Annotated in this window: 55 protein-coding genes and 1 pseudogene (1 of these 56 only partly in view); 28 read left to right on the forward strand and 28 right to left on the reverse strand. The window is 67.7% G+C overall.

Annotated elements, in window-relative coordinates; translation table 11 throughout:
- Window positions 1-184, forward strand: a 184-nt coding sequence (locus ON27_RS41095) for a LysM peptidoglycan-binding domain-containing protein (RefSeq protein ID WP_218002955.1), incomplete at its 5' end; no start/stop codon positions are given.
- A 25-nt stretch (window positions 185-209) separates the two neighbouring features.
- On the opposite strand, the gene ON27_RS04005 is transcribed toward ON27_RS41095, so the two are convergent.
- Complete coding sequence (locus tag ON27_RS04005; protein ID WP_373282727.1) at window positions 210-1853, reverse strand: esterase-like activity of phytase family protein; 1644 nt, start codon at window positions 1851-1853, stop codon at window positions 210-212.
- 365 nt (window positions 1854-2218) lie between these two features.
- Between ON27_RS04005 and lpqS the strand changes: the two genes are divergently transcribed.
- The 3 genes from lpqS to ON27_RS04020 all read left to right on the forward strand — a co-directional run bounded on the left by lpqS (window position 2219) and on the right by ON27_RS04020 (window position 5279).
- Entirely contained in the window at window positions 2219-2701 is a 483-nt protein-coding gene (gene lpqS, locus ON27_RS46145; protein WP_506330626.1) for a putative copper homeostasis (lipo)protein LpqS, read from the forward strand.
- A gap of 101 nt (window positions 2702-2802) precedes the next feature.
- A complete protein-coding gene (locus ON27_RS04015) occupies window positions 2803-3930 on the forward strand; it encodes a PLP-dependent cysteine synthase family protein (RefSeq protein WP_043719463.1) in 1128 nt (375 codons plus the stop codon).
- A 47-nt stretch (window positions 3931-3977) separates the two neighbouring features.
- Window positions 3978-5279, forward strand: a complete 1302-nt coding sequence (locus ON27_RS04020) for an MFS transporter (protein ID WP_083887373.1) — start codon at window positions 3978-3980, stop codon at window positions 5277-5279.
- Window positions 5280-5373: 94 nt separating this feature from the next.
- Here ON27_RS04020 and ON27_RS04025 read toward each other — a convergent pair whose 3' ends face one another.
- Entirely contained in the window at window positions 5374-7158 is a 1785-nt protein-coding gene (locus ON27_RS04025) for a hypothetical protein (RefSeq protein WP_157227077.1), read from the reverse strand.
- A gap of 66 nt (window positions 7159-7224) precedes the next feature.
- Entirely contained in the window at window positions 7225-8061 is an 837-nt protein-coding gene (locus tag ON27_RS04030; RefSeq protein ID WP_043719467.1) for a glutamate ABC transporter substrate-binding protein, read from the reverse strand.
- A gap of 737 nt (window positions 8062-8798) precedes the next feature.
- On the opposite strand from ON27_RS04030, the gene ON27_RS04035 reads away from it, so the two are divergent.
- The 5 genes from ON27_RS04035 to ON27_RS04055 all read left to right on the forward strand — a co-directional run bounded on the left by ON27_RS04035 (window position 8799) and on the right by ON27_RS04055 (window position 14105).
- Window positions 8799-10049 carry an MFS transporter gene (locus ON27_RS04035; RefSeq protein WP_043719469.1) on the forward strand — a complete coding sequence of 417 codons (1251 nt, stop codon included), beginning with the start codon at window positions 8799-8801 and terminating at the stop codon, window positions 10047-10049.
- Window positions 10050-10275: 226 nt separating this feature from the next.
- Complete coding sequence (locus ON27_RS45740) at window positions 10276-10632, forward strand: STAS domain-containing protein (RefSeq protein WP_051046198.1); 357 nt, start codon at window positions 10276-10278, stop codon at window positions 10630-10632.
- Window positions 10629-11591: an anti-sigma factor RsbA family regulatory protein gene (locus ON27_RS04045; protein ID WP_051046199.1), complete on the forward strand. Its 963-nt coding sequence runs from the start codon at window positions 10629-10631 to the stop codon at window positions 11589-11591. Before ON27_RS45740 ends, ON27_RS04045 begins: the two co-directional genes overlap by 4 nt.
- A 201-nt stretch (window positions 11592-11792) precedes the next feature.
- Window positions 11793-12545 (forward strand): GAF and ANTAR domain-containing protein, encoded by a 753-nt coding sequence (locus ON27_RS04050; protein WP_051046200.1) that lies wholly within the window; start codon window positions 11793-11795, stop codon window positions 12543-12545.
- 54 nt (window positions 12546-12599) lie between these two features.
- Window positions 12600-14105: a PP2C family protein-serine/threonine phosphatase gene (locus ON27_RS04055; protein WP_051046210.1), complete on the forward strand. Its 1506-nt coding sequence runs from the start codon at window positions 12600-12602 to the stop codon at window positions 14103-14105.
- Between the two features lie 61 nt (window positions 14106-14166).
- Here the strand turns inward: ON27_RS04055 and ON27_RS04060 are convergent, their stop codons facing one another.
- The 3 genes from ON27_RS04060 to ON27_RS04070 all read right to left on the reverse strand — a co-directional run bounded on the left by ON27_RS04060 (window position 14167) and on the right by ON27_RS04070 (window position 16806).
- Entirely contained in the window at window positions 14167-15078 is a 912-nt protein-coding gene (locus tag ON27_RS04060; protein ID WP_043719473.1) for a manganese catalase, read from the reverse strand.
- 190 nt (window positions 15079-15268) lie between these two features.
- Window positions 15269-15976 carry a hemerythrin domain-containing protein gene (locus ON27_RS04065; protein WP_043719557.1) on the reverse strand — a complete coding sequence of 236 codons (708 nt, stop codon included), beginning with the start codon at window positions 15974-15976 and terminating at the stop codon, window positions 15269-15271.
- Window positions 15977-16155: 179 nt separating this feature from the next.
- Complete coding sequence (locus ON27_RS04070; RefSeq protein WP_051046211.1) at window positions 16156-16806, reverse strand: maleylpyruvate isomerase family mycothiol-dependent enzyme; 651 nt, start codon at window positions 16804-16806, stop codon at window positions 16156-16158.
- Between the two features lie 70 nt (window positions 16807-16876).
- On the opposite strand from ON27_RS04070, the gene ON27_RS04075 reads away from it, so the two are divergent.
- Together ON27_RS04075 and ON27_RS04080 are read left to right on the forward strand one after the other, a co-directional pair.
- Window positions 16877-17812 carry a MerR family transcriptional regulator gene (locus ON27_RS04075; RefSeq protein ID WP_051046212.1) on the forward strand — a complete coding sequence of 312 codons (936 nt, stop codon included), beginning with the start codon at window positions 16877-16879 and terminating at the stop codon, window positions 17810-17812.
- Window positions 17813-18187: 375 nt separating this feature from the next.
- Window positions 18188-18550 carry a hypothetical protein gene (locus ON27_RS04080; protein WP_157227078.1) on the forward strand — a complete coding sequence of 121 codons (363 nt, stop codon included), beginning with the start codon at window positions 18188-18190 and terminating at the stop codon, window positions 18548-18550.
- Here ON27_RS04080 and helR read toward each other — a convergent pair.
- Together helR and ON27_RS04090 are read right to left on the reverse strand one after the other, a co-directional pair.
- Window positions 18540-20735, reverse strand: a complete 2196-nt coding sequence (gene helR / locus ON27_RS04085; protein ID WP_174377810.1) for an RNA polymerase recycling motor ATPase HelR — start codon at window positions 20733-20735, stop codon at window positions 18540-18542. The genes ON27_RS04080 and helR overlap by 11 nt on opposite strands.
- Window positions 20736-21169: 434 nt before the next feature.
- Window positions 21170-21940: an AraC family transcriptional regulator gene (locus ON27_RS04090; protein ID WP_157227079.1), complete on the reverse strand. Its 771-nt coding sequence runs from the start codon at window positions 21938-21940 to the stop codon at window positions 21170-21172.
- 76 nt (window positions 21941-22016) lie between these two features.
- On the opposite strand from ON27_RS04090, the gene ON27_RS04095 reads away from it, so the two are divergent.
- Window positions 22017-22997 carry an alpha/beta hydrolase gene (locus ON27_RS04095; RefSeq protein ID WP_063711273.1) on the forward strand — a complete coding sequence of 327 codons (981 nt, stop codon included), beginning with the start codon at window positions 22017-22019 and terminating at the stop codon, window positions 22995-22997.
- A gap of 45 nt (window positions 22998-23042) precedes the next feature.
- Here ON27_RS04095 and ON27_RS04100 read toward each other — a convergent pair whose 3' ends face one another.
- The 3 genes from ON27_RS04100 to ON27_RS04110 all read right to left on the reverse strand — a co-directional run bounded on the left by ON27_RS04100 (window position 23043) and on the right by ON27_RS04110 (window position 24720).
- Entirely contained in the window at window positions 23043-23861 is an 819-nt protein-coding gene (locus ON27_RS04100; protein ID WP_043719577.1) for a class II glutamine amidotransferase, read from the reverse strand.
- 202 nt (window positions 23862-24063) lie between these two features.
- A complete protein-coding gene (locus ON27_RS04105; protein WP_043719579.1) occupies window positions 24064-24291 on the reverse strand; it encodes a hypothetical protein in 228 nt (75 codons plus the stop codon).
- 138 nt (window positions 24292-24429) lie between these two features.
- Window positions 24430-24720, reverse strand: a complete 291-nt coding sequence (locus ON27_RS04110; protein ID WP_043719478.1) for a hypothetical protein — start codon at window positions 24718-24720, stop codon at window positions 24430-24432.
- A gap of 157 nt (window positions 24721-24877) precedes the next feature.
- On the opposite strand from ON27_RS04110, the gene ON27_RS04115 reads away from it, so the two are divergent.
- The 5 genes from ON27_RS04115 (at window position 24878) to ON27_RS04135 (ending at window position 29943) form a co-directional block, all read left to right on the forward strand.
- Window positions 24878-25807 (forward strand): LysR family transcriptional regulator, encoded by a 930-nt coding sequence (locus ON27_RS04115; protein WP_063711274.1) that lies wholly within the window; start codon window positions 24878-24880, stop codon window positions 25805-25807.
- Window positions 25808-26304: 497 nt separating this feature from the next.
- On the forward strand, window positions 26305-26949 hold the full coding sequence (locus ON27_RS04120; RefSeq protein WP_043719484.1) for an ABC transporter permease: 645 nt from the start codon (window positions 26305-26307) through the stop codon (window positions 26947-26949).
- Window positions 26946-28229: an ABC transporter ATP-binding protein gene (locus ON27_RS04125; protein WP_043719486.1), complete on the forward strand. Its 1284-nt coding sequence runs from the start codon at window positions 26946-26948 to the stop codon at window positions 28227-28229. The genes ON27_RS04120 and ON27_RS04125 overlap by 4 nt, the downstream gene beginning before the upstream one ends.
- Window positions 28226-28963: an ABC transporter permease gene (locus tag ON27_RS04130; RefSeq protein WP_043719489.1), complete on the forward strand. Its 738-nt coding sequence runs from the start codon at window positions 28226-28228 to the stop codon at window positions 28961-28963. Before ON27_RS04125 ends, ON27_RS04130 begins: the two co-directional genes overlap by 4 nt.
- A complete protein-coding gene (locus ON27_RS04135; protein WP_043719492.1) occupies window positions 28960-29943 on the forward strand; it encodes a glycine betaine ABC transporter substrate-binding protein in 984 nt (327 codons plus the stop codon). The genes ON27_RS04130 and ON27_RS04135 overlap by 4 nt, the downstream gene beginning before the upstream one ends.
- A 42-nt stretch (window positions 29944-29985) precedes the next feature.
- Here the strand turns inward: ON27_RS04135 and ON27_RS45340 are convergent, their stop codons facing one another.
- Window positions 29986-30114 carry a hypothetical protein gene (locus ON27_RS45340; RefSeq protein WP_281032754.1) on the reverse strand — a complete coding sequence of 43 codons (129 nt, stop codon included), beginning with the start codon at window positions 30112-30114 and terminating at the stop codon, window positions 29986-29988.
- A 152-nt stretch (window positions 30115-30266) separates the two neighbouring features.
- The gene (locus ON27_RS04140; RefSeq protein ID WP_043719585.1) at window positions 30267-31175 is read right to left on the reverse strand and encodes an alpha/beta fold hydrolase; all 909 of its coding nucleotides are present in this window, start codon (window positions 31173-31175) and stop codon (window positions 30267-30269) included.
- Between the two features lie 421 nt (window positions 31176-31596).
- On the opposite strand from ON27_RS04140, the gene ON27_RS04145 reads away from it, so the two are divergent.
- Entirely contained in the window at window positions 31597-32358 is a 762-nt protein-coding gene (locus tag ON27_RS04145) for an enoyl-CoA hydratase (RefSeq protein WP_043719587.1), read from the forward strand.
- A gap of 317 nt (window positions 32359-32675) precedes the next feature.
- Here ON27_RS04145 and rox read toward each other — a convergent pair whose 3' ends face one another.
- Together rox and ON27_RS04155 are read right to left on the reverse strand one after the other, a co-directional pair.
- Window positions 32676-34103, reverse strand: coding sequence for a rifampin monooxygenase (gene rox / locus ON27_RS04150; protein WP_043719495.1), 1428 nt, complete (start codon window positions 34101-34103; stop codon window positions 32676-32678).
- Between the two features lie 430 nt (window positions 34104-34533).
- On the reverse strand, window positions 34534-35268 hold the full coding sequence (locus ON27_RS04155; RefSeq protein ID WP_043719497.1) for a hypothetical protein: 735 nt from the start codon (window positions 35266-35268) through the stop codon (window positions 34534-34536).
- Between the two features lie 201 nt (window positions 35269-35469).
- Here ON27_RS04155 and ON27_RS04160 point away from each other — a divergent pair, with 201 nt between their 5' ends.
- The 8 genes and pseudogenes from ON27_RS04160 (at window position 35470) to ON27_RS04190 (ending at window position 42086) form a co-directional block, all read left to right on the forward strand.
- Window positions 35470-36090, forward strand: coding sequence for a TetR/AcrR family transcriptional regulator (locus ON27_RS04160; RefSeq protein ID WP_043719590.1), 621 nt, complete (start codon window positions 35470-35472; stop codon window positions 36088-36090).
- Window positions 36091-36145: 55 nt separating this feature from the next.
- Window positions 36146-36469 carry a hypothetical protein gene (locus tag ON27_RS04165; RefSeq protein WP_043719499.1) on the forward strand — a complete coding sequence of 108 codons (324 nt, stop codon included), beginning with the start codon at window positions 36146-36148 and terminating at the stop codon, window positions 36467-36469.
- 449 nt (window positions 36470-36918) lie between these two features.
- On the forward strand, window positions 36919-37374 hold the full coding sequence (locus ON27_RS39650) for a hypothetical protein (RefSeq protein WP_051046203.1): 456 nt from the start codon (window positions 36919-36921) through the stop codon (window positions 37372-37374).
- A gap of 158 nt (window positions 37375-37532) precedes the next feature.
- Window positions 37533-38186, forward strand: a complete 654-nt coding sequence (locus ON27_RS04175; protein WP_043719501.1) for a DUF2267 domain-containing protein — start codon at window positions 37533-37535, stop codon at window positions 38184-38186.
- 171 nt (window positions 38187-38357) lie between these two features.
- The gene (locus ON27_RS04180) at window positions 38358-39011 is read left to right on the forward strand and encodes a response regulator (RefSeq protein WP_043719592.1); all 654 of its coding nucleotides are present in this window, start codon (window positions 38358-38360) and stop codon (window positions 39009-39011) included.
- 42 nt (window positions 39012-39053) lie between these two features.
- Window positions 39054-39243, forward strand: a pseudogene (locus ON27_RS45745) (histidine kinase); the annotation flags it as partial.
- A complete protein-coding gene (locus ON27_RS45750) occupies window positions 39237-39530 on the forward strand; it encodes a sensor histidine kinase (protein WP_373282729.1) in 294 nt (97 codons plus the stop codon). The pseudogene ON27_RS45745 and the gene ON27_RS45750, both read left to right, overlap by 7 nt.
- 546 nt (window positions 39531-40076) lie before the next feature.
- On the forward strand, window positions 40077-42086 hold the full coding sequence (locus tag ON27_RS04190; protein WP_218002956.1) for a polyprenyl synthetase family protein: 2010 nt from the start codon (window positions 40077-40079) through the stop codon (window positions 42084-42086).
- Window positions 42087-42150: 64 nt separating this feature from the next.
- Here ON27_RS04190 and ON27_RS04195 read toward each other — a convergent pair whose 3' ends face one another.
- The 12 genes from ON27_RS04195 to ON27_RS04250 form a co-directional block, all read right to left on the reverse strand.
- Entirely contained in the window at window positions 42151-42969 is an 819-nt protein-coding gene (locus ON27_RS04195) for an ABC transporter permease (RefSeq protein WP_043719507.1), read from the reverse strand.
- Window positions 42966-43571: an ABC transporter ATP-binding protein gene (locus tag ON27_RS04200; protein WP_043719509.1), complete on the reverse strand. Its 606-nt coding sequence runs from the start codon at window positions 43569-43571 to the stop codon at window positions 42966-42968. The genes ON27_RS04195 and ON27_RS04200 overlap by 4 nt, the downstream gene beginning before the upstream one ends.
- Window positions 43572-43874: 303 nt before the next feature.
- Window positions 43875-45215: a hypothetical protein gene (locus tag ON27_RS04205; RefSeq protein WP_043719513.1), complete on the reverse strand. Its 1341-nt coding sequence runs from the start codon at window positions 45213-45215 to the stop codon at window positions 43875-43877.
- Entirely contained in the window at window positions 45212-45601 is a 390-nt protein-coding gene (locus tag ON27_RS04210) for a hypothetical protein (protein ID WP_051046205.1), read from the reverse strand. The genes ON27_RS04205 and ON27_RS04210 overlap by 4 nt, the downstream gene beginning before the upstream one ends.
- Window positions 45601-45789, reverse strand: a complete 189-nt coding sequence (locus ON27_RS04215; protein ID WP_043719515.1) for a hypothetical protein — start codon at window positions 45787-45789, stop codon at window positions 45601-45603. Before ON27_RS04215 ends, ON27_RS04210 begins: the two co-directional genes overlap by 1 nt.
- Window positions 45786-47558 carry a hypothetical protein gene (locus ON27_RS04220; RefSeq protein ID WP_043719598.1) on the reverse strand — a complete coding sequence of 591 codons (1773 nt, stop codon included), beginning with the start codon at window positions 47556-47558 and terminating at the stop codon, window positions 45786-45788. The genes ON27_RS04215 and ON27_RS04220 overlap by 4 nt, the downstream gene beginning before the upstream one ends.
- A gap of 187 nt (window positions 47559-47745) precedes the next feature.
- The gene (locus ON27_RS04225; RefSeq protein ID WP_051046207.1) at window positions 47746-48621 is read right to left on the reverse strand and encodes a lysophospholipid acyltransferase family protein; all 876 of its coding nucleotides are present in this window, start codon (window positions 48619-48621) and stop codon (window positions 47746-47748) included.
- A gap of 15 nt (window positions 48622-48636) precedes the next feature.
- Complete coding sequence (locus tag ON27_RS39655) at window positions 48637-49362, reverse strand: hypothetical protein (protein ID WP_051046208.1); 726 nt, start codon at window positions 49360-49362, stop codon at window positions 48637-48639.
- Window positions 49359-49916 (reverse strand): hypothetical protein, encoded by a 558-nt coding sequence (locus ON27_RS04235; protein WP_043719517.1) that lies wholly within the window; start codon window positions 49914-49916, stop codon window positions 49359-49361. Before ON27_RS04235 ends, ON27_RS39655 begins: the two co-directional genes overlap by 4 nt.
- 231 nt (window positions 49917-50147) lie before the next feature.
- The gene (gene gudD, locus ON27_RS04240; protein WP_043719520.1) at window positions 50148-51494 is read right to left on the reverse strand and encodes a glucarate dehydratase; all 1347 of its coding nucleotides are present in this window, start codon (window positions 51492-51494) and stop codon (window positions 50148-50150) included.
- Window positions 51491-52885, reverse strand: a complete 1395-nt coding sequence (locus ON27_RS04245) for an MFS transporter (protein WP_043719522.1) — start codon at window positions 52883-52885, stop codon at window positions 51491-51493. Before ON27_RS04245 ends, gudD begins: the two co-directional genes overlap by 4 nt.
- Window positions 52886-53010: 125 nt before the next feature.
- Window positions 53011-53934, reverse strand: a complete 924-nt coding sequence (locus tag ON27_RS04250; protein WP_043719524.1) for a LysR substrate-binding domain-containing protein — start codon at window positions 53932-53934, stop codon at window positions 53011-53013.
- Between the two features lie 104 nt (window positions 53935-54038).
- Here ON27_RS04250 and kdgD point away from each other — a divergent pair, with 104 nt between their 5' ends.
- Together kdgD and ON27_RS04260 are read left to right on the forward strand one after the other, a co-directional pair.
- The gene (gene kdgD / locus ON27_RS04255) at window positions 54039-54953 is read left to right on the forward strand and encodes a 5-dehydro-4-deoxyglucarate dehydratase (RefSeq protein WP_043719527.1); all 915 of its coding nucleotides are present in this window, start codon (window positions 54039-54041) and stop codon (window positions 54951-54953) included.
- Entirely contained in the window at window positions 54953-56554 is a 1602-nt protein-coding gene (locus tag ON27_RS04260) for an aldehyde dehydrogenase (NADP(+)) (RefSeq protein WP_043719530.1), read from the forward strand. The genes kdgD and ON27_RS04260 overlap by 1 nt, the downstream gene beginning before the upstream one ends.
- A 75-nt stretch (window positions 56555-56629) precedes the next feature.
- Here ON27_RS04260 and ON27_RS04265 read toward each other — a convergent pair whose 3' ends face one another.
- Window positions 56630-56736, reverse strand: the final stretch of a protein-coding gene (locus tag ON27_RS04265; RefSeq protein WP_157227080.1) for a hypothetical protein. 136 nt of this gene lie beyond the right edge of the window; 107 of the gene's 243 nt are visible here — the last part of the coding sequence; the start codon falls outside the window, past its right edge; its stop codon occupies window positions 56630-56632.

A 56736-nucleotide genomic window follows, 5' to 3' on the forward strand; every position in this document is an offset into this window, starting at 1 on the left:
AGTAAAAATGGCAGCCGAATGGCATACGGTCGTGGCGGGCGAGACCCTGTCGGGGATCGTCAAGAAGATGTACGGCGATCTGCGATACCTCCAGACGATCGCCGATATCAACGACATCGCGAACCCGAACCTGATCAGAGTCGGTCAGGAGATCATGCTCCCCCTGCGGTCCAACCTCCCCTGAACACGGGCATCTTACGTGCTCGCCGCTACCGCACGGTGATTCTGATCGTTTTGGTCCGCGTCTCGGCGGGCAGTTTCGTAGTGTCGACCATCAGCACCTCACCCGAGTCCTGCGCGCCGTTGGCGAGGAGCTTCGGCTCGAGTCCGAACGGCGGCTGGTCGCCGGTGGCGGCTTCGATGCCGAAGTCACTGTCGTTCGCGATGTAGAGGGTTCTGCCGCCGTCAGCGGTGGCGACACCCTCGATCTTGTCGTGGCCGAAGAAGCCGCCGTCGGCATTCAGGCCGTCCAGCAGGCCGCCGAGATCCAGGTTGGACTTCTTCGTGACGGGGGCGATGCCCGCCTTTCGCAACGCGGCGACGCCGTCGGCGGTGGGCACCGCGCCGACCAGCAATTCCAGCGGCTTGCCGTCGACCAGCAGGCCGCGTTCCGGATCATAGTGCGCGCCGGGAACCTTCGCTTGCGGACCGATATCGGTAGCGCCGGTGATGTCGATGGTCCACAGCTTCTTGTCGGCCTTGGGCGCTTTGTTGCCGTCGCGCTCGTCGACCAGGAAAGTGGTGGCGCTCAGCGCTGTGATCTCGGAGACCGAGAGTTTTCGCTTCGGATCCTCCAGCGGATAGACGAATTCCTGGACATTCCGGGTCTTCAGATCCACGGTCACGATCCGGGTCATGGGCACCTCCCGCGCCGACGCGACACCCGGTTGGTTCAGTGCGCTCTGCACGATGCCGACCAGCGTGCCGCCGTCCGGTGTGACGGTGAGCCCCTCCATGCCCTGGTTGGGAGTGCGCAGCGCGAACTCCCCGGGCAGACCGTGTCCCGGCGCCAGCCGCTCCAACTCGGTGCCGTTGGCGTCGAAGTGCACGATGAAGGGCCCGTACTCGTCGGACACCCAGAAGGTGCCGTCGGGCAGCGCCACCAGGCCCTCGCTGTCGATGCCGTGATCGGTGGGCGGCAGGATGGCGCCGTTGCGGTCGCGCATGGTCTCGCCCGTGCTCCCGGAGGTGTCGACCAGGCCGTTGAACGGCCGGCCTGTCGAACTCTTCAGGGGGATGGTGCGTTCCAGTACAGCTTCGGTGCCGACCATCTCGAATTCGGCGATGGTGGGCGTGAAGGTCGGCACGGGCGAGATCTTCTCGTTCTTGCCCTTGCCGTCCACGTTCGGACCGCGGTCGGTGAGACCGTAGAATTCGTCGGCTGATCCTGGTACCGGCGTGAACGCCGATCCGTACCCGCTGCCCTGCAGGCTCACCCCGCCGATGTCGCCGAGCGGCGGAATGTCAGTAGTGAAGAGCTTCACGGCGTCCGTGGTCGTCACGGTGATGCTGTCCGACCCGGTGTATCCGGCCGCCGGCGTGTACACCACCGCACCGTCGGGGCGCCGGATGATCGTGCCGTGCCGCGGATCGGTGATCCGGACCGCCGCGCTGCCGCCGGTCCCGGCCAGCAGCTCATCCAGCGAGATCACCGAGGACTGATCCTTCGTGGCGGCGAAGTCTGCCTTCGAACTCGATGACGAGCAAGCGGACAGGACCGCGGTCGCGCACACGATGACCATGACGAGTGCGCTTCGGGTACTTCGGTGCGTTCTCACCAGCGATGCATACCGTCCGCGCCCGACCACCAGTCGGCCTCGAACTGAACATGAGCCGTCGATCCCCATAGCCATCCGATCATTCTGCCGAAGCGGGCGCTCGATGGATCTCGGCGGAAGCTTCCGCATACCGGCTCGGCTACGCGGGCAGTGGTGAGGCTCGAGGTGATTGCCGCTTGTCGCGCGGGGTGCGCGCGAGGACACGGCGCATCGTTGGCGAATCCCCGCTTCGCCCGCCTGTTCGACGAGGGGCGATACGAGGATGCCGACACCATCTACACCGAGGATGTGGAGGTTCACTCGCCGCGAATCCGGTGTGGATCACCGGAGCACACTGGATCGGCGGCCGGTCGGTACCGTACATACGGTGGGCAGGGACACCCTTGCCTGATATACCGGTAGGGGGTATAAAAGCAGGCGTGCGAAACGCGGTGGACATGATGTGGCGGGTGCGAGGTCGCCCGGCGTCAGCGTCTGCGCGACGCATCCACCGCGCGGGGCCTCAGGGCCGAGTCGACTTCGGCCGGGCAGCCATCGTGGTGGCCATGCTCGCCGCGGTGGCGCTGGTCGTATCAATGGTCGATTGTTCGACAACCCGGGGCCACTCGCACGTCCACACGTCGATGGGCTCGGCCGTCGAGCATGTCACGCTCTCGCTCGATCATGGACACGCGATGACCGCCGGTGCCATGGACGCCCACTGCCCGACCCACTTCGATCACTGCCTCGCCAAGTCGGTGCTGCGTACCGCACCGGAGAACCGCGCGCCGCAGCTACTGATCTTCGCGCTGATCTCGGCGCTCATCGGCGTCGGAAGTCTTCGCGGCAGCGCCGCGTCAGGCGTGCGCGCCCCGCCGATTCCACGACTGCCCGTCGCCGCTGGACGGGCCACACTGACCCAATTCTGTATCGCTCGCTGCTGATCGGTCAGCGCCAGGTCGACGTTGTCGTGCCGTCGGCTGGTGACCGCTGCCTGCTCACGTCTGCGCTGCCTCCGGGCGGTTCGATACAGAAAGCAACAGTCATGGACAAGGTCGTGCTCGACGCACTCACCGATCGCTCGGCGGCTCTGGTGGGCGCGCCGGGATCTGCCCGATACCCGCACTCGCTGATCGGCAACACTCCCGTGTTGTGGGTCGGTGCGCCGCTGGCGCCCCAGGGGCGGGGGTTCTGGGCCAAGCTCGAAGGGTTCAATCCTGGCGGGATGAAGGACCGGCCCGCACTGCACATGGTGCGCCGGGCCGAAGCGCGTGGCGAGCTGACGCCTGGAGCGCGGATCATCGAATCCACCAGCGGAACCCTCGGCCTGGGGTTGGCGCTGGCGGGGATCGTCACCCACCACCCGGTGACCGTGGTGACGGATTCGGGTCTGGAGCCGATCGTCGCGCGGATGCTCACCGCGTACGGGACGCGGGTCGATGTCGTGACCGAGCCCCATCCCGCAGGCGGTTGGCAGCAGGCCCGCCGGGAGCGGGTGACGGAATTGCTGGCGGGCGAGCCCGAGGCGTGGTGCCCCGATCAGTACAACAACCCGGACAATGTCGAGGGCTACGAGTCGCTGGCGCTCGAGCTGGTCGAGCAGCTCGGTGGGGTGGACGTGCTGGTCTGCGCGGTGGGTACCGGCGGTCACTCCTCCGGCGTCGCGCGGGTGTTGCGCCGGTTCAACCCGGATATGAAGCTGATCGGGGTCGATACCGTGGCGTCCACGATCTTCGGACAGCCCGCGGGTCCGCGGCTGATGCGCGGGCTCGGCTCGAGCATCTATCCGGTCAACGTCGACTACGACGCCTTCGACGAGGTGCACTGGGTCGCGCCGTCGGAGGCGGTATGGGCGTGCCGGACGTTGGCTGCCACCCATCACGCGACCGGCGGGTGGAGCGTGGGCGCCGTCGGCCTCGTCGCGGGCTGGGCGGCCCGGACCCACGACGCCGACGCGCGGATCGTGGCGATCTTCCCCGACGGGCCCAACCGCTACTTCGACACCGTCTACAACGACGCCTACTGCAATGAGCACGGTCTGCTCGACCAGGCTCCCCCGGTGGAACCGGATACGATCGCCCATCCCGCGGAACGCGTCGTGCGGTCCTGGACCCGAACCACCACCGTCATCGACCCCAGGCAGTTCGTCCACGATCGGGAGCGCGCACTGTGACCTTCTTCGCGACGTTTCGCAGCTTCGACTCGGCCGCCCGGCTGTTGATGATCAACCAGTTCGGCATCAACCTCGGTTTCTACATGTTGATGCCCTACCTCGCCGGCTACCTGGCCGGGCCGCTCGGTCTGGCGGCGTGGGCGGTGGGACTCGTCCTGGGGGTCCGGAATTTCTCCCAGCAGGGCATGTTCCTCATCGGCGGCACGCTGGCCGACCGGTTGGGCTACAAACCGCTGATCGTCGCGGGCTGTCTGCTGCGAACAGGCGGATTCGCGCTACTGATGTTCGCGACTTCACTGCCGGGTCTGTTACTCGCCTCGGCGGCGACCGGATTCGCCGGAGCGTTGTTCAATCCGGCTGTGCGAGCCTATCTAGCCGCTGACGCGGGTGAGCGGCGAGTCGATGCCTTCGCGATGTTCAACATCTTCTACCAGGCGGGCATTCTCGCCGGGCCACTGGTCGGCCTGGCCTTGATGGCCGTCGACTTCCGGGCCACCGCGGGTGTCGCCGCGGTCGTGTTCGCGATCCTGACGGCGGCGCAGTTGTTCGCGCTGCCGACGCGACCCGCCGAACGGGCCGCCCAGCGGAATTCGGTGCGCGAGGATTGGCGAACCGTGGTCGCCAATCGCCGGTTCGTGTGGTTCGCACTGGCGATGATCGGTTCCTACGTGTTGTCGTTCCAGGTCTATCTCGCGCTGCCGCTGCAGGCGGAGTTCATCGCCGGCGCGCGGTCGCAGGCACTGGTGTCGGCGCTGTTCGTGATCTCCGGTGTGGTGGCGGTCGCCGGTCAGCTACGTATCACCGCGTGGTTCCGCGCCAGATGGGGTACGGGGCGAAGTCTGGTGGGCGGAATGGGGATTCTCGCGGTCGCGTTCGTACCGCTTCTGGTCGTTCCCACTCCGGATCGGTTCGGTGCGCCGACCGCGGTCGTCGCACTGCTGGCCGCCGCGGCGTTACTGGCGGTCGGGACGGCGGCGGTGTTCCCCTTCGAAATGGACACCGTCGTGGCTCTTTCGGACGGGAAACTCGTCGCGACCCACTACGGGTTCTACAACACCGTCGTGGGTATCGGCATTCTCGTCGGCAATCTCGCTACCGGAGCAGTGGTCGGCGCCGCGCGCGCGGCCGGGGCCGACTGGGCGGTGTGGGCCGGCCTGAGCGCTATCGGCGCCGTCGCCGCCTTCGCGCTGTATCGCCTGGACCGTTCAGAGCCTGCCGACGAGCAGCACATCCAACCGATGGAGGCGGGTGCACGCGACCGTCGGCACAGTGGCGAGGCCACCGGCACGGGACCGGTCAGCGAGGCTTTCGAAGACCGGCCGACAAAGACCTCCCTCGGAAGACGCTGACCTGCTGTCCCGCCACCGGCCATAGCGCACCGAGCCCGTCCGCCCCCGGTGCTGCGGAACTTCCCGGGCAGTTCCGCAGCGCCGGGGGCGGGGCTCAGGCGAACAACTTGGTGATCGTATCGGCGACGCCCACAGTCTCTTTGATGGCTGGAATAGCCGCTACCAGACCTTCCCACAGCACTCGCAGCAGTCCTTGTCGCGGCTCCGGCCTGGCGAGTTCCTCCGCGAAGGAGTCGAAGGTCTGGACTGCCCCCTCATCCCCCGACTCTTCGACCATGGCCGCGAGGCGACGCATGGCCTCGGCAGCATCGGTATCCCCGCTGTCGCTGATGCGCTGGAACGACGCCTCCACATGCGAGCGGTTCACGATCGTGGAGTTGGAAATGTTGTCGAAACGGTCACCCATGGTTATCTCCGTAATCTGTGCGACTGTCGAGGAAGAGATCTTGCCGGGGGAATACAGCGCCGATCTGGTATCGGTCAACGTACCGAGCGCTCGGATATCCGATTCCGTCAATCGTCGCCCTATCAGATGCTCCACGGCTTTTCGCGTTTCGCCGACCGAGAGCAGTGCAGCGCCCACTTCTCCCAGGAATGCGGGCGCCGGTTCGTACATCGACCGATGCAGCGACCGGGGATCTCGGTAGGCGTCGGAACCCCCGACCAGGTCGGGCTTCGGGATGAAAGCGAGCGTGCCGTTGTTCAGTGGCGCCCGGCCACCGTTCAGCACCTCGCCGACCTGACGCAACTGAGCGATGGCATGGCGCACCGCTCGAATATCCTGGGCCAGCCATGCTTGCCGGGTCAGCGCGGCCCAGCGACGGAACTCGACCAACTGAGGCTGACCGCGCAGAGCGATCAGATCGTCGACGAACGTTTCGCGCGACCGTATGTGCGGCAAGGCGAAGGAGAGGCCCGGAAGGTACACGTGCTGGACGGCATCCTCACCGAGAAAGTCGAGCACTTCTCGAATCTGCATCCGGACGCCTCTTTCGACGTGCTGCAACGCACCGTGCACGACGGAGAAGAAGCGTGCCTTGACCGCGTCGTTCAGCGCGGCGACCACTGGGACGCGAAGCCCGGAGCAGTAGTAGGGTATGGTTTCGGCCGCGGACTCCGCGATGTAGTAGAAAGTCTGTGAGATGAACACCGGAAGCCAAGAATTTCTCCGGGTATCGCGCTCCTGCCAGAAACTCCGACCGCCGCCGCCTCGCTTGTCCGCACTACTCTCCGATGTGGAGTTCGGAAAACAATAGACGGGGTCGCTGTGATTTCTGTTGTAGACCAACCCGTACCGGAAGTCGTCTCCCCGTACCCAGGTGCCCTGGTCGCGCCACGGAACGTTGTCGCCGAACACCTCTTGCACAGTGGAGATCAGCTGGTCCACATCCAGAGCGCGTGCGATCGCATCCATGCGCTCGATACCGCTGATGTGATAGCCCGCCGCGGAGACAACCCGCGGACGGAGAACTTTCGCCTCGATCAGCTTCCGGTAGAACGGCCAACGGAATCGCATTCCGCTTTGGAAGCTCTGTCCGATGAGGGTGCGAACACTGTCGTTCAGCAGAATGGCTTGGCACAGCGTGTCGAGATCCGCCAATTTGTGCACGTCGAAGGTCGCGGGATCGGCCAGCAGGCCGCACGCGTTGATGATCGCCGCGTTGTCGACCAGGCAGGAGATGCTCGCCTCGGTTGCCGCGGCATCTCTGTTCATGCAACCCCCTCCAGTTGACAGGCCCGCGACGCCGGCACGGGCTCGACCGTAGCTCATCCGGCCGAGCACGTCCTGAAATTTGCCTGGGCGCAACGATTTACGCGGCGTGGAACCGCGTCGTCCGCTTCCGCGCCGCTCACGACCGACCCGACGGGCGACGAGCACGCCAACGTATCGCGGTGCGTCCGTGCGTACGCTGGCGCGCTCGTGTCGAACGTCGAGATCGGTCGGTCAGTACCGGTCGACGGTGGGCGGTGTCAATGTCGAGTCGCGGAGCGGGCCGATCGTTTCCTCGAACGCCTTCTGCCAAGAACCGTCGGCGATCATCGCTTCGATCGCATCGTTGATCTTGGCGCGGGTCTCATGGTCGCCCTTCTTCAGGCCGATGCCGTACTTCTCTGTGGTGAACGTGTCGCCGACCAGCTTGAATTCACCGGATGCCTGCCCCGCGAAACCGGCGAGGATGATGTCGTCAGTGGTGACCGCGTCGACCGAACCGTCGCGCAAAGCGTCGATGCACCGTGAGTACGTGTCCACCTCCACCAACTGAACATCTTCGGCGTAGTTGTCCTTGACGTACTGCGCCGGGGTGGAGCCGGTGACCGAGCAGAGCTTCTTGTTGCCGTTCAGCGATTCGACACCGGTGATATCGGTGGTCTGCACTTTCACCAACAGGGCCTGCCCCGCCACGAAGTACGGACCGGCGAAGTCGACTTTTTCCTTCCGCTGGTCGGTGATCGAGTAGGTGGCGACGATGAAGTCCACCTCGCCGTTCATGATCATCGCCTCGCGTCGAGCCGTCGGCGCCTCTTTGTAGGTGATGCCGCCGGGCTGCACACCCAGCTTGCCTGCCACGTACTCGGCGATCTTCACGTCGTAGCCTTGGAACGAGCCGTCCGTGTCGCGGAAGCCCAGTCCGGGCTGGTCGAACTTGATGCCTATGGTCAGTTTGCCCTCGCGCAAATGGTCATCGGTGGTCGCGGCGTCGCTGCCGCCACCGCAGGCGGTAGCGACGAGCGAGATGGCGATCGCCCCGATACCGAGGCGGAGTGTTCGGTTGATCCTCATCGAAAATCTATTCCCTCTCGCGGTGCTCTGTCGGGCCGGACCGGAGCCGGGGCCGACGACACGTCATCTTTCCCGGGGCGTGTCGACGCTCGGATCGCATGTGTTCCCGCTGGTGGAAAGCGTGTTTCGGCTTGGTAACCGGCCGTTCGACAGCTCTGTGCAGCGGTCATCCGCAGGCGTGCTGCGATGGTTCAAGGTCGACCGGTACGGGTAATGAACCCATCGTCTGTCGTTGTTTCGCTCGGACATCGCAGCCTGCCGGTGGACCTCCCCGGGCACGGACTCGACGCCTCGATGCCCCTGTCCTACCAAGCCCCTCAGGATCTCGCCGCATTCACCGCAGGACCGTCGCCGATCCGGTGCTGGCCGAGGTGGTGGCATCGAGGACGCCGACCGCCTCACGCCGGACAATCGCTTCGACGTTCACAGCCTGCCCGCCGGCCACGCGGGCTTCACACTGCGAGCCCGCGAACTGGCAGCCATCCTGCACCGGCTCGTGTAACTCTCCGGACCGTAACAGTAGGGCGGCGGCATCACCATCGCGATGCCGCCTGGCACCCGGTCGCAGGCCACGAAAGAACAGCTGCACCCGGCGACGTCGAGCAGACCGTAGCCGAGACCTGAAGATACAACTTCGCGTTGTGGCTCACCGGGGCGCGGTTGTTTGAACCGCTGGTATGCGGCCTGGTTTCATTCCGCGGGTCAATGCGCGGTTGTTCGGATGAGGGGATGCGGCGGTGGGTGTCTCGGGCGGCGAGTCCCTGGGGCGGCGGTTCGGTTGGCTGTGGGCGGCCTACGCGGTGAGCGCCTACGGTACGAGTTTCGGTTTCGGCGCACTGCCGTTGATCGCGATCAGTGTGCTGCATGCCGGACCGACGGAGGTGTCGATCCTCGCGGCCTCGGGGTTGGCGGTGGGGGCGCTGGTGGCTGTGCCGTTGGGTCCGTGGGTGGAGTTCCGCCGCAAACGCCCTGTGATGATCGCGATGGATCTGTCCCGGTTCACGGTGCTGGCCAGTATCCCCGTCGCGTTCGCATTCGGACTGTTGAGCTTTGCCCAATTGCTCATTGTGTCGGTCGTTGCCGCAGCGGCGGACATCACCTTCCGGGCTGCCAGCGGGGCCTATCTGAAATCACTTGTACCACAAAAAGATCTGCTCGTCGCCAACGCACGATTCGAGTCGACCACCTGGACCGCTCAGGTGATCGGACCACCCTTGGGCGGGGCTGCGATGGGAGTGCTGGGTCCGGTCGTGACGGTACTGGTGGACGCGGTGAGCTACCTGCTGTCGGCCATGGGTATCGGTGCGATCGGTGGCAGCGAACCCCGCCCCGCGCACAACCGTGCATCCGGCGTCCGGATGGGCGAGGTGCTGGACGGCTGGCGGTACATCCTCGGCCATCGGGGTCTGCGGGGGATGATGGCTCACTCGGTTCTCTTCTCAGGACTGCTTCTGGCGGCAGAGCCGTCGCTGGCCGTATTGCTGATCGGGCACCTGGGTTTCGCGCCATGGCAATACGGGCTCGCCTTCGCCGCACCCTGCGCCGGTGGTCTCATCGGTGCCCGATTGGCCGACCCATTGGCGACGCGATTCGGTCACCATCGCGTCATGATCGCCGCCGCGACCTCGCGCGCGTGCTGGCCGATCGGATTGGCGTTCGTCGGCCCGGGCATCCCCGGCCTGGTTCTGGTCGTGGTGATCGAGTTCGGACTGATCGTCTGCATTGGCGTGTGCAATCCGCTGATGGCCACCTACCGACTCCACCAGACCCCCGCCGACCGTGTCCTGCGCACCCTATCGGCGTGGTCGATCACCACGAAAGCCACCACCGCGGCCCTGACCGCACTGTGGGGACTGCTCGCGTCGGCCACCAGCCCACGCGCCGCCATCGCCATTTCCGGGGCGCTGTTGCTGGCGACCCCGCTCCTGCTGCCCCGGCACGAACATCCCGCAGCGACCGAGCCCGCACTGGTCGACGGGCGAGCGTAGCCGCCCCGAGTACCGGCGGGGCGATCGCGGGAATCCAGAACGATCGGCGCATCGCGGATCGTCCGCCCGTTGGTCGCTTCTCTTTCCAACCTGACGCGCTCCGCCCCCGGCCCCGGGCTGATGGACCAGACGATATCCCGACGCCCTTCCGGGCGCTGGTCGGCGGCACGGGCAGGCGTAATATCCTGGCGTCGTTTCGTCGTGGCCAACGGAAGGCCGGTGAGCAGTGGATCCCGCGCCGTCGACCCCACCTCGTGCTCTGTCGAGGTCGGATACGTCGACCCTACGGACGTCTCGGGCCGGCGGCCCTGCCGGGCTGCGGTGCGCGGGCGCCGTCGATCTCACCACCCGCGACGCCTGGCGCTCGGTTCTCGCGGAGCTGGTCGCGGTCGACCGGGACGTCCACCTGGACCTGTCCGAGCTGACGTTCATCGACGTCAACGGGACGTCGACACTGGTAGAGGCCGCAAGCCGGGCGCCGGGGGCGCGACGAATCGCGTTGTGTCGGCCCCCGCCGATGATGCTTCGGATCCTCGAAGTGTTCTGGCCCTACTTACACACGATCGAGGTAGTGCACACATGAGTTCTCCTGGCGCCACGCCGGCCGCTACGACCGACCCCTTTGTGCACCCTGCGCTGTTCTACCGTGACTCCGAGGAATACCTCGCGGGCACCCTCGGCTTCATCCGCGAAGGGCTGTCGAACGGTGAGCCGGTCGCCGTGGCGGTTCCCGGGCCGAACCTGGCCCTGCTGCGCGCCGCACTGGGCTCGGACGCGGCCTCGGTGCGCCTGATGGACATGACCGTCGAAGGCCGCAATCCGGGCCGCATCATCCCCGGCGTACTGCGCGCCTTCGCCGACGACCACCGGGCCGGACGGGTGCGAATCATCGGTGAACCCATCTGGGCCGGCCGCTCGGCGCTGGAATATCCAGCGTGCGTGCAGCACGAAGCTCTGATCAACGCGGCATTCACGGGGCGCGAGGTGAGCATTCTGTGTCCCTATGACACCGAACGCCTACCGCCGGACGTGCTGGCCGACGCGCACGCCACCCACCCCGTGCTCATCGACGGCAACGGCCGACGAACCAGCGACGACTACGACCCCGACCACATCGTCGAGTCCTACAACCAACCGCTGCCCGCCCCACCTGCCACCGCCACCGCGGTGGTCTTCGACGTGACGACCCTCGCGCACCTACGGCACGCCGCCGGGGACTACGCGCGCCGAGCAGGCGTCCCCGAGCACCGCCTGGTCGACTTCGAACTGGTTGTCGCGGAGACCACCACCAACTCCGTCGTCCACGGCGGCGGACACGGCACGTTGACGATGTGGACCGACGAGAACCAGCTCCGCTGCCAGATCAGCGACAGCGGGCACATCACGAATCCACTCGCGGGCCGCCTGCCAGCGCAGACCTATCGACCGGGCGGGCGCGGCCTGCTGCTGGTCAACCATCTCACCGATCTCGTGCGCATCCACACCACGCGGCACGGCACGACCATTCAGCTCCACTTCGACCTCGACCGCGATCGGCCATAGCGCCGCAGACGACGGCCGCGGTTCGCCGGGTCCGGGACCACGAGTTGTCCGCTATTCTTGACAGGCGCTGTCTGCGCACCGACCAGCCCTCTCGCGTTCGATGACGGCCCCGGGAAGGCTGCCGGGAGCGCTCGAATCTTGCCGTCGCACGGACCACCGCAGACCGGGCCGCCGGAGGGGGTCGAGGAGGTGCATGACGCCATGCCCGCGGATCTCCCGCCGACGGAGGGCTCGCTGAGCGATCTCGCGGCTACGCAGCATATCGCGGCCGCGTTCGCGCGGATGTCGGGCCTGTTTCTCTCCGCCGAGACGGTGACCACGGCGTTGCAGTTGATCACGGCGCTGTCGGTGGAAATGGTTCCCCGCACCGCCGGGGCCGGTATCACCCTGCTGGACCGGGAAGGCGAACGGGTGACCGCGGCGGCCACCGATCGCGTGGTCGAAGCAGCCGACAGCTTGCAATACGAGCTGGAGACGGGTCCGTGCCTGGACGCGTGGGCGAACCGGACGGTGGTACGGGTCGACGACTTCGCGGTGGACGATCGATGGCCGCTGTGGTCGCGCCGGGCGGCGCAGCTGGGGCTGCGGTCGTCGGTGAGCGCCCCGCTCGTCGCGGGTACGCAGGCGTTGGGCGCGATCAAGGTCTACGCCGCCGAACCGAATTCCTATGGCGCGCGCGAGGATCATCTGCTGACCATGTTCTCCGCTCAGGCGGCGATGTTGTTGTCGAACATGCGTGCCGCCGAGGACGCCGAGCGTGTCAGCGCTCAGATCGCCGACCAGCTGCGCACGCGGGAAGCGGTCACGCTGGCGAAGGGCATCGTCATGGCTCGTGACGGGGTGGACGAGCGGACCGCGTTCCTGACGCTGGCCCATAGCGCGAGCGACCAGCGCACCACATTGCGCCGGGTCGCCGAACGCCTTACCCAGTCGACCGTGCGGCGACTGCGCTGAAAGGTGTTGCCATGCCCCTCGAAGTCGATGCCGACCGTGAGGATGGTGGCCGCGATGACCGACGATCCGGCAATTGACGAAGCCGACGACCGCGCCCGCGACCAGCAGCGCAGTCTCGTGCTGGCGTTGAAGGGCGCGCAGCTTTCCGTCGAGGAACTGTGGATGCGCTACTTCGGCATGGGTGGCGAGGCCGGGTTCCTCGAGGTCGACGCCTATGTACACGGGGCGGGTAGAACGCCCGCCCTGGATCGCGACATCCTCGCCCACGCGGTCAACGAGCGCCTCGACGAGCTGACCTGGGCCAAGCGCGCCGTCTACAGTCGTTCGCTGCGCAGCCGCGAGCCTCGCGACCCCCCTTTGGCCGCGCTGGTGCGACTGCTCGAAGGCGCCGAACTCGCCCCGCCGGACCGCCTACCCGCCATCGCCGAGACCGCGGGGCAGGCAATGGGTGTCCACATCAGGATCTACCTGGTCGACTACGACCAGCGATACCTTTGCCCCCTGCCGGCCGGGTCCCCCACCGGCGAAGAGGAGGCGGTACCGGCAGGCGCTTTCGAGATCGACAACACCCTGCCGGGGCGAGCGTTCCAGCAGGTGCAAACGCTGCCATCGCAGACCTCTGATCGGTACCGACTGTGGGTGCCGCTGCTGGACGGAGTCGAGCGTCTCGGCGTCTTGGACGTTCAAGTGAACGACATCGACGATTTGTACGATCCCGGTCTTCGCGCGCAATGCCAATGGTTGTCGCACCTGCTCGGCCACCTCGTCACCGCGATGGGTCAGTACGGCGACGCACTCGAACGGACCCGGCTGCGCGCCCGTCGGACGGTCAACGCCGAGCTGATCTGGTCACTGTTGCCGCCACTGACCGCAGGCGTGGACAGCTTCGTCGTCACCGGCGTCATCGAACCACGGCACAGCGTCAGCGGCGACGCGTTCGATTACGCCCTGTCCGAGACCACCGCGGATCTGATCGTCTTGGACGCCGTCGGCCACGATTTGCGCAGCGGTTTGATCGCCGCCGCCGCGCTGGCGGCCTACCGCAGCGCCCGTCACGCCGGCCACGGCCTCTACGAACAAGCGCGCACCATCGACGAGACCATCAGCCGTCAGTTCGGGCACTCGTTGTTCGCCACCGCCGTCCTCGCGGAACTCGACCTGGCCACCGGCCGGCTCCGCTACATCAACGCAGGCCACCCGGAGCCACTCATCATGCGCGGCGGCAAGATCGTCAAACCTCTCCACGCCGGTCACAGCCTGCCGCTCGGCCTCGGCATCGGCGAACTCCACATCGGCGAAGAATTCCTCCAGCCCGAGGACTGGCTGCTGCTGTACACCGACGGCGTCCCCGAGGCGCGCGACGACAACGGCGAATTCTTCGGCGAAACGCGGCTCATCGACTTCCTCCGCCGCGAAGCCGCCGCAGGCCACCCGCCACCGGAGACAGCGCGCCGGCTCATCAAGGCCGTGCTCGACCATCAGCACCAGCCGCTGGAGGACGACGCCACCGTTCTGCTCGCCCGCTGGACCCACCCCCGTCAACTGATGCCGGACGCTTAGCGCCCCGGCCGATCGCCGGCACCTTTCGAACGAAGGTGGTGCCGGTGACCGGCCTACCGGATCAGGGCTTGTTCGGGTCGAGAGCGTCCTTGACCTTGCCGACCAGACCGGCCTCGGTGCCGAACGCCGCCGAGCGCGGCTTGCCCTGGGAGCCGTCGTAAGTGGCGTAGAGCTGCGGGTCCGGCGGCGGGGCCGAGGCCTTGTCGCCCAGCGGTTGCGGGTCGGCGAGGAAACCGTTCTGGTGCACACCGTCCGGAGCGACGCCGGTCGCCCACCGGCCCTGGTCGGACTCGGTGCCATCGGACAGGTGCCACAGGCTCGTCGCATGCTCGGAGTGCTCTTCGTCGAACAGCGCGTTCGGCGTGACGGTGCCCTCCAAGCCGTCTTCTTTCAGCTGTTCGATCGCCGCGAGCCAGAGGTTCTGGTGGTAGGTGTCGCGGGCGAGGTTGAACTTCAGCATGTCCTTGACGCCGGGGTCGTCGGTCATGTTGTACAGGCGCGCGGTCTGGATACGGCCCTGCGCTTCGGCGGCCACGTTGGCGCGGAAGTCCGCCAGCAAGTTGCCGCTGGCCACGATGTATCGGCCGTTCCACGGCACCCCGTTGCTGTCCGACAGCGAGGGCCCGCCGCCGGAGACGATCGCCTGCTGCGGATCCATCCCGCCCAGCACGGCGGCCACGACCGGATCGGCCGCTGCCTCCTGCGTGGCGCGCGTCGCGGGAGCGCCTTCCAGCAGCCGCGCGATCATCGTGGCGATCATTTCGACGTGCCCGATCTCCTCGGTGGCGACGTCCATGATCATGTCCTTGTATTTGCCGGGCATCCGGCAGTTCCACCCCTGGAACAGGTACTGCATGGTGACGGTCATTTCCCCGTACGCTCCGCCGATGAGCTCTTGGAGCTTGCGTGCGTAAACAGGGTCGGGCTTCTCTGGTTTTACGTCGAACTGTAGGTAATCGGTATGACGGAACATGCACGCCTCCAAGACGACGATCGGGATCCCCTGCCGTCGTGCGAATACCTCCGCCGATCCGGCGCAAACCGGGGGCGGTGACGTAATCTCACTTGAATGCCTTGTGGCACAATATCTTTCGTTTGCAGCGACGAAGACGGCCCGCCTCTGGGGTGGGCTTCGGACATATGGGAAGTTCGGACCGGGCCGATCAGGTCCGGGTGGAGGGATGCTCACCTCGCCGCAACGGCGGAAGGTGCTCCACCGCCCCCGCCGCCAATGCCAGGGCACGGCTGACGTGCGCGCAGCCGGCCGCCCACCGGCCCGGCGCTCGCCGAGCCGCCCGGTCGAGTCGGTCACGCGAACGGTCCAGGGGCGCCAGCGGCACCGCCGCCAGCGCATTGCCGGGCAGTCGCCGGGCCACGGTCGGGTGCGGTCGCGTCGGCGCGGTGACCCGTACCGCCAGCCACGCCCATCCCAGCCGGCGCAAGGTCTGCGCGTCGAGCGCCTCCTGCAACTTCGGCAGCAGCACGTCTTCCTCGTCGCGCACATCCTGGCGCAGCAGCGCCTCGATTCTTCCGAACAACCGGCGGTGGTCGAGGCTGTCGGCGTCCAGCGACTCCAATTCGGTGAACAACTGGTTGATTTCCTGATGCTCCTGCTCGACACGCAGCGTCAGTTCCTCGCCATCCGGCAGGACCCGCCGGACCAGCGGCCACAGCACCGCTTCCTCCGCGAACGCATGCGGAAAAACCAGTCGGCACAGAGCCGTCAACGCCTCCCGGCGGGCGTCGCCGACGCTGTCGCCGATCCGGACCAGCAAGGCGTCGAGCACTTGATGATCGCGGCGCTGCAAGCTCAGCACACTGCGCGGACCACCTAGCTCCGCTTCGGTCTGATCGGCAAGCGAACGCGGCATCGACAGCTCCTTCATAGGTCCGGACTCGCGCACGAGCTACCCCCGCTCCCCCGGGCCAAACATCCCTGCTCGCCGGTTCTCTTCGCCCGGACTGTTCCAGCCCTCAGCGACGGCGCGAATCCCTGGCTGCCATCCGCTCGCCAACCCTTTCCTCAGCTGGCGCGCGCTTCGTCCTGACGTCACGCTCGCTTCGCGAGCAGTGTCGGCGCGTCTCCGGTGATCTGGTCCCACCCTTGGCGGCGCCCGGTCACGGCCAGCAAGAGAGCGGCGGCCGGGCCCGTGATGATCGGTCCAGCGCCTACGGCCCATTCGGTGTCGGTGGCCACGAGGCGGCAACCTGCGAATCGCCTCCGGGCGTGGAACGGTCCGCCCGTCGTCCAGATGCGGTCGAGCGCGACGACCGTAGCGGCTTTCGGCATCTCCCGGGTGATGCCGAGCGGCAGCGCGATGTCTTGGCCGTGTACCAGGAGATCCATCAGACGGTCGGCCGGTGTCGTGCCGAACGCCGTGACTCGCGCATCGATACTGTCCCGCAATTCATCCAGCAACTGCCCGGTCGTGACCTGGTCGGCGTGCCGAACAGCGGTATCGCGAATCGCCAGGTGGAGTCTGCCCCCCGCGCGGATCAGGTTGACCAGGATCCAGCCGACATCGACGCGAGCCGACAGCACGACGTGCGCGACAACGTCACGCACGCGCCAGCCATCGCACAGTGAGGGATGGTCCCAGTCGGCTTCGGTCAGCGGCGCCAGCAGTGCGGCCAAACCGGCGCGCTCGGCAGCGACGGCCTGCCAGACCTGGTCGGTGCTCATCGTGGTGTCCTCGGTCATCGGCAGCTCCTTCTCCCAGTGCGTGTTCCGATACGGTAGGAACTCCACTGGAGTGGAGGTTCCAGCGATCGTGACCGAGAACACACGCCGTGACGGCTTGGTGACTATCGGAGAGCTGTCGCGATCGACGGGTGTGCCGGTGCGCACTCTCCGCTTCTACTGCGACGACGGGATCCTGGAGGCGAGACGCAGCACCGGCGGGCACCGCTTGTTCGACCCGGCGAGCGCGGTCGACCGGGTACTGCTGCTGCGCCGCCTCCGGGCGCTCGGGCTGAGTCTGTCCGCGATCACCGACGTCCTCTCCGGCGTCGCCTCCATCGCCGACGCGGTCGCCGCCGAACGCGCCGCGCTCGACACCGAACTGCGCACGCTGGGCTGGCGGCGAGCATCGCTGCGCGCCGTCGAGGACGCCCCACCCGCCGAACGCGCCGCCCGGTTGCAACTGCTTGCCGCCGTGCAAGATCGTGATCAAGCACGCGACCGTCTCGTGCAGTTCTGGCAGCGACTGCTCACGCCCCTCCCCTCGGGGATCTTCGACGGGTTCGTCGCGATGAACATCCCGGACCTGACGGCCGACCCACCGCCGCGACAAGTCGTCGCCTACGCCGAGCTCACCGCCGCGATCACCGATCCCGCACTGTCCACCGCGATGTCCCGCCAACTCTGGCGGACCGACCCGACCGGAATTCACGACAAACGCGCATTGGTGATCGGAGTCGCCGAAGTATGCGAAACCGTCGACGCCCTGGTCGCCGCACGCTGTGCACCCCGCCCCGGCGCCGAACTCGACCAGTTCGTCGACGTCCACGCGACGGCCCGACGCGAACGCGACACTCCACGCCTGCGGCGCCGGCTCCTCGACGACGCCACCGACACCCACCCGGTCATCCGCCGCTACTGGCAACTCACCACCGAGCTCACCGGAACGACCACCTCCGGCGGCGCCCAGTACTGGCTCTACCGAGCGTTGGCACGGTGGAGCGATCCGGCAGCGGATCACGGGTGACGATCACCTCGAGGCGACCGTGGGTCGAAAAGATATCGGTTCGGTAACTTGAAGGTTGAAGCTCGCCCTTGATGCCCGGGGCGCTTCGGCCGAATCCGTTCGGCATTTCCCGGGGTCGCGGCCGCATCGATGGCGGAGGTCACGTTCCGATCACGCCGCAGGCTAACTTCTTCGTGGCAAAGTCAGGCCTTTCCTTCGCACCGCCGTTCCCACCATGCTGTCGGTAACTGTTCGTTAGCCTGCGAAGACGTCGCGGAGCCGCCCGTGGTGCCGCAGCGAGTGGAACCGGTCGCCTACACGGCCGTTCCCATCGTTCCGCCAGCTACATACCGAATCGCGAACTCGGCCGATCAAAGTGTCGGCCCGGAGAATGCTATGGCTATCTCAGCTCCAATACCCGGCAAGGCCGAACCCGGTGTGGTCAGCGCCATTGTCGGCTCCTTGCCGGGCACGGGGGGTACCACGGATCCGGCGCCGTCGGCGCACGGTCTCGATGAGCAGATCGCGCCGCTGCGGATTCCGGCGCTGGTGCTCGGCGCGCTGCTGATCTGCACCGGCATGGTAGCGCTGATGCCGTTACAGGCGTGGTTGCGCGACTACGGCGGATGGCTGGTCGCCGCGGCCTACCTGCAATACATGGGCATAGGGGTGACCCTGGTGGTATGGGGTCTGCGCAAGACGCGGCACACCGCGCCGCGGCGCACCGCGCACGAGGATCGGCTCCCCGCTAACCGTTGATCGCCGGTTTGGCGGGCGTCCGAACTTCGGCGAGCCCGGACAGGGCCTGCGGCAACGGTTTTCGGTGCAGCACGCCGAGGCGTTGGGTCGCGCGGGTGAGAGCGACGTAGAGTTCGGCTGCTCCGCGCGGGCCGTCGGCGAGGATTCGTTCCGGCTCGACCACCAAGACCGCGTCGTACTCCAGGCCCTTCGTTTCCGATGCCGCGACCGCGCCCGGCACATCCGGTGGCCCGATCACGACGCTGGTGCCCTCGCGACCGGCTTCGGCACGCACGAAATCCGTTATAGCAGTGGCTAATTCGTCCTCGCCGACCCGTTCGGACCAAGGCCGGACGCCGCACGCGCGGACCGACTCCGGGGGCCGCACTCCGGGCGCGAACTCGGCGAGCAGCGCGGCGGCGACCATCATGATCTCCGCCGGCGTGCGATAGTTCACCGACAGCGACCGGTAGACCCAGCGGCCGGGCACATACGGCTCCAGCATCGCGCCCCACGACGTCGCTCCGGCGGCCGACCGCCGTTGCGCGAGATCGCCGACCACCGTGAAGGATCGGCCCGGGCAACGCCGCATCAGCACCCGCCAGTCCATCTCGGACAACTCCTGGGCCTCGTCGACCACCACGTGCCGGTAGGTCCAGTCCCGGTCCGCGGCCGCGCGTTCGGCCACCGCACGGCTGTCGCGCTCGACGAACCGATCCGCCAGGTCCTCGGCATACACCAAGTCCTGGGCGAGCAGATGGTCTTCGTCGTCCATCAGGTCTTCGCGGCTGATCAGGATGTCCAGTACGCCGGCCGCGTACTCGGCCGCGGCCCGCTGTTCCCGCTCGGCCGCGCGGTCGGCCGGTTCGCCGCGGCCGAGCAAATCGACCAGTTCGTCCAGCAGCGGCACGTCCGACACCGTCCAGGCCGCACCGTCGGCGCGCCACAGCGCTTGGTCGCCGCCCGCCGCTCGCAACCGTTCCGGCGACGCGTAGAGCTGCGCCAACAGTGTCTCCGGCGTCAGTATCGGCCAGAGTTCGTCGAGCGCGGCGGTGAACCGGTCATTGTCCGCGAGCTCCGCGCGCAGGTCCGCCCGCAGGTTCTCCCATGCTTCGCGGTCCTCGCGACTCAGCCAGCCCCGGCCGATCCTGGCTATCGCCCGTTCGGTGAGCGCCCAGGTGACGATCTCGCTGAACACGGCGCGGGCTTCGTTGTGCGGCAGCCCGCTCGCGCGGGCCTCTTCCCTGCCCCACTCCGCGGTCTCGGCGTCGATTCGCACCGTGACGTCCGTCAGCTCGATCGACAGCGGATGCCGCGGCAGTCGCTGCCGATCGGCGACCGCCGCCGCGAGCACGTCCAGGATCTGCAACGAGCCTTTGAGCCGCGCGGCCTCCGGGGTGTCCTCGGCGGTGACCCGCAGGCCGGGCATCAGGTCGCCGGTGGTCATGAACACGACGTTCGTCTCTCCCAGTGACGGAAGAACGCGGCCGATGTGATCCAGGAACGCCGGGTTGGGCCCCACCACGAGCACACCGTGGCGTTCCATCCGCTCCCGCTGGGTGTAGAGCAAGTACGCCACGCGGTGCAGCGCCACCACGGTTTTCCCGGTGCCCGGACCACCTTCGATCACCAGCACGCCTGGATGATCGAGCCGGATGATCTCGTCCTGCTCGGCCTGGATCGTCGCCACGATGTCGCGCATTCCCGTTCCGCGCGGCGCATCGACCGCCGCGAGCAAGGCCGCGTCCCCTCGCTCGCCGCCGCCGGGACGGCCGAGGACCTCATCGGTGAAATCGACCAGGTGACGCCCGCGGGAGTGGAACTGGCGGCGGCGGCGCATGTCTTCCGGGTTGGCCGCGGTGGCGATATAGAACGCCCGCGCCGCCGGCGCGCGCCAATCGAGCAACAGCGGCTCGTATTCGTTCTCCTCGTCGAACAGCCCGATGCGTCCGATGTAGGAACGCTCGCCCGAGAGCGCGTCCAGCCGCCCGAAGCACAGCCCGTGGTCCGCCACGTCGAGCCGCTTCACCTGCCTGGCCAGCGCCCGCACCTCGACATCGCGATCCACCAGAGTCTCGCCGTTTCCGCGCAACGCCGCGCTGTACTTTCGCTTCACTCGTGCGCGCTCGGCGTCGAGTCGGGCGTAGAGTGCGGCCACGTAGCTTCGCTCGGACCGCAATTCGTTCTCGTACTCTCGCGTTGGCATATGCCCCTCACTTTCAGTGGCCGACGGGCCGGGTGTTCACGTCGCAGCGGCTTCCCGACTTCGGCTTCGGCCAGCGATTTTGCGGCACGACCCGGGTCTTGCCGCAAGCCCCCTGGTGCGCTATATGTTGAGAATGGAAAGGAGTCCGCTCCTCTCCGTCTCGTGACCGCCGTGGCGGTCGATCTCCCCGCAAGTCGACCGAGCGCTGGACGGCGCTCGCCGATGCGCGCACGACTGAAGCAGGACCGAGCCACGAAATCCCAGCGGCCGCACGCCGAACTCGGCGTAGCCCCGGAATGGTATGCGCGCGAACACCGTTGCCGGTCAGGTTCACCGCTGCCCAGTGGGACGTATTACGCCATCATGTCGGCAGAAGACCGCCCCGAAATCGTCACCTCGATCAATCGGCGGTCAACGAATATCGTTGGCGCGCATCATATTTCGAGATCGAACCGGACACCGGACCGCAGCAGTGCGGTGGCGGACAGCCCGAACATGTCGTGGAAGGTCTCGCTGAAGTGGGACGGGGTGGCGAAACCGGCATCGACGGCAGAACGCGTGAGATCGCGCCCGGACGCGGCGTCCCGCAAGGTATGGACGACTCGGGCCCACCGCTGATAGCCGCGGAATGTGGTGCCCGACCACTGGGCGAACAAGCGAAGGAAATGGGCGGTGGACAGGCCCAGGTTCGCGGCGATCGAGTCGGCTCGGAAGGTTTGGTTCGGATCGCGGCGGATGGCGGCGGCGACCCACTCGATTCGCGGATCGGCGACCGACGCCGGGCCACCTGTGGCGCGAGCGAAGATCCGGTCGGGATCCACGTCCGTCTCACCACAGAGCTCCACGAGTTCCCGTTCCCGCTTGTGGCCGAGGCCGTAGGGCCCCGTGGTGGCTGTCATTTCGTCCGCCATGCCGGTGACGGGCGCGCCCGCGGGATCGACGAACAGCAGGAGGATCCACCGCTCGGGGGCGACGACGCGGTGCGCCGCGCGGGCGGGAGCGAACGCGCTGCCGGTGCCCACCTCCCCGTGCGCGGCCGTCTGCAGGACGAATGGCCCCTCCAAACCGACGCTGAGCACCGCGACCGAGACGGAATGCAGGTCGACGCCGAGCTCCGGCCCGATGTACCCGGCGTGCCCCGGCCGCAACCACACCATCGGCGCCGTCGCCGGACCGCATATTTCCGAAAGCGCACCCACGGTCACAGCTGCCAGGGTATCGCTACGCCGCCGAGAACACGGTGGCCGACGAAGATCATCACGCACCGCCTGGAGGCACATCATGCGAGGCAGAGTTCCACCGCGAGTCCGGCTTCTGACCGCGCTCTCGACCGAGCCGGACTGGGATTCGATCACCCCGGCCCAGGTGATCGAATTACGCGAAGCGCAGCACCGCAGGCGCCGGTCCGTAGTCGGCCGGCTCGCCACCGGCAAGCCCGACCACGGCGCGCGGATCACCTCGTCGGTACTCGAGCTGCCGGGACGTCGGCTGGATCTGCGCGTGTACCAGCCCGCCCGAGGCGGCTCGAAGCTGCCGCTGATCGTCGCCTTCCACGGTGGCGGATTCATTCTCGGCGCGCCGGACCAGGACGACTGGCTGCTCAGTCACCTCGCGGCCAACTGCCCGGCGGTGGTCGTCTCGGTCGACTACCGGCTGGCGCCCGAGCACCCCGTGCCCGCACCCGTCCAGGATGCCTACGACGGCCTACCGCGCATCGTCGAGCAGGCCGCGGTATGGGGAGCCGATCGCACTCGGCTCGCCCTGCTGGGCTCCAGTGCGGGAGCCACCCTTGCGGCGCTCTCCGCGATCAGGGCGGTCGAACTCGGGCTGCCGGTGCGCGCACAGGTACTGCTCAACCCGCAGCTGGACTGGACCGACCGAGTCTTCGAGTACCCTTCGTTCACCGAGAACGCCGACAGCCCGACCGCGACCCCGGCCAATTGCCGTGCCGTGCAGCGTATCGCGCTGCCCACGTCATTCGACGCCCGCTCGATTTCGCCGCTGGCAGTCGAGAACCTGGCGGGACTCGCCCCGGCTTTGATCCAAGCCGTGGGTACGGATCCGCTGGAGGATCAAGCTCCTGCCTATGCCGAGCGGCTGCGACAGGCCGGAGTAGAGGTCACGCTGACCCACTATCCGGAGGCGGTGCACTCCTTCCTGAGCATGCCGGGACTGGTTCCCGCGGCTCGGCCCGCACGCGCGGAGATCCTCGGCCACCTGTACAGCCACTTGCTGGAGCGCTCGGGCGTACCGACGCGGTAGCGATCGCGCCCGAGCCCATGACGCCGTCGATCCGCACCGGGCGGATCAGGGTGCGATCGGGTGGAACGGGCGAGTCTCGTCGTGACCGGCGCGCACGACGCCGGCCGAGGATTCCGAGACCTCGTTCCACGCGCCCGGCAGGTCGCGCAGCGGCTCGGAAACCACGAATCGCGCCTCCTCGCCCAGTCGGCGCAGCGCTTCCACCTCCGGATGTAGAGCCCGCACTTTGGCGACATCGTTCGAATAGAACAGCGACCGCGTTCGGTGCTCGGTGGAGTACCGGAAGAACCACATCGACTCGCCGTCGGTGGTCGCGACCGTCATCTGTACCGGGGCTTCGATGCCGTACGCGCGGCTCACGTCCTCGACGAAGCCGACGGCACGAGCGACCGCGCCGAACGGGTCGTGGACGAGCCCGAAGGTCAGCGCGAGAAAGAAGAGGGTTTCGGAATCCGTGGAACCTTCGATGTCGGTGAACAGGGCCGGATCGACCGCCGTCATCAGATCGCGCCTGGTCGTCTGGAAATCGCGCAGCGATCCGTTGTGCATCCACAACCAGTGCCCGTGCCGGAACGGGTGACAGTTACTGCGCTGCACCGCCGTGCCGGTCGACGCGCGCACATGCGCGAAGAACAGCGAGGTACGCACCTGAGCCGCGATCTCGCGCAGGTTGCGGTCGTTCCATGCCGGTTCGACGTCCTTGAAAACCGCTGGTCGTGGGCCTTCGCCGTACCAGGCGATCCCGAAGCCGTCGCCGTTGGTCGTCGTCGCGCCGAGGCGGGAGTGCAAGCTCTGATCGATGAGGGAATGCACCGGCCGGAACAAAAGGTCCTCGGCCAGGATCGGCTCCCCCGAATAGGCCATCCACCTGCACATAGATCGATTGAAGCACTCCGATCGACGGTCGGCCACCAGCGCCGCGGTGGCCGCCGCCATCAGTTCGCCCGGCGTTGCGGCCCGGTCGGTGACGCTGTGCGAGCGTGGATCGGATCGATCCCGCATCGACCGGGCGCGCAGTCGCTGGGACGCACTCGGCGGACCCCCTGGTCCGTCCGAGAGACCGGCCCTATGCGGCAGGCGCGGCGCTCGCCGACCGCTTCCTGCGGTAGGGCAGGACGAACATGTACAGGCCGGTGCCCAGCAGCAAGAAGAGCGGGGGCAAAGGCAGATAGAACACCCAGATCGCGGACTCGGTGAGCCCCAACGCGGCGGCGATGAAGCAGACGATCACGGTCGCCGTGAACGTGAGGGACATCCAGCGGTGCAGCTGCCGGTACCAGTTGTTGCGAGTCATTGTGTTCTCCTCTTTCTGCACGATCGGTCGATGACAGCTGCCCAGCGGCGACCGCCACCGGTTTCGTGCGGTGGGTTCTCGGGTGATTTCCGTGCCGGTCACGGATGGATTCGAAGCCGGACGGCTCCGGCGGGCGGACTACCGCTCGTCGAGTACCTTGCCGTCCAGTACGGAGTGGCCGATCGTCAGCGTCGCGGTCGCCGCGGCCAGCGGGAAGTTCCCCACTCCGGCCCTTGCCGCGCGCATCGCCTCGGCCGACTCCCAGCGCCAGATATCGAGGTAGGACCCGTCGTCCTGCCGAATCAAGGTGGCCGCGGTGAACGCCGCGTCAACCGACCGGATGCTCCGGATCAGCCGGGTCCGCTGTTCGAGCAGTTGCGCCAGCATGCCGGTCACGACGACGTATCGATGCGTTCGCACGACTGCCATGGCCCTGCCCTCTCATCTCGGATCCTGGTTGGCACCGTTCCTCCCACCGGGTCGCTTTCTCCTGTGCCTCACAGTTTTCCGCCGTGCGGCTGCGCGAACAATGAGCAATCGCGAAACGCCGGTTGCGCCGGGGGTTAACGATGAGGACTATGACGGGGTGGAGTTACGCGAGATCGAGATCTTCTTGACCCTTGCCGAGGAGTTGCACTTCGGCCGGACCGCTGAGCGGCTGCACATCTCCACACCCCGGGTGAGTCAGACGATCGCCAAGCAGGAAAGAAGGATCGGCGCTCCCCTGTTCGAGCGAACCAGCCGCAAAGTCACTTTGACACCGCTGGGCGAACAGTTGCGCGACGACCTCCAGGCGGGTTATCGCCGAATCCTCGAGGGCATGGAGTCGGCCGCGAACGCCGCCCGTGGCGGACCGGACACCTTGACGCTGGGAGTGCTGGGGCCGATGTGGCAGGACCTGGCTCCCATGACGGCGTTGTTCAGGACCCGCCATCCGCACGTCGAATTCCGCGTGCGCGAGATCCGGATCGACGACCCGTTCGGCCCCCTCCGCAGCGGCGACGTCGACGTGGCCTTGGTGGCACTGCCCGTGCGGGAACCGGACCTGCGGGTGGGGCCGCCGGCCTTCACCGAGCCCATCGTGCTGGTGGTCGGGCGCACGCACGAGTTGGCGAACCGTTCCTCGGTGGGCTTGGCCGACTTGGGCGGCTACCAGATCCTTCCCTCCGGGTTGCCGATTCCGGACTACTGGGAGGAGTCGTTCTCGCCGCTGGCTTCGAGCCCGCGGGATACCGGCGCTCCCGCTCCCACACGGGAGGAGGTCCTGTGGACCGTGACAACCGGCGCGGCGGTGGCCTTCGCCTGCGGGCAAGGGATCAAGTACTACGACCGTGGCGACGCGGTGTACCTCCCGATCGACGAGGGGCCCACGCTGAGCTGGGGTCTCGTCCACCGTGCCGAGCCGGTCGGTCGCTGGGTCGCGGAATTCGCGCGCGTCGCCACCGACCTCGGGCCGATCGACCTGACCCTCGATCTCGATCCGTCCACCCTGCACCGCCTGCGCTCGGTGAGCTAGCGCGTCCGACGCGCCGGATATGGCACCGCCCATCGCCGGCGAGTGGTTGATCGGCTGATCGGCGGGGCTGCCCGACGGCCGGTTTCGATCTGCGTGAACGTAATGCTGGCTGTGCCGCGCCATGGGTGGTTTCCTCGGACCCGACCGTCAGGTTCGAGCGAAAGGCCCCGCGTGTCCGCCGATCACACAGCAGCCGACACCGGAACCGCCGTGCGGGTGGTGCGACTGGAGTACTACTCCGCCGTCGACCCACGCACGCGCGCGGCGTAACACCTCAGGAGAAAGATGACTCGAGTTCGTTATCGGCGAGTGCGCGGCGAATTGTCTCCCCGCTGGTACCGGCCGGAAACAACCGCCCTTTTCGCGATCCCGCGAATCACTCGCCGCGTGCCGTCCAGGACCGAAAACGCAGCATAGATTAGTCTATTACGGCTCGCGTATCCGGTGACTACGCGTACACAGGCGCCGATTGATCGTCGGCCGACGATGGGAATCCCGTGAATCTATGGAGTTACGTCCGGGGACGGGGAGAGGTTTTGGCATTCCTCACCTATCAGCACGCCTCCTTGGCGTTTCAGACAGTCCTGGTCGGAACCGTCGTCGCTGTCCTGATCGCGGTGGCGGTTTATCGGCTCCCGTTGCTGGCCGCGCTTTCCCTGACCTCCAGCCGGGTCGCGCTGACGATCCCTTCGCTGGCGTTGCTGGCGATTCTGTTGGTCCCGTTCGGGCTGGGCGTGGTTCCGTCTTTCGTCATGTTGGCGTTCTTCGCGGCGTTGCCGGTGATCGGCAACGCGATCGTGGGTTTGCGGTCGGTACCGGCCTCGGTCGTCGAATCCGCTCGTGGCATCGGGTTTTCGCGATGGCGCATATTGCTGACCGTCGAATTGCCGATCGCCTGGCCGGTGATCCTCACCGGCATCAGGGTGTCGACCCAAATGATCGTCGGCGTCGCGGCCATCGTCGCCTATGTACTCGGACCGGGCCTCGGATCATTGATCTTCAACGGCCTCTCCCGCCTCGGTGGCGCGAACGCCCTGGAGATGGCTCTGACCGGCACCATCCTCATCGTCGTCATCGCGCTGGTGTTCGACGCGCTCCTCGTCCTGCTCGGGCGCCTCACCATCGCAAAGGGACTCGCATGACCGACGACGTGACCAGTCAGCCCGCCCCGGCGACACCGGAACGCAATGTGACCGGTGCGTCCATCGAACTGGACTCGGTCGTCAAGCGCTACAAAGGCCAGCAGAAGCCCGCGGTCGAGCGTCTCGACCTCCAGATCGAGGCAGGTGACATCGTCGCGTTCGTCGGCCCCTCCGGCTGCGGCAAGACGACCACCCTCAAGATGATCAACCGCCTGATCGAGCCCACCGAAGGCAGGATTCGCATCGGCGGCCGGGACGTCACCGAGGAGGACCCCGACAAACTGCGGCAGTCGATCGGGTATGTCATCCAGTCCGGTGGCCTGTTCCCGCACTGGTCGGTCGCCAAGAACATCGGCGCCATCCCACGGGTGCTCGGGTGGGACAAGAAGCGGATCGCCGAACGCACCGAGTACCTGCTCGATCTGGTCGGCTTGGACCCGGCCGCTTTCGCCGACCGGCTGCCCAAGGACATGTCCGGTGGACAACAGCAGCGGGTCGGCGTCGCACGCGCGCTCGCGGCGGACCCCCCGGTCCTGCTCATGGACGAGCCCTTCGGCGCGGTCGATCCGATCACCCGCGCGCGCCTGCAGGACAGCCTGATCGCGATCCAGCACGAACTCGGCAAGACCATCGTGATCGTCACGCACGACTTCGAGGAAGCCACCAAGCTCGGCGACAAGGTGCTCATCCTGTCGGAAGGCGGGCACGTCGAGCAGTACGCGCGCCCGGAGGAGATCCTCACCGACCCGGCGACGCCGTTCGTGCAGGAGTTCGTGGGGTCCGGCGCGAAACTGGCGTATCTGACCGTCTCGCGGGTGCGCGACGTGGCCTACGACGACGTGATCACCGCTCGAGTCGGTGAGTCGGCGCAGGGTGTGATCGCCCGCGCCAAGGCTGCCGGACACACCTGGGTCGTCGTGGTCGACGAGGCCGGGCGGCCGCGGTCGTGGCCCTCGCTCGCGGAGCTGGCGACCAAACCGGAGGTCTCCGACTACCTCGATCGCCGGTTGCCGGTCGTCGCCCGATCCTCGACCCTCAACGACGCGCTCGACGCCATGCTCGCCACCAGCCAAGGCGCCGCACTCGTCACCGACGGCCGCGGCGCGGTGATCGGCTCGCTCGCCATCGGTTCGGTGACCGAGGTGATCCGGAACAAACTGGCCGAGGGGCGCGCCGACGAGGAGGAGCTGTCCTACGAGACGTACATCGACGGCACCGACCCGGCGCCCACGCCGGTGGTCGCCGCCGATGACGAACCGGGATCGGCCGGGCAGTCATGAGCCGTCTGCGCCGCGTTCCGATCGACGTCTGGTTCGAGCCGATCATCATCCTCGTCATCGGGATCGGATACGTCATCTGGTATCGGTCCACGACGTTCACCCCGACCGAGAAGGCGTCCCTGGGTTGGGCCAACCTGCGGACCACGATCCTCGCGCACATCGAGCTGACAGCGGTGGCCACGGTGATCGTGGTGGTCGTCGCGATTCCGCTGGGCATAGCGTTGACCCGCCCCGCCTTACGACGGCTGGAGCCGATCGCGGTCAATATCGCCAATATCGGTCAGGCCGCGCCCGCGGTCGGGCTGCTCGTCCTGTTCACCTTCTGGCTGGGCACCGGGTTCCGGACGGCGATCGTCGGACTCGTCGTGTACGCGGTCCTGCCGATCCTGCAGAACACGATCGTCGGGCTCCGGCAGGTGGATCAGCGCACTATCGAGGCGTCGCGGGGCATCGGCTATTCGGCGACGCGGACGCTGCTGCAAGTCGAGCTACCGCTCGCGGTGCCGGTGATCCTCAACGGTGTGCGTACCGCGCTGGTCATTCTGGTCGGTACCGCGACGCTGAGCACCTTCATCGGCGCGACCAGCCTCGGCACGCTGATCACCACCGGCGTCACCCTGTTCCTGCCCAAGCTGCTCATCTCCGGCGCCATCCTGGTCGGGCTCCTGGCGTTGATCATCGACTGGCTCGGCAGACTGGTCGAACTGGCCGCGACCCCGCGAGGTATCGCATGAGATCGCCACGCGCCCGACTGCTCACTCTGCTCTCCGCGTTCGCGCTGGCGACGGCGCTCACCGGCTGCGGACTGGTGAGTTCGTCCGGAACGTTCCACGACGCGCGACTGCCGGACGGCGCACGGCCTCTGGCGGGCGCGAAGCTGGTGGTCACCTCCAAGAGCTTCACCGAGGGCGTACTGCTGGGCAAGATCACCGCGACCTACCTGGCCGCGGCGGGCGCCGACGTCACGGACCTGACCGGGGCGCCGGGTTCGGCGTCGTCTCGCCAAGCCCAGCTCAACGGTGACGCCGATGTGCTCTGGGAGTACACCGGCACCGGTTGGGTGAACTACCACAACCAGACCGAGACGATCTCGGACCCGACCGAGCTCTGGCAGCGGGTCCACGACGTCGAGAAGCGCGAACACGATCTGGAGTGGCTACCGCCGGCCAACTTCAACGACACATACGCGTTCGGCGCGTCGACTCCGAACGCCGAACGCCTGAAGGTTCGGTCCCTGTCCGACGTGGCCGCGTTACCGGTCCCCGACCGGACATTCTGCGTGGACGACGAATTCTTCAGTCGCGCGGACGGTTTCATCCCGATGCTGCGGAAGTACGGGATTCCCTACAACGACCCGAACGGTGTCCCGGCCGGCAACGTCACGCGGATGGACGCAGGCGTCGTCTACACGGCGACGGCCAAGGGCGCCCCGTGCAACTTCGGCATGATCTACACCACCGACGGCCGGGTCAAGAACTTGAACCTGGTCGTCCTCGACGACGACGCGAAGTTCTTCCTGCCCTACAGTGGCACGGCGGTCGTGCGGGGCGCCGTCATCGACCGCTACCCGCAGCTGCGCCCCCTGCTCGGGACGATCTCCCAGCATCTCACCGATGAGTTGATGCAAGACCTGAACAGTCGCGTCGACATCGATGGAGAGGACCCCGCCGACGTCGCCTACGACTGGCTGAAAAGCGAGAAGCTGATCGAGTAAGGAGTACCTGTAGCGTAGGACGGAACTTCGGAGTGGATTCGGTCAGCGCAGCTGTTCAGCCACCTGCTCCAAGCCGTTCCTGATCAACTGCCCATACTCGTCGTCGCCGAGGGCGCCGATCGTCTCCTGTGCACGACGGAGGTGCTCACGCGCACGATCGAGGTCGCCCAATAACAGCTACTGCGACATTCGATTTCAGATACCCAAGTCTTCCTCACTGGACCACAACTGGTCGCCCCACTCGGCAGCGCCGGCACAGCCCGGCCATGGCCAGGCGCGAGTGATGCATGTCGGGCGATGGCCCGAATGCGGGCGGCTCCGAATCAGGTCGTGTGGCGAATGATCGAGCCGGCGATCCGCTCGGTGAGTCCCGGCGAGAAGAACGGGTGGTGGCCCATTCCAGGCACGATCTCCAGGTGCGCCGCCGGGATCTGCGCCGCGAGGGCTTCACCGTGGACTCGGGGGAACAGCGGGTCATCGCTGCCATGCAAAACCAAAGTGGCTGCGGTGATGCGGGACAAGGACGCTCGCCGGTCGTCGTCCCAGCGCCGCCCGGCGAGATCGTGATTCGAGGCGGCGGCGAGGTTGTCGGCCCGTGCGTAGCAGTGTTCGACGAACCGCCGCGCGGCGGCCTCGTCGAAGGGCAGGACATCGCCGTTGAGCAGTCGCCAAGTCTGTACGTCGGCGTCCATGCACTGCTGGACAGTGGTACGGGGCGCCTTCGCGGAGGCCGTCAAGTGGTTCAGGAACCGGGCCGTCGGGGGCGGGAGTTCGTCGGCCGCAGCCGGTTGACCTGACAGTGCCCGCGCCCATGCCGGGCCGGGGTTGTCACCCATGGGAGAGGAAGCCATGGCCGTCAGCGTGCGGACACGGGTCGCCTGATGAACGGCGAGCCACTGCCCGATCGCCGCGCCCAGCGACGTCCCCACGATGTGCGCCGCCGTTACGCCGTGACCGTCGAGAACAGCTGCCGTGTCAGCGGCCATGTCGGCGAGCGCGTACGGGCGCGTTGCGAAATCGACGGAGTCGGAACGGCCGGTGTCACGATGATCGAACCGGATCACCTGCCGACCGCTGTTCACGAGAGCTTCCACCAGCTCATCGGGCCAGCCGATGCCCTGCGTAGAGGTGCCCATGACCAGCAAAACGGTGGGGTCATCAGGGAAACCGAAACGCTCGGTCCACAACTGAACTCGCCCGGAACGAACGAATTTCTCATCACCAGAAAGCATGCCGGGCACCATAGCGGTCCCCGGACATACCGAAAGTCGCTATCCGTTGTAAATGAAAACGGTGCTCATGAGATAATAAAAAGGCAGGCGAGCGCACCTTCAGCCGCTACGCACCGCGGCTCGATGAGGTGTTCGTCCGAGGACACTCCGATCAGGTCTTCACGTCGAGCAATCCTGATCGACATCGTTGGGTTCGGTGGCACGTTGGTTACGAGCACCCCGAGTGTCACAAGACCGTTCCCTCGATACAGCAACACGCCGTCGCATCGCAGTGCAGAGCGATCCTCGAGCATGCGTAGATTCGATTCCAGATTTGTCTTCAACCAGATTCGAAGAACCCCCCGGATACACTTACCGGCCGTCGTCGACATGTCAGGTTCCCCCTGTGTCCCCCGTCGTGCCCGGCGCCTACGATCCGTTCATGGCGGAGATCAGCAGTGAGCGGCGGGACAAGGTCGCGGTCATCACCGTGCACGACCCGGATCGACGGAACGCGTTGACACCGGCGCTCTCCGAACAGCTGGCCGCCGCGGTGGCCGAGGCGGAGCGCGATACCGGCGTGCACGCGGTGATCGTCACCGGAACTCCGCCCGCGTTCTGCGCGGGTGCCGATCTCAGTGCTCTCGGCGCGGCCCGTGAGCAGGGTCTCCGGGTGATCTACGACGGATTCCTCGCGGTCGCGCGATGCACCCTGCCGACCATCGCCGCGGTCGGCGGCGCGGCCGTCGGCGCGGGTCTCAATCTCGCGCTGGCCGCCGACGTACGGATCGCCGGTCCCCGCGCCCGGTTCGACGCGCGATTCCTGCGGCTGGGCATCCATCCCGGCGGCGGGATGACCTGGATGCTGCAACGCGCCGTCGGGCCGCAACGAGCCGCCGCGATGACGCTGTTCGGGGAGATCCTCGACGCCGAAGCCGCGCTCGCCGCCGGATTGGCGCACCAGGTGATCGACGGAGATCACGACGCACTGCTCGCCGGCGCGCTCGACTTCGCCGCGGGCGCCGCCGAAGCGCCGCGCGACCTGCTGATCACCACCAAGCGCACCATGCGCCACACCGCGAACCTCGACGCGCACGCGGACGCCGTCGACGCCGAGATCGTGCCGCAGGTCGCCTCGCTCGATTCCCCGGAATTCGCCGCGCGGCTGGCGGCGAAGAAGGCCGAGATCAGCCGATCCAGTTGACCTTCAGCGGAGGCGGCTGCGCCCTGCAGCGATCCGATCAGGCCGGAGTCGTCCTCCGGAGACACCTGCGATGGACCACTCGACCAGGCGCTCGAGGAAGACGCGAGCGCCGGAGAACTCGACACGCAGGGCGCGGGCCCGAACGTCACCAGGTGGTACCGACGTCTGCTGTCCAAAAGCGGCGACACCACCGGCACGATCGCGATCGGGGCCGCGGGCGGACCACTCGGCCGAGCCCTTGCCGCCTACTTCGGGCTGTGCATCGCCGCTCGTCGATCGAGTGCGGGTGGCCGGAACCGCTCCGGCCACCCCTGTCCTCAGCTGGTGGCAGCGCCGAACCATTTCGGCAGCTGGTTGGTCAGGTCCTGCTGATCTGCACCGACCCACGCCACATGGCCGTCCGGTCGCAACAGCACCGCGGGCGCCGCCAATTCCTCGCTGACATCGACGACGTGGTCCACCCGGTCGGCCCAGCCCGCCACCGAGAGCAGGCCGGTCTGGTCGAGCAGCAACCCGCGGCCGCCGTGCATCAGCCCGTAGAGGCGTCCCCGCTTCAGCCCTACGTCCCGCATTCGACGGCCGAGCAGTTCGTGCCCCTCGCCGAAGTCGTAGCGAACGCCGGTCGCGGTGATGAGCTCGGTGACGTACCGGTTCACCTCCTCGAAGTCCATCAGGTTCGAGAACAGCTCGCGCAGCGCGGTCGCACCCGGATCGGTCCCCAGCAGCGTGATCTGCGCACGGGTGTTCTCCAGCACGCGGGCGCCCACGGGGTGCCGTTCGGAGTGGTAGCTGTCCAGCAGCCCCTCCGGCGCCCAGCCGGCGACCTCGGCGGCCAGTTTCCAGCCGAGGTTGAACGCGTCCTGGATGCCGAGGTTGAGCCCCTGTCCACCGGTCGGCGGGTGGATGTGCGCCGCATCCCCGGCCAGCAGCACCCGCCCGACGCGGTAGCGATCGGCCTGCCGGGTGGCGTCGCCGAAGCGGGACAGCCAGCGCGGTGAGTGCGCCCCGAAGTCGAGACCCGCGACCGCGCGCAACTGCTGCTTGAACTCCGTGAGAGTCGGTGCGCTCGCGCGGTCCTCGGCCACACCGTCCGCAGGCACGACGACGCGATACGTCCCGTCGGCGAGGGGTTGCGCGTCGAACCGCTTCTGCGTCTTGTGCACTTCTTCGACAACGGCGGCGACCTTCGCCGGGTCCTCGGTCAGCTCCATGACACCCAGCAGCGTCTCCACTGTTGCGGATTCACCAGGGAATCCGACGCCGAGCAGCTTGCGCACTGCACTGCGCCCGCCGTCGCAGCCGACGAGATAACGCGAGCGCAGCCGCGTGCCGTCCGCCAGCTCGACGGTGACGCCGTCGTCGTCCTGGCTCAGCCCGACCAGTTCGCAACCGCGCCGGACCTCGGCCCCGAGTTCGAGAGCACGCTCGTTGAGCAGCCGTTCGGTGACCGGTTGCGGAGTAGCGAGGCCGTACGGGTGCGCGGTGTCCAATTGTTCCGGCCACGGCTTGACGACGCCGCCGAACAATCCGCCCACCTGGAACTTCTCACTGACCGCGAGGAACCGGTCCAGCAGACCACGCTGGTCCATCATCTCGACGCTGCGCGTGTGCAAACCCTGCCCGCGGGACTGCTCGGTCGGTTTCGACTCCTTCTCCAGCACGAGCGTAGGCACGTCGTGCAGCCGCAATTCGCCGGCCAGCATCAAACCGGTCGGTCCGCCGCCGGCAATGATCACATCAACCATCGAAAACCTTTCGCATATTTCGGCCGGCTTGCCCGCGCGGTCCCGCGGCGCACCCGCACGTCCGTGCCGGAGTACCCGCGACCACACCGCGAGGCGCACCGACGGTCGACGTCCCGCCGGACTCATGCGTCGACAGGAGCGTACGTACTCGCGAACCCCTGTTTTCGCAGGATCTGGCTTCGGCTGGAGATTCTGCAGCACGACCAGGGGCTTGCCGCAAGGCCCGGGGTGCGCTATATGTTGAGAGTGGCAGGGAGTGAACAACCTCCTTGCCTTTCTTTTGTCATCGAGGCTCAGCGCGCGGACGGCCTGCGCCACGGTGAGCCGATCACGTTGCGGCGCCTCAGTAGCAGGCCTGCTCACCCGAAGCGTCATCTTCACTGACTGGTTCGATCCGATGTTGCTCGGGATTTCGCCGACTCGAACCGGCCTAGACCAGTTTTCCGAGGCGGCTGGTGAACGCGGGGATCTTCGAGGCGGCCAGCAGGGCCCGGAACTGCCAGCTGTCGTCCCGCGGCAGGATTCCGGCGCGTTGCGTGACATCGAAAGCGTCGTAGAGGGTTTCGCCTTCCTCCATCAGGCCGTCCGCGTTGAAGTGGTAGCGGTCCACGGCCGGGCACTGGATGAATCGGCCGTCTCCGTAGAGCGCGGGCGCGCTGTCGTCGTACGGATACAAGCGCAGCGGGCCGGTCCAATGGCCGCTGCCGATGTAGCGAATGACCGTGCGCACCCGGCCTTCGGGCGTCACGTCGAGGTAGACCTGGCCCGGCAGCGGATCGTAGCGCCAGTCCGCAATGGCGTCGAAGAAGGCGAAGTTGTACTTCACGAACTCGTCGATGCCGACGATCGTACGGCCGAAGGTGGTCACATCGGTGTAGCGCACGTCGGCGGTGTAGAGCTCGTGGTTGAGGCTCATGTCCCGGACCAGAAAGCTCCACCAGTACTTCTTCGCCCAGTCCAGCAACCAGCTCACATCGTTGCCGAGCTTGCCGTAGTGGGTCAGCTTGCGTTCGAACTCGCCGAACCACTCCTCGGTGGTGGCCTGTAGCTCCGATTCCGGAATCGCGCGGATCCGTGCCGCGCGGTTGGTATGGAGGTATTCCGGAACCGGTTTCGACAATCGGGGACGACGCAGGGCCTGCTGAAATTGTTCGTCGCTGAACATGGGCACCCTTTCACCACGGCCTCGATCATGGTCTTCGGAGCAGCGCCGAAGGAATCGGTAGCGCCCGGAGGCCGAGACCCGCCGTCAGCCCGTTTTCGGGCGGACAGTTGGGCGTGGCCGCACCCAACTTGAATCACATGATTCATCTGGAATCAGGTGGTGTCAACAGGTGCCGCCGCGGCGCGATGCGAGGATGAGCTGGTGAGTTCGCCCAAACTCTGGCGTGGCCAGACGCTGCGAGACCGATCCGAGGACCGCCGCGAGCAGCTTCTGGACGTCGGTCTCGAACTGCTCGGCACCGCGGGGACGAGCGCGGTGACGATGCGGGCGGTCACGCGCCAGGCCAACCTGAGCCCGCGTTACTTCTACGAGAGCTTCGACAGGCGCGAAACTCTGATCACCGCCGTCTACGACCGCGTCGAAGCAGCCTTGCGCGATCGGCTCTCCGCCATCGCACCCGCCGATGCGCAGGCCGGCGTGCGATCGGCGCTGGAGATCTGCGCGGGCTTCTTCGAGGAGGACCCGCGCCGCGCTCGGGTGCTCCTGCGCGAGCCACTCGCCGATGACCATCTGCGCCGCCATATCGCCCTTCGCACGCCGACGGTCATCCGAGCCATGGCGCCCGTGCTCGGTCCCGCCGCCGACGGACTGTTCGCCAGCAGCGACGAAACCCTCGCCGCCATCGGCACCGCTCTCGCCGGCGCACTGACCGCGATCTACCTCGATTGGGTCGACGGCCGCCTGCCGATCGACCGGGACACCCTCGTGGACACCGCCGTCGGCATCGTCGTCGCGCTCCTGGGGATCGCATTCGAGCTCTGACACGAGAGGCGCGCCTTCGATATTCTCGGCTGTACCGTCGTCATCCAGGAGACGCATGCCCACCGCAATTCGCCGCCCGACCCGGACGCTGGCGCCATTCGCCGCGGGCGCACTGCTGGTCAACGCCGTGCCGCATGCGGTGAAGGGGCTCACCGGGGAACGATTTCCGACTCCGTTCGCGAGTCCGCCGGGTGTCGGCCTGTCCTCCCCGACCCAGAACATCGCGTGGGGAGCGGTCAACCTCGCGGCAGGCACCGCGCTCTTGCGCGGACGTAGCCGGACGAAAAGCGAAAACATCGCGGCGGTCGCCGGTGGCGCTGTGATGGCCTTCGGCCTCGCCTTCTATTTCGGCAGGCTGGACCTGGCCGGCCGGGACTGACGCACGGCGGTAGGCGGCATGAACCGATGGCCCAGCGGCATCGAAACATTCTCCCCTTCGATTACAAATAGCCCTGGCCTCGCGCCGGCCCGTTCGCGCGGACAGGCTGGGCCTGTGTACGCCCGACCGGCAACGCCCCGATCATCTCGCGGTGATCGAATTCCGTCCCTGGGCCACTCCGCCCGAGGGAATCCATACCCGGGCGCTGGCCATCGACCTGCGACGCACCGACCGGCTTCCGATGACCGAACCAGCGGGCTTCGCCGAGATCCTGCCCCGGCTGCGGATGCTCACCTCGCCGCACGAGGTGGAACTCGACGTGCCGGCCGACAGCGCCCGGGCCCCGACTGGCCGCGGCTTCGGAGCAGGCTGGGGCTCTGCGCCGAGACGATCTGCTGTATCAGGCCGGATTACAGTGGTGGGCGGGGCATTCCGAGATTTCCGAGGGGGTGCCGCCCACCGCGCTGGTGCCGGATGCGGAGTTCGCCCGGGTCGACATCGGCCGCGCGTTTCCCGCCGCGCCGCGTTCGATGCGGCGTGCCCAGCTCGAGCATCGCGCCGCACTGCTCGTACTCAGCACCGAAGGCGATTCGGTGACACACTGGCTGCGCACCGGCGAGGCACTGTCGGCCGTCCTGCTGGAGTGCACCGCCGCGGGGCCGGCGACGTGCGCGCTGACCCACATCGCCGAACTGCCGACCACCCGCGGACTGCTCGCGGGGCCTCATCCCCCGCCCGGGATCACCGCAGGTGCTGATCCGCGTCGGCACCGCACCCGACGACGCGAACATGATGCCGCCGACTCCGCGGCGACCGGTCATGGAAATCTTCACCGTCACCGGCTCCCACTGATCCCACGCGACCCCTACCGCCGCTCGACGGCGGGCACGGTCGCGTCCGGGTGACCATGGTCCCGTCAGTGCGGGCACGTTGCCTCTCACCGGTCCGGGCGCGAACGAGCAGTCTCTTCGGTATGGGACAGGAAATCCTCCGTATCGCGGTCGTGCGAAACGGGATCCCACCGGCACGATCAGCCATGATTCACCCGTGAAAGGCATCTCCCATGAGCTACCACCGCGACCCCCTCGCACCAGCGGTGCACACCGCGCACGAGTGGCTGCGCACTCTCGCCGACGGACTCGCCACCGAAGACCGCGCATTCGCGCACCGCGCATTGCGCGCCTGGCTGCACACTGTGCGTGACCGCATCGGCGTCAACGCGGCCGCGCACCTGAGCGCCCAGCTTCCCGAACTCCTGCGCGGGATCTTCTACGAGGGCTGGGTCCCCGCGCGGGTCCCCGTCGCGCACGACGTGCCCTCGTTCCTCGATCAGTTCGCGCGGGAAGCAGGCGTATCCCGCGACGAGGCCTACGCGCTGGCCGGTGCCGTCACCGACGCGCTGGCCGAGCTGTTCTCGCCCGGGCAACTCGACCACGTGTTCGCGTTGCTTCCGGACGATATGCGGGCCGTCCTGCGCGGATCCGACCTGGCGGGCACCTTGCAGGAAACGGCGGTCACCCGGCCGGTATCGTCGCGCTTCGACGAACTGGACAACCGGTTGCGAGCACTGACCGACGCGGTGGCGGTGCTCGCTCGCAGCCTCGAGGAAACCGCCGGTGGCGCTGCGCAAGACACCGCGAGAGTTTCCGCCGCCCAGCAAGCCCACCGGATCCTGATCGCCGAGGGGCTCACCCGCGCCGACACGCCGACCGGCTGATCCGTTCCAGCAGCCGCACCGCCCTCGACGCCCCCGCAAACGGTCCGATCGAGCTGGGGTAGCGTCTCGCCGCGCCTGCCGGATCCGGGAAGAGGACTTTGGTCCGTACCGAGCCGCCTGCCCGATGCGTAGTGTCGATCGCGCAACTGCTCCCCCGGATTGGACGCCAGCATGATCACGGTGTTTCTGGTCGACGACCACGAAATCGTCCGGCGCGGTCTCGTGGACCTGCTCGCCGACGACCCGGAACTGTCGGTCGTCGGCGAGGCGGGCGATGTCGCCCAAGCCCTCGCACGGATTCCGGCGCTGCGGCCGGACGTCGCCGTACTGGATGTGCGCCTGCCCGACGGCAACGGGATGGAACTGTGCCGGGATCTGCTGTCGAAAGTGGATGATCTGCGCTGCCTGATTCTCACCTCGTTCACCGACGAGCAGGCCATGCTGGACGCCATCCTGGCCGGGGCCAGCGGTTACGTGGTCAAGGACATCAAGGGCATGGAGTTGGCGAAGGCGATCAAGGAGGTCGGCGCCGGGCGCTCACTGCTGGACAACCGCGCCGCGGCCGCCTTGATGCAACGACTACGGGCCGACACCGAACAGGGCCCGCTGGCCGGGCTCACCGAACAGGAACGCAAACTGCTCGACCTGCTCGGCGAAGGGCTGACCAATCGGCAGATCGCCCAGCGCATGTTCCTGGCCGAGAAGACGGTCAAGAATTACGTCTCCCGGCTGTTGGCCAAGCTCGGCCTGGAACGGCGGACCCAGGCAGCCGTCTATGCCTCCAAACTCCGATCCCGGCCGTCCGGCTCCCAGATCGACTTCTGACCCTCGGCCGACACCTACTCGGTCCGCGATACGCTCTCCCAACTGCGGCTGCGCGAGTTGCTGGGCGAGGTCGAGGATCGCATCGAGCAGATCATCGACGCCCGCGACCGGATGGACGGCCTGATCGAGGCCATGCTGACCGTCACCTCCGGACTGGACCTGGATCGCACCCTGCGCACGATCGTGCACACCGCGATCTCCCTGGTCGACGTCCCCTACGGCGCGCTGGAGCCGGAACCGGCCGACCACGCCGAAGCCGTGGTGCGGGAAGCGCTCAGCAACACCGTCCGGCATTCCGGCGCGGCGTCGGTCTCGGTCGAGATCACCTTGGCCGACGACTTGACCATCGTCGTCGAGGACGACGGGTGCGGCATGCCCGGCGAGGTCACACCGAGCGGCCTGACGAATCTCGCGCGGCGCGCGGAGGAGGCGGCCGGCAGTTTCACGGTCGCTTCCGGTACCGGCAGCGACGGAGACAGCGCGGGAACGAGGCTGTGCTGGAAAGTGCCGCTGCGCTGACCGCGACACGTCCGGATGGGCCGCCCGTGGCTCGGCTTCGGGAGAACCGGCCTCTTGCCGTGTCTCTCGCTGATGACGTTTCTTGGTCCAGTACCGGCCCGGCACGCGGCCCAACTTCTACGACCCCGTATGTGCACGCTCGAGACCCGTGCTGATCGTGCTGACCGTGACCCGCCTGCGCCGGCTCGGCACGAGGACGGTCGGATGGCCGACGCCCCAGGCGGCACCACCGCAGATCAGCACCTCGGCACGGGCGGCGAGCCGGTGAGCACCGTCGAGGTCGGCTGATCGGCGAAGGTCACCCGCTGTGGGATGGCGTCGCGGCGGCGGAGGCCGACGCACTGGGAGACATAGGCGATCGGGGCGCGGACGCCTCATCGGGCACGGCGAGGCGGGCGCGAAGCCGGCACGGCCGGTGCCGCCGGTCAGCACAGTGGCAAGGCATCAAAAACCGCCAATCACAACATCTTCCGCGCCACTGTGGTGTCGAATTGCCGTGATCGACGGTGTTGTGGATGACCGATGCAATCAGTCAGGAGTGCCCGCGTGCCACATGAAATCTATTCGGCTGTCTTTCCCCATCTGGATGCGGACCTGGACCGCATCCGCAACGTTCTCGGACCCGTTCACCTGGAGGGCAGACCCGAACTCGCTGCGCTCACCGACGACGGGCCGGGCACCTCGCGACGGCTGGTCCGCCCCACGTTGACCCTGTTGTCGTACTATCTGCTCGCCGATCCCGCGGCCCCGGCCGACGATCGGGTCGTGCGCGCCGCCGCAGCCGTCGAGTTGCTGCATCTGGGCTCGCTCTACCACGACGACGTCATCGATCACGCATACGAGCGTCGAGGCCGTCCCAGTGCCAATGTGGTGTGGGGTTCGCATATGGCCGTACTGGGCGGGGATTCCGTGATGCTCACGAGCGTGCGCATGCTGGCCGAACTCGGGCAGCGCGAGGTTCTCGCGGGAGCCATCGCGGGGGAGCAAATGTGCGCGGGCATGGTGATCGAGGCCGCCGACCTCTACACGGCGTCCCGCAGCGAGCAGTCCTACCTGGACGCGATCGACGGCAAGACGGCGGCGGTGCTCTCACTGGCCTGCCGGGTGGGCGCGATGCAGGCCGGCCGGTCCGAACGTCAGGAAGAGGCGCTGTCACTGTTCGGCCGCTACTTCGGGCTGGCTTACCAGCTGTGTGACGACATCCTGGATCTGACTTCGACACCCGAGGAGATGGGCAAGCCCGTCAACGCCGATCTGCTGGAGGGGATCTACACGCTTCCGGTGATCCGCGCGGCCGCCCGCGACCGAAACCTTGGTCGCCTACTGCACAGCAGGATGACGCGTGAGCAAGCCGAAAGTGCCCGCGAACTCGTCATCGCCTGCGGCGCCGTGGACGAAACACAGGCGACCGCTGACGATTTCCTGGACCGGGCAGCCGAACAGCTCTCCACCCTGCCCGTCGATCCGCGCGTCCGCCAGGCGATGATCGCTTACGCCCGGTCCACACTCGACCGGCGAACTGCCGAGTCCGCGGTCGCGCGGCAGTCGACGCGGCCACCCCGAGCGCACGGTGGTGGACTTGCGCCGCAGCTGGCTCAATGGCTGAGGAACTGGCTGTTGGATACCGGCCTTGCCCTCTCCCCTGCCGAGGCCGACTACCACCGGTGGACGGGAGCGATCCGGATCCCGGCCCAGACCCTGGCCCCAGCTGCGGACGCGACTCGTGAACAGACGGCCTACGCAATGGCCGTGCTGGTCCTCGCTTGGGACGACCTCTTCGAGGATCCGCAGCTGAGGGATCCGGAAGCGGTCACCGCGTTGCGGCGTGGCATGGTCGCGACACTGCGCCAGGACCCGGCGAGGCCGTGGCGACGCGGCGCGATTCCGGCGGCTTGGGCCAGTCTGTGGCCGCGGCTGCGCGCGGGCCGGACCACCCGCTGGCAGGAGCGGTTCCTCGACGGCATCGAGGAGTGGTTCGAAGCCGCCGAACGCGAAGCGCATCATCGCATCAGCGGCTACGTCCCTGCCACAGCCGACTACCTGCCGCTGCGGATGTCGACCAGTGGGATCGAAACCGCCATCGCCTGCATGGAGGTGTACCACGACCGCGAACTGCCCTCGAAACTGCGCAGCCATCCGGTGATCCGCCGTCTGGAGGAACTCGCGTTCTGGGTCACCTTCGTGGAGAACGACCTGGTGGGTTTGGATCAGGACGAGGCGGACCGAGTTCCCTACAACCTGGTACGAGCAGTGCGTCACGAAACCGGCTGCACTCGCCGCGAAGCCATCGAGCAGGTGCAGCGCCAAGTAGCGGACCAGCGCGCCCAACTCGAGGCGGTGATCCACTATGTCCCCGCGCTCCTACGCGTTCTTCCTGGCCTGCCCGGCCGGGGAAAGGACTACGCGGAAATGTATGTGAACATAACGGGCGTGGGGCTCTGGGGGCGTGAGAGCGATCGGTACACCCCTACTTCCGGTACCGCGGCGCCGGACCTGGAACGTTTGCGCCGTGAGGTCTACCTCTCGGCTGCCGAGTCGGTTCCCTCCCCGTCATAGGTCCCGTATCCGGCAAAGCAGGGTGTGGTCCCGTGCGTCCACGATGTGGCCGCGCGGGACGCCCTCAGTGTTTCGCCTGCTCTGGCGATTTCGTCGGTCCGGGCACGCGCAACCACATCCTGGGTCGAAGGTTGGAGCGGGTGCGCCGATGGAAAGCGACCAGTCCGATGAGGGCGCTCGCGGTGAACCAGGCCAGTTGCACGGCGAAACTCCCCCTCGGCACGGCGTCGGAGAAGCCGGCCGCGGTCGAAGCCTGCATCGCCCCGAAGGAGGGCAGCCAGCGCACGAAATCGCTGTCCGCCCCAGCGCTGGCGATGGGATTCTGTACGGCCATGTCGAAACAGCTGATCATCGCGATGGCGAACATCCCCTCCACCTCGCGGCGCAGCAGCGCGCCGAGGGCGACACCCAGCGCACCGTAGGTCATCGCCGCGCCGAAGAGCGCCGCGGCGAGCACGACCGGCTGCCGAGGCGACCAGTAGCAACTGATGACCGCGGTGGCGTACCCACAGACCACCACCGAGGCCACCATGAGGCAGGCGATCTTCGCCGAACCCAGCGCGACCCGGGGATAACCGGCCATCGACAGACGCCGGTCGAATGCTCCGCTGCCGAAAGTCGCCGCGAACATCATGAACCCGATGATCAGTGAGACCGCCATCAGGGCGCCGCTGATCTGGGCGAGCTCATTGCCGTTGGCGCGCAGGACCAGACCGGTGTATCGAAGCCGGAACGGCACTTCGACATCCGTGACCGCCACGCGGACCACGGTGATCAATATGGGCAGGAAGACAGCCACCAACAGCATGGCGAACCGGTTGCGAGCGTGCTCGATGAGGCCGTAGCGCGTGGCGATCACGAACAGCCGCAACCCGGCACTCATTTGACGTGCTCCTGTCCGCCCCGTAGGACGCCGTCGTACAACCGCCACACCTGGTCCAGCCTGTCGGTGTCGTGAGCTAGATGCGACACCACCAGAACCGACCGGGCGGTATTACGGAAGACTGCGACCAGCTCCCAGAAACGCAGATACGTCTCCCAGTCGAAACCCTGATACGGCTCGTCCAGCAGGAGAACCTGCGGATCATGCATCACCGCCAGCGTCAGGTTGAGCTTCTGCCGTGTACCGCCGCTGAGGGTCCCGACTCGTTCACCGGCATACTCGGAGAAGCGCAAGATCTCCATCGTCTCCTCGGCCCGCCGCAGGTTGGGGATCGCGTAAGCCGCGGCGAAGAAGTCCAAGTGCTGACGCACCGTGAAGGCGTCGTTCAAGACCACCTGCTGAGGGCAGTAACCGAACCGCCCACGGTGCCGGACCACCCCACGGTCCGGTCGCAGCTCTCCGGACAAAACCTTCAACAGCGTCGACTTCCCCGCCCCGTTCTCGCCGACGATGCCCACCAGTGCCCCCGGCGGCAACACGATGTCGACGCCACGCAGTACCGAACGCCTGCCGTAGGCGTGGTGGACGTCCTCCACCTCCATCAACGCCCCTTACCCACCGCCGATGTAATGGTCCGACAACGGATCGAATGCTACCAATCGACAGCGAAACCCCATGTTGTAACGCGGAATTCGTGGCACCCACGCCGAGCGCGAGGACAGCATGCTTTCCCCGCGCGACGAACTGCCTGCCGCAGTACGGCAGCGGGACGCGGTCAGCCGCGCCGTCGCATGTATGGCGTCGTTCCCACCGACGTGGTCCTGCGTACCCGCTGTCCAACTTTCGTCGGAAGACGGTTGAGACCGACACAGCAGGCCAACGCGCTGGTGGCGAATTCGCTACTGCTAGGGGTATTCCAACAGAAGATAGAGACCGGTGAAGGTGAAACCGACCATGGTCAGCATCAGGGCGAGTTGGCCGGTGAGCCGGTGCGCCCGCGGCAGCAGTCGCAGGCACTGGTCGTGCGCGGCGGCGACACCGAGGATGTGACCGGCCACCACGGCAAGCACTTTGATCGTCCCGAGGGCGGCGGGGTGCGCGGACAGCACGTAGGCGACTTCGCGGTCGGCGAGCCCGAGGAGATTCCATCCTCGCCCGAACGGGTCCGCGAACAAGATCGCCGTCGCCTGGCCCTTCTCCACGAGAAACGTCAAGTAGTGGGCTACCAGATAGCCGGCGACGATCGGGGTCAGGCTGTGCGCGAGGCGGGCCGGAAGCAGTCGCCGCCGCGCTTCGTCCAGGCCGCCGGTCGTTCGGGCGGCGGTCCGGAACGCGACGCCGACGACGACGATGAAGCCGAGCAGCCCCGCCGTATTCAGCATGGTCGGCCAGATGTCCGACCCACCGCCACCCGCGTCGGCCAGCAGTCCACGCCATATGGGGAACGTGGTGAAGCTGTCGAAGGCGGTCGAGCCGAGCAGGGTGGCCGCGACGGCCACCGCGCCGATTCGCACCGGGGTGCCCGCCAGGTTGTCCAACGGTGACCGCAGGACGAGTGCACCGGTCCGGCTGCGCCCGAACGGGCTCAGCCTGCCGAGCAGGCTGCTGTACACCTCGAGCGGATCGGCGCGCTCGGCCCATGCGGTGCCGCACACGAGCAGGCCGATCGTCGTCACGACGAGGTATGCCGCCAGCCAGGTGGTGACAGCCCCCACCGAACCCGGTTCCGGGTAGGCCAGTTCCAGCCAGACGAAGGAGAACAACCCGAGCACCGCGGGCCACTGCCCCCAGCGGATGGGGTAGCGGACCAGGCCGCGGCTCGGCGGGTGCCGCCAGGCCAGGCAGATGACGCGGTGCACCGCCCGTGCCGGGGAGAGCACTTTCCAGACCGGTCCGGCGAACAGCGAAGCGACCATGACACCGACCCACAGGAAGATGTAGACGACGCCGGGAACGGGATTATCGGCGGGATCGGACGGACCGAAAAGACCGATCGCGAGGACGCCGACGGTGGCGGCCACGCTCACCAGCGCGATCGCGGCCCGCACCGTGCGCGAGTCCACGACCGCCGCGACGATCGCAGGCAGCGCGATTCCAGGGGATCGCGGCTCCAGCCGTGGCTCGCGCCAGGCGAACGCCAGTACCGCGAAGGAGAACGTCAAGGCCCAGGCGGCCCCGACGAGGGCATACGACAGCGGTATCGGCAGATCGGCGGCTCCGCCGATGCCGTGCGCGAGCACCGTCATCCGCGTACGAGCAGTGTCGCCACCGTACGGCGCGCGTGGTGCAGTTCGATCTCCACCCGCCCCGGCACGTTCACGGTGAACCGGAACCGCTGGCCGGCGCCTGGAGCGACCGCGAAGGTGTGCTCGGGCGCGGCGTGGACGTGCAGTTCGTCGTCGGTGTCGCTGTCGACCACGAGCTCGATCGGTCGTCCCACCCGGGTCTCCAGCCGGACGTCGGCCGGGCTCACCGATCCCCCGGCGATCCGCACGGCTACGACGAGAGTGTCCGGCTCTCCGGCAGCCGCGCTGGTCGACGGGGTGGTGGCGGAATCGGTCGCAGCGCAGCCGACCACGAGCAGACCACCGAGCAGCAGCACGAGCCAGCCCCAGCGCCGCACCGAACTCATCACTTCTCCTTGTCCACGCTGTGCTCGGACGGCGAACCGGTCCCCCGCTCCCGGTCCTCCGCACGACGGTCGCGCAACGCGATGAACACGACGACGGCCACGACCAGAAAGGCGGGCAGGAAAGCCGGGATGGCCAGCAGGATCGAATGATCGGCCAGCACGTCCACGCCGTCGTAGCCCTGGGTCATCGCGATACCACCGGTTCCACGGCCGGTCGGCTCGCGTGCGGATACCGGTCGTTGATCCGTGCCGCGCCCCAGGACAACGCCCACACGAGCACCAGGCTGCACAGCAGCACGACCAGTGACGCCGCGGTGAACACCCAGGACGGGAAATCGAACGAGCGCTCCCGCTGCAGCACCGTGATCTCGGCGATGAACGGCCGGGTGAACGAGGCCAGGGCGGGGACTTCGTCGACGCCGATGCCCGGGTCGGCGGCCATGAAGATCGGCGCCGCGGTCAGGACGCGGCCGTCCTGCATGCGCAGGACGGTCTTCCACGTTCCGTGCGCTGGAACGGGTTCGGTGGACACGTAGTGGCCGGGGCCCACCCGCTGCAGTCGATCCACGACCAGACCGCGACCGGGACTGCCGGTGCCGATCCCGCCTTGCCAGGCCAGGATCTGCATCCATTCGGGATCCGCGCCGACGAGATCGGTCGGCGTCACGCGAACGTCCGCGAGCACCATCCTTCCGCCCGTGTCCGACGCGGCGTCGCGGAGGGTAACGGTGGCCTCGGCTCGCTCCGGTACGTCGGTGAGCAGCCCGTTGGCGGTCGCGGCCGCCACGATCACCACCGCGGCGACCATCAACCCGCGGCGCACCGGCGGACGTGGCAGCGGTTCCCCACGCAATGCCATGGCCAGCAGCGCGCCCACGACACCACCGGCGATGCCGGTGGGCACGGCCATCGCCAACAGTTCCGGCCACATCGCGGCGGGCCAGGGATTGACGAACATCGCACGCACCCACAGGGATTCCAGCCACAGCCCAACGGTCGCGATGCCGAGTCCGCACGCCGCGCCCCACCAGACGCGTCGCTTGGCCAACGGCAGCAGCGCCAGCAGTTCCACCACGACCGCGCAGCCGAGATAGAGCGGGAAGACGTTGCGCGGCGCGTCGATGATCGGCCCGCCGACCAGCACGGCCACCACCGTGCGGACCGAGGCGGCGAACGCGACCACGACCAGTGTGCTGAACGGCCCGAGGCAGGCGCGGGCGGCGACCAGGGAGATGGCGGCCGCGGCCACGATCAGCATCGGTTGCAGGACAAGCCGGAACTGCTGCACGCCGAAGTCGAATTCCACCTGGAACACCGACAGACCGATGAGCAGGCCGCCGAAGGCGAAGGACCGCAACAGCCACATGAGCCGTCCGTCGGGGCGGTCGGGTTCGGGCTTGCTGTGCCTGCCCTCGAACTCCAGCAACAGCACGCCGACCAGTGACAAACCGGCGCCGCCGATGAGCATCAGGTGGGTCGGGCCCCACAGCGTGACGTCCTGACCGAACAGCCGGTGCCAGATGTCGTCGAGGGGGAAGCCGATCAGCGCGTAGAGGCCGGCGCCGGCGATGAGGATGCCGCCGACGGGCGCGTACCAGGTACGGGTGATCCGCACCGCGGCAGCGCCGGGCTGCTCGTCCAACGGGAGCACGATCGCCGACATTCCGGCGGTGAACAGGAAGAACAAGCCCGCCAAGATGAAGTAGTGCGCCGGATTCGCCAGCGGCCCGTCATCGCGTCCGTTGCCCACGTGCAAGCTGACGTCCCAGATGAAGCCCAGCAGGGCGGTCAGGATCGTCGCGAGGAACAGGGCGAGCGGTAGGGCGACCCAGCCCGGTCGATTGAACAGTCGCCCGAGCCGGTCGGCCACGCGCTGCAGCCACGTGATCCGGCGCGTGCGGTGCAGGTAACCGATCCACAGCAGCACAATGGCGACCACTCCGGCAGCGCCGGTCATCGCCGCTACCTGATCCAGCGCGGCTCCGCCGCCTTCGGTGCCCGGGGCGGCGAACCAGCCGGACGCATCATGCGCGAGTGCGCGCACGGGAGACCTCCATCACACGAAGGATATATATGTTACGAAAGGTATCATAAACAATGCCGGACCGGGGAAGGTGCGGCGGAAATCGCCGCATCGAGTCCGTTCAACCGACGATCGGCAAGTCGCGCTCTTCGTCCAGCCTGGTCAGCGTCCGCTGCATGACTCCGGTGACGTGCCGGTAGGCCCGTTCCACATCGAGTTCCGGACCCAGTACGTCCCGCAGGTCGATCGGATCCAGGAATTCGACCGTGATCTTGCTGGGCAACGGCAGGTGCCCGGCGAGATCCCCGATGTTCAGTCCCCACGGCAGGGCGATCGAGATCGGGAACACCTTCAGCCGCAGCATCCGGTCCAGCCGCAGCAGGCGCGCGATCCGATCCCCGCGGGTGAGCACCAGTTCACTCTGCTGCGCACCGATGTTGACCACCGGCACGATCGGCACCCGCTCGTTCCAAGCCAGGCGGAGGAAGCCGGTGCGACCGGCGAAGTCGATGCGGTCCTCCTGCCAGGTGGGGCGATGCACCTCCCAGTCGCCGCCGGGATAGACCAGTACCGCCGCACCGTCACGCAGTGCCTGCTCGGCGTTGCCCGGGTCGGCGTTCACCGTGCCGAAGCGGCGCAACAACGACCCGATCACCGGGTAGGCCATCACCATGTCGTGGGCCAGTTGGAAGAAGGGCCGGTCCGGGCCGAATCGGCGAACGAACGCCAGGGTGGTCACCAGCACCTCCGGCGACACGTTGCCGCCGGAGTGATTGGCTACCAGCAAGACCGGCCCTTGCTGCGGAATCCGCTCCAGGCCGCGTACCTCCGCCCGGAAATACAGGCGGACCAACAGCCAGCCCAGGCCCATGGTGTCGGCGATGAACCGCGGGTCGCGATCGCCGGGATCGGCGGTGGGAACGCGGGCCTCGACTTGCTGGGCGACCCAGTTCGTCGCACGGTCGGCCGCTCCCGTCGCCAGTCGAAGGACATCCATGGGCCAGGCTTTCGGCTAGGCGCCGGTCGAGAGCAACTGGTCGAAGAACGCCCGGTAGCCACGCAAGGCTTGCCGCAGGCCCTCGGTGTCGGACGTGTCGCCCAGGCGCGCGTCCAGTTCGCGTTTGCGCTCCTGGTAGGTCGTGACCAGCTGCTCGATGGTGCCGCCGAGCAGCTCGTCGGCGCGGGTGACCGCGGCCTTCGGGTTGTCGACGAAGTTGACCTGAACTTCTCGCCACTGGGTGCGCAGGCGATCGAGTTCGGCTTCGGGGATCAACGGCGCGAGCTGGTCGCTGGGCGCGGAAGCGGTCGACGTGCCGTCGGATCCGCGGGCCACGTCTTGCCGAACGTCCTGGGGTGCAGAGGCTGCGCTGCTCTGCTGGGCAGCGGCGGCGCTGCGCTGCTCGGCGTCCCCGGCGAACTCCGCTCGTTCGGCGCGGGTAGCGGACGACCCGGCAGCGGCGTCCTCGCGTGTCACGCCGGAGTCGTCGTCCACGCCACCGGGCGCGTCCGGTTGGAAAGCAGCTCCGCTGGTCGCCCCGCGCTCGGAGTCGTCGATCCGGTTCACGGCCGGTCCGGTCTCGCGCCGGACCCCGGTTTCACCGACCGGCTCGGCGTGGGCGTCGCGGGGCCGATCCGTCGCTTCGCCGTACTGGCCGGGGCGCGACGCGGCGGTCTCCCCCGTCCTGGCCGAATCCTCTTCCGTCCTGGTGTGCAGCTGCCGCTCGGATTCGGTGCTCATGATTTCACGTCCTTCTTCCCATGGTCGGCCACGCCGAGCAGATCCTTGAACAGTTCCCGGTAGTGCACGACCGCCGTGCGCCGGTCCTCGGTGGACACCTCCGCACCCCTGCGCGTCGCGATCTCGTGCGCGGCGCGATAGTGGCCCAACGGCTCGGCGTGCTCCACGGACAGATCGGCGAGCTGCTGCTCGTAATTCTCCGTGGGGTAGCCGCGCTCGGCCATGATCGTGGTGACGAGGCGGTCGGCCTCGGTCAGCGCGCCGGCCGGGTCGTCGATGAATCGCTCCTGCACCTCGACCCAACGGGTGGTGTAGACCCGCTTCTCGTCGTCCGACAGCTCGCGTAGCCGCAGCTGCGCGTGTCTGCGCTCGCGTTCGGCGAGTTCTTGCTCTGCCGTCTTGCGGTCCTCGAGTTCCTGAACCGTCCGGTCGTACTCGGGGCCGAATCTGCGGCGTAGTCGCTGCCTGCGCACCATCGGCCAAACCAGGAACGCGAGAAGGGCCGCGACCACGATGGCGATGACGGCGATGATCACCCATGCTCCAGCCGACATCTTGACCTCCTTGCCGAGCTTGTTCGCAGGGGTAATGCCTCTTCTGGGTGGATCCAAACTCCTGATCTACGGCGTGTTGGGCGTATCTGCCCCCGGCTCCCGATACGCGCCGACCGGTAAAGCACGTTTCGCCAGAAGTGATTTCGGCTTGCGAGCGGAATCGCCGGCGAGCGTGGCGGCAAGCAGAGGAGCCGCAGACCAATGGTCTACGGCTCCGTTCTGCCAATGACCTCAGCGCACCAGCGCAGGGCGCTTGCTGTCGAAGCGCCAGCCCGGCACGAGGTATTGCATGGTCGCGGCGTCGTCCCGATCGCCGAGGCCCTCCCGGTGGTACAGCTGGTTGGCGGCGGCGACACGCTCCTCGTCCAGGTCGACGCCGAGTCCGGGTCGTGACGGCAGGGTGAGCATGCCGTCGGCGATGGGGTAGGGATCGCGGGTGATTCGCTGGCCGTCCTGCCAGATCCAATGGGTGTCGATGGCGGTGATGGCGCCGGGCGCGGCCGCGGCGACGTGGGTGAACATCGCCAGAGAGACGTCGAAGTGGTTGTTGGAGTGCGAGCCCCAGGTCAGACCCCACGCATCACATAGCTGGGCGACGCGGACCGAGCCCGCCATGGTCCAGAAGTGCGGATCGGCGAGGGGGATGTCGACGGCGCCCGCGCGAACGGTGTGGCCGAGTTCGCGCCAATCGGTGGCGATCATGTTGGTGGCGGTGGGCAGGCCGGTGGCCCGCTTGAACTCCGCCATCACCTCACGACCGGAGTAGGAACCTTCCGGGCCCACCGGGTCCTCGGCGTAGGCGAGCACGTCGGTCAGCTCACGGCACAGTTCCACGGCCTCGCTCAACAGCCATCCACCGTTCGGGTCCAGGGTGATCCGCGCGTCCGGGAACTCCTCGGCGAGCGCGCGAACCGCGGCGGCTTCGTCGCGCCCGGCCAGCACGCCGCCTTTGAGTTTGAAGTCCCGGAAGCCGTAGCGTGCACGGGCGGCACGGGCCAAGGCAACCACCGCGTCCGGGGTGAGCGCGGCCTCGTGCCGGAGCCGCAGCCAGGTATCGGCGTCCTCGGGCTCGTCGGCGCCGCAACGGTACGGCAGGTCGGTACGGGTGCGGTCGCCGACGAAGAACAGGTAACCGAGCACCGGCACCGCCGTGCGCTGTACGCCTTCGCCCAGCAGCGCGGCCACCGGCACCTCCAGGTACTGCCCGAGCAAGTCGAGCAGGGCGGATTCCACGGCGGTGACGGCGTGTACGGTGACCCGCAGGTCGAAGGTCTGGCTGCCGCGCCCGCCTGCGTCGCGGGCGGCGAAGGCGCGGCGGATGTCGCCGAGCACGGCGTGGTAATCCCCGACGGAGCGGCCGAGCACCAATTCCGTGGCGTCGGCGAGGGTGGCGCGGATGCGTTCGCCGCCGGGCACCTCGCCCACCCCGGTGCGGCCCTCGGAATCGGTGAGGATCACCAGGTTGCGGGTGAAGTAGGGAGCGTGCGCGCCGCTCAGGTTGAGCAGCATGCTGTCGTGGCCCGCGATCGGCACGACGCGCATGCCGGTGACGCGAGGGGTGCGGGGCGAGGATGTCATGACCGGTTCTCCGAAGTGGTGACGGCGAGGGCGTCAGGGGCCGCCGGTGCGCGATCGGCGGGAGCGGCGGGAGCGGCGGGAGCGCTCTCGGCGGCGGATCGCGCTTCACGACGCACCAGCAACACCGACGCCGCGGCGAGGACCGAGGCCGCGGCCAGTGCGTACAGCCCCCAGGTCACCTCGCCGGTGGCCGACTTCACCAGGCCGAAACCGTAGGGCGCGACGAACCCGCCGAGGTTGCCGATGGAGTTGATGATGGCGATGGCCGGGGCCAGCACGAGCGGGTGCAGCCCGGACTGCGGGATGGACCAGAACAGCGGACTGGCGCTCTTGAAGCCCATGGCCGCGATGCACAGGAACACCAGGGCGAGCCACGGCGAAGTTATCGCGGCCAGGTAGGTGCCGACCGCCGCGGTGAGCAGCGCGATGATCAGCAGCGGCCTCCGGTTGCCGGTGCGGTCGCCGATCCGGGCGGAGACGTACATGGCGATCACGGCGCAGATCCACGGCAGGGAGGCGAGCAGGCCGACGGTGATGTCGTCGACGCCGTCGATGCGGCGGATGATCGAGGGCAGCCAGAAGGTGTTGGCGTAGATCGAAAGCTGGATCGCGAAGTAGATCCAGCAGAACAGCAGGAGCTTCGGATCGGCGAGCATGCGCCAGCGTGACGCCTTGTGCGCCATGCCCGAATTGACGGCTTTGTCGATCTCCTCCGCGGCAATGGTTTCACCGAGCGCTTTCCGTTCTCCCGCCGTCAGCCATTTCGCGTCTTCGATCCGGGAATCCAGGAAGAAGAAGGCGATGCAGCCGACGATCACCGAGACCATTCCCTCGATACCGAACATCCATTGCCAGCCGTGCAGGCCGGCGCCGCCGTCGAGCGAGAGCAGCGGGCCGGACAGGGGGCCGGAGATCGCGGCCGCGATCGACGAACCGGCGACGAACAGCGCGGTGGCGCGGCCGCGGTGGCTGTTGGGCAGCCATTTGGCCAAGTAGAAGATCACCGCGGGGAAGAAGCCCGCCTCGGCGGCGCCGAGCAGGAAGCGCAGGACGTAGAACATCGTCGCGTTCTGCACGAACATCATCGCCGCCGAGATCAGACCCCAGCTGATCATGATGCGGGTGAGCCAGACACGGGCGCCGAATTTCTCCATCATCACGTTGCTCGGCAATTCGAACAGCGCGTAGGCGATGAAGAAGACGCCCGCACCGAATCCGTACGCGGCGGCGCCGATGCCGACGTCCGCCTCGAGATATTCACGGGCATAGCCGATGTTCGATCGGTTGATCTGGTTGCAGATCAACATGACGATGAACAGCGGGACTACTCGTCGAAAGAATTTCGATACGGCCGCATCCAGGTCCGCTGTCGGCTGCCGAGTGAACGACATCGTCCACTCCTTTCGGTCGAACCACCACCGCGCTGCGCGGTGCTGTGGGAAGAGATCGTCGAAGCGAGTGACTCGCCTCACAGCACCGAACTTAGAGAGCGGGCACGATTCCCGTCCAACACCAATTACGGATGAATCGATACAGGAAAGGTATCGGACGGTCGCTCCTCCCGTGCGCCCAACCCCCGCAGCAACCGCGCCAGCGCCGGGTTCTCGTTGTCCTGCCGCCAGACGAGATCGAGTTCCACCACCTGTGCGATCTCCGCCAGCGGCCGGTACCGCACGTTGTCGAAGCGCATGCCGGCCGCCGATTCGGGCACCAGCGCCGCACCCCATCCGAGGTTGACCAGGGCGAGGATGCTGTGCACCTGGGTCATGTACTGGGTGACCACCGGCACCACCGCCGCGGCATGCAGCACACTGGTCACCAGTTCGTGGAAGTAGCGCGCCTCGACCGGCGCGTGCATGACCATGTCCGCGCCGTGCAGGGCCGCGACCGGCAACGGATCGACCGAGGCGGCGAGCGGATGATCCCCGGGCACCGCGGCGATCAAGCCTTCGCGCACGAAGGTGCGGGCGCTCAGATCCGGCCGAGTGATCGGCGGGCGCACCATGCCCAGATCCAGTGACCCGTCCGACAGCGCCTCGACTTGGTCCATCGTCACCAGTTCGCGCAATTCCACGTCGACATCCGGCAGCAGGGTGCGCGCTGTCGCCAGCACCAAGGGCAGGCCCGAGTGCACGCTGGCGCCGGTGAAACCCACTCGCAGCACCCCGCCGGTGCCCGCCGAGACCCGGCGCACCGCCAGGGTCGCGCGCTCGGCCTGCTGGAGCAGGCGGCGAGCGTCCACCAGGAAGGCCTGACCGGCCCGGGTGAGCCGAACCGTGCGGTTGGAGCGATCGAACAGTTCCGCGCCCACTTCCTTCTCCAGCAGTTGGATCTGCCTGCTCAGCGGCGGCTGCGTCATCCGCAGCCGTTCCGCGGCGCGCCCGAAGTGCAGTTCTTCGGCGACGGCCACGAAGTGGGTGAGCTGCGCGAAGGTGAACATTCGATACCGACCTTGTATTGATGGATATGCAAACAGTGTTGGACGTGAATCATAAGTCGTTCCTAGGGTGGGCTCAGCTGGCCCATCGAACAGGAGCGCCCACCATGACCACTGCCGCACCGCAGGACATCGCCCGGAAACTCGGCTCCGGTCTGCTGTCCTTCCCGGTCACCCATCTGCGTGCCGACGGATCGTTCGACGACGCCGCCTACCGGGAGAACATCGCCTGGCTCGGCGGCTACGACGCGTCCGGCCTCTTCGCCGCGGGCGGCACCGGCGAGTTCTTCTCGCTCACCCCCGCCGAGGTGGAGCAGGTGGTGACCGCCGCGGTCGCCGAGGCGCCGGAGGGGCTGCCGGTGATCGCGCCGGCCGGTTACGGCACGGCCACCGCGATCGAGATGGCGCGAGCAGCCGAACGCGCGGGCGCGCACGGAATCCTGCTGCTGCCGCCCTATCTCACCGAGGCGAGCCAGGAGGGGCTGGTCGCGCACGTGCGGCAGGTGTGCGCGGCCACGGACCTCGGCGTGATCATCTACTCGCGCGCCAACGCCGCCTACACCGAGACCGCCGTCGCCGAACTCGCCGACCGGTGCCCGAACCTGATCGGGTTCAAGGACGGCATCGGGAACATCGAGCAGATGACCCGCATCTACGCTGCCCTCGGCGACCGGCTCACCTACGTGGGCGGGCTGCCGACCGCGGAGATGTTCGCGCTGCCCTACCTGGCCCTCGGCGTCACCACCTATTCCTCGGCCATCTACAACTTCGTCCCGGAGTTCGCGCTCGCCTTCTACCGGGCGCTGCGCCGCGGCGACACCGAGTTCGTCCGCACCGCGCTGAACGACTTCGTCATCCCCTTCTGCGACCTGCGCAATCGGAAGCCGGGCTACGCGGTGAGCATCATCAAGGCGGGCATGAAAGTGATCGGACGTCCGGCCGGACCGGTGCGCAGCCCGCTCACCGACCTCGACGAGGTCGAACTCGCCGAACTGGCCGATCTCGTGAAGAAAGTGAGCTGATGACCGCCTCTCGTATCGACGCAGCGCACCTCACCGGCGCCAACCTGGTGGGCGCGGCGGATGCTCCCGGCGCGGGCGCGCCGTGGCAAGCGACGAATCCGGCGACCGGAGCCGAACTCACCCCGGTGTATCGCGACGCCGACGCCGCGACGGTGGCCCGTGCCGCCGAACTGGCCGCGGCCGCCTTCGAGCGCTATCGGCACACCGGCTTCGAATCGCGCGCCGCATTCTTGGACAGCATTGCCCAGCAGGTCGAGGCACTGGGCGATGTCCTGGTCGACCGGGTGATAGCCGAAACCGGCCTGCCCGAGGCCCGAGTACGCGGTGAGATCGCGCGCACCACCGGCCAGCTGCGGCTTTTCGCGGACGTGGTGCGCGAGGGCAGCTGGACCGGCGCCCGCTGGGACCGGCCCGATCCGGGACGCAGCCCGTCGCCGAAGCCCGATCTGCGGCAGCGCCGGATACCGCTGGGCCCGGTCGCGGTGCTCGCGGCGAGCAACTTCCCGCTCGCGTTCTCCGTGGCCGGGGGCGACACCGCGTCCGCGCTGGCCGCGGGCGCGCCGGTGGTGGTGAAGGCGCATCCCGCCCACCCGGGCACCTCCGAGCTGGTGGGCCGGGCGGTGCGCGCGGCCGTGCGCGAGCACGACCTGCCCGAGGGCACCTTCTCCCTGCTTCACGGCGGCGTCGACACCGGGTTGGCGCTCGTGCGCGACCCGCGCATCCGGGCCGTGGGATTCACCGGCTCGCGGCAGGGCGGGCTCGCGCTCGTCGCGGCCGCCGCCGCGCGCCCGGTGCCCATTCCGGTATTCGCCGAGATGTCCAGCGTCAATCCGGTCTTCGTGCTGCCCGCGGCCTTGGCCGAGCGCGGCGCACGGCTCGGCGCCGAGTTCGTCGCCTCGCTCACCACCGGCGTCGGGCAGTTGTGCACCAGCCCCGGTCTGGTGTTCCTGGCCGACGGCTCCGGCGCCGACGATTTCGTCGACGCGGCGAGCTCGCAGATCGCCGCCGCGACCGCCGCGCCGATGCTGAACCCGGGCATCGCCGCGGCGTTCGCCGCCGGAGCGCGAAGGCTGGCCTCTACCGACGCCGTGCGAACCGCCGCGACCGGCATCGCCGCGGGGGCCGCCTGCGCTGGTGTGCCACAGCTGTTCGTCACCACCGGCGAGCGGTTCCTGGCCGACCGGGAACTCCAGGAAGAAGTGTTCGGACCCGCCTCGATCATCGTCCGGGTAACCGGAGCGGAGCAGTTGGCCGCCCTCGTCGACGCACTCGAGGGCCAGCTCACCGCCACGGTGCACGCCGCGCCCGCGGATCGCGAACTCGCCCGCACCCTGCTCGGCAAACTCGAACTGATCGCGGGCCGGGTGCTCTTCGACGGCTGGCCCACCGGCGTGGAGGTCGGTCACGCGGTGGTCCACGGCGGCCCCTTCCCCGCGACCAGCGCGCCCTCGACCACTTCCGTGGGCAGTCGCGCCATCGAGCGGTTCCTCCGGCCGGTCGCCTATCAGAACGTCCCCGACGACCTGCTCGCCGACGAGATCCGCGCGGACAACCCGCTCGGCATCTGGCGGCGCGTGGACGGGGCCATCACGCGGGACTGAGATCCGGTCACCGCGCGGGTACGACGCCGCACGCCCGGCTGTACTACCGGGCGTGCGGTCGCGCCCGACTCGAGTTCAGGCCCACGCCTGCTGCAGGGGCGGGATCAGCTTCGCCCAGAATTCACGGCGTACCGCATCCCACAGCCTGGACAGCTCGGGAAGGAGTTCTCGCGCCTGCGCGA

The sequence above is a fragment of the Nocardia asiatica NBRC 100129 genome (assembly GCF_000308415.1).
Lineage (GTDB): Bacteria > Actinomycetota > Actinomycetes > Mycobacteriales > Mycobacteriaceae > Nocardia > Nocardia asiatica.

Bases quoted from the DNA above. Each gene is read 5' to 3' on its own strand.
- ON27_RS04005 (WP_373282727.1), bottom strand. From the start codon at position 1,853: ATGGCTATGGGGATCGACGGCTCATGTTCAGTTCGAGGCCGACTGGTG.
- lpqS (WP_506330626.1), top strand. From the start codon at position 2,219: ATGTGGCGGGTGCGAGGTCGCCCGGCGTCAGCGTCTGCGCGACGCATC.
- ON27_RS04015 (WP_043719463.1), top strand. From the start codon at position 2,803: ATGGACAAGGTCGTGCTCGACGCACTCACCGATCGCTCGGCGGCTCTG.
- ON27_RS04020 (WP_083887373.1), top strand. From the start codon at position 3,978: ATGATCAACCAGTTCGGCATCAACCTCGGTTTCTACATGTTGATGCCC.
- ON27_RS04030 (WP_043719467.1), bottom strand. From the start codon at position 8,061: ATGAGGATCAACCGAACACTCCGCCTCGGTATCGGGGCGATCGCCATC.
- ON27_RS04045 (WP_051046199.1), top strand. From the start codon at position 10,629: ATGAGTTCTCCTGGCGCCACGCCGGCCGCTACGACCGACCCCTTTGTG.
- ON27_RS04050 (WP_051046200.1), top strand. From the start codon at position 11,793: ATGCCCGCGGATCTCCCGCCGACGGAGGGCTCGCTGAGCGATCTCGCG.
- ON27_RS04055 (WP_051046210.1), top strand. From the start codon at position 12,600: ATGACCGACGATCCGGCAATTGACGAAGCCGACGACCGCGCCCGCGAC.
- ON27_RS04060 (WP_043719473.1), bottom strand. From the start codon at position 15,078: ATGTTCCGTCATACCGATTACCTACAGTTCGACGTAAAACCAGAGAAG.
- ON27_RS04065 (WP_043719557.1), bottom strand. From the start codon at position 15,976: ATGCCGCGTTCGCTTGCCGATCAGACCGAAGCGGAGCTAGGTGGTCCG.
- ON27_RS04070 (WP_051046211.1), bottom strand. From the start codon at position 16,806: ATGACCGAGGACACCACGATGAGCACCGACCAGGTCTGGCAGGCCGTC.
- ON27_RS04080 (WP_157227078.1), top strand. From the start codon at position 18,188: ATGGCTATCTCAGCTCCAATACCCGGCAAGGCCGAACCCGGTGTGGTC.
- helR (WP_174377810.1), bottom strand. From the start codon at position 20,735: ATGCCAACGCGAGAGTACGAGAACGAATTGCGGTCCGAGCGAAGCTAC.
- ON27_RS04095 (WP_063711273.1), top strand. From the start codon at position 22,017: ATGCGAGGCAGAGTTCCACCGCGAGTCCGGCTTCTGACCGCGCTCTCG.
- ON27_RS04100 (WP_043719577.1), bottom strand. From the start codon at position 23,861: ATGGCCTATTCGGGGGAGCCGATCCTGGCCGAGGACCTTTTGTTCCGG.
- ON27_RS04105 (WP_043719579.1), bottom strand. From the start codon at position 24,291: ATGACTCGCAACAACTGGTACCGGCAGCTGCACCGCTGGATGTCCCTC.
- ON27_RS04110 (WP_043719478.1), bottom strand. From the start codon at position 24,720: ATGGCAGTCGTGCGAACGCATCGATACGTCGTCGTGACCGGCATGCTG.
- ON27_RS04125 (WP_043719486.1), top strand. From the start codon at position 26,946: ATGACCGACGACGTGACCAGTCAGCCCGCCCCGGCGACACCGGAACGC.
- ON27_RS04130 (WP_043719489.1), top strand. From the start codon at position 28,226: ATGAGCCGTCTGCGCCGCGTTCCGATCGACGTCTGGTTCGAGCCGATC.
- ON27_RS04135 (WP_043719492.1), top strand. From the start codon at position 28,960: ATGAGATCGCCACGCGCCCGACTGCTCACTCTGCTCTCCGCGTTCGCG.
- ON27_RS04140 (WP_043719585.1), bottom strand. From the start codon at position 31,175: ATGCTTTCTGGTGATGAGAAATTCGTTCGTTCCGGGCGAGTTCAGTTG.
- ON27_RS04145 (WP_043719587.1), top strand. From the start codon at position 31,597: ATGGCGGAGATCAGCAGTGAGCGGCGGGACAAGGTCGCGGTCATCACC.
- rox (WP_043719495.1), bottom strand. From the start codon at position 34,103: ATGGTTGATGTGATCATTGCCGGCGGCGGACCGACCGGTTTGATGCTG.
- ON27_RS04155 (WP_043719497.1), bottom strand. From the start codon at position 35,268: ATGTTCAGCGACGAACAATTTCAGCAGGCCCTGCGTCGTCCCCGATTG.
- ON27_RS04165 (WP_043719499.1), top strand. From the start codon at position 36,146: ATGCCCACCGCAATTCGCCGCCCGACCCGGACGCTGGCGCCATTCGCC.
- ON27_RS04175 (WP_043719501.1), top strand. From the start codon at position 37,533: ATGAGCTACCACCGCGACCCCCTCGCACCAGCGGTGCACACCGCGCAC.
- ON27_RS04180 (WP_043719592.1), top strand. From the start codon at position 38,358: ATGATCACGGTGTTTCTGGTCGACGACCACGAAATCGTCCGGCGCGGT.
- ON27_RS04195 (WP_043719507.1), bottom strand. From the start codon at position 42,969: ATGAGTGCCGGGTTGCGGCTGTTCGTGATCGCCACGCGCTACGGCCTC.
- ON27_RS04200 (WP_043719509.1), bottom strand. From the start codon at position 43,571: ATGGAGGTGGAGGACGTCCACCACGCCTACGGCAGGCGTTCGGTACTG.
- ON27_RS04205 (WP_043719513.1), bottom strand. From the start codon at position 45,215: ATGACGGTGCTCGCGCACGGCATCGGCGGAGCCGCCGATCTGCCGATA.
- ON27_RS04210 (WP_051046205.1), bottom strand. From the start codon at position 45,601: ATGAGTTCGGTGCGGCGCTGGGGCTGGCTCGTGCTGCTGCTCGGTGGT.
- ON27_RS04215 (WP_043719515.1), bottom strand. From the start codon at position 45,789: ATGACCCAGGGCTACGACGGCGTGGACGTGCTGGCCGATCATTCGATC.
- ON27_RS04220 (WP_043719598.1), bottom strand. From the start codon at position 47,558: ATGACCGGCGCTGCCGGAGTGGTCGCCATTGTGCTGCTGTGGATCGGT.
- ON27_RS04225 (WP_051046207.1), bottom strand. From the start codon at position 48,621: ATGGATGTCCTTCGACTGGCGACGGGAGCGGCCGACCGTGCGACGAAC.
- ON27_RS39655 (WP_051046208.1), bottom strand. From the start codon at position 49,362: ATGAGCACCGAATCCGAGCGGCAGCTGCACACCAGGACGGAAGAGGAT.
- ON27_RS04235 (WP_043719517.1), bottom strand. From the start codon at position 49,916: ATGTCGGCTGGAGCATGGGTGATCATCGCCGTCATCGCCATCGTGGTC.
- gudD (WP_043719520.1), bottom strand. From the start codon at position 51,494: ATGACATCCTCGCCCCGCACCCCTCGCGTCACCGGCATGCGCGTCGTG.
- ON27_RS04245 (WP_043719522.1), bottom strand. From the start codon at position 52,885: ATGTCGTTCACTCGGCAGCCGACAGCGGACCTGGATGCGGCCGTATCG.
- ON27_RS04250 (WP_043719524.1), bottom strand. From the start codon at position 53,934: ATGTTCACCTTCGCGCAGCTCACCCACTTCGTGGCCGTCGCCGAAGAA.
- kdgD (WP_043719527.1), top strand. From the start codon at position 54,039: ATGACCACTGCCGCACCGCAGGACATCGCCCGGAAACTCGGCTCCGGT.
- ON27_RS04260 (WP_043719530.1), top strand. From the start codon at position 54,953: ATGACCGCCTCTCGTATCGACGCAGCGCACCTCACCGGCGCCAACCTG.